The organism is Pseudoxanthomonas sp. CCNWLW251, assembly GCF_037402255.1.
Lineage (GTDB): Bacteria > Pseudomonadota > Gammaproteobacteria > Xanthomonadales > Xanthomonadaceae > Pseudoxanthomonas_A.
The window spans coordinates 622,637-679,486 of record NZ_JBBEGA010000001.1; the positions used below are offsets into that span (position 1 = coordinate 622,637).

The 56,850-nt window shown below is 66.8% G+C and carries 52 protein-coding genes, 1 tRNA gene and 1 pseudogene (2 of these 54 only partly in view); 26 read left to right on the top strand and 28 right to left on the bottom strand.

Annotated elements, in window-relative coordinates:
• Window positions 1–885, top strand: partial view of a hypothetical protein gene (locus WBN46_RS02995; RefSeq protein WP_337730250.1) — the 3' portion only. The gene continues 513 nt to the left of window position 1, outside the view; the window shows 885 of its 1,398 coding nt (coding positions 514–1,398); its start codon lies beyond the left edge, outside the window; the stop codon is at window positions 883–885.
• A 438-nt stretch (window positions 886–1,323) separates the two neighbouring features.
• Here WBN46_RS02995 and WBN46_RS03000 read toward each other — a convergent pair whose 3' ends face one another.
• Window positions 1,324–1,629 (bottom strand): hypothetical protein, encoded by a 306-nt coding sequence (locus tag WBN46_RS03000; RefSeq protein WP_337730251.1) that lies wholly within the window; start codon window positions 1,627–1,629, stop codon window positions 1,324–1,326.
• A 162-nt stretch (window positions 1,630–1,791) separates the two neighbouring features.
• Window positions 1,792–2,292 (bottom strand): pyridoxamine 5'-phosphate oxidase family protein, encoded by a 501-nt coding sequence (locus WBN46_RS03005; protein WP_337730252.1) that lies wholly within the window; start codon window positions 2,290–2,292, stop codon window positions 1,792–1,794.
• 219 nt (window positions 2,293–2,511) lie between these two features.
• On the opposite strand from WBN46_RS03005, the gene WBN46_RS03010 reads away from it, so the two are divergent.
• Window positions 2,512–2,871, top strand: coding sequence for a glycine zipper 2TM domain-containing protein (locus tag WBN46_RS03010; protein ID WP_192200632.1), 360 nt, complete (start codon window positions 2,512–2,514; stop codon window positions 2,869–2,871).
• 213 nt (window positions 2,872–3,084) lie between these two features.
• On the opposite strand, the gene ispH is transcribed toward WBN46_RS03010, so the two are convergent.
• The 5 genes from ispH to murJ form a co-directional block, all read right to left on the bottom strand.
• The gene (gene ispH / locus WBN46_RS03015; RefSeq protein ID WP_192200631.1) at window positions 3,085–4,035 is read right to left on the bottom strand and encodes a 4-hydroxy-3-methylbut-2-enyl diphosphate reductase; all 951 of its coding nucleotides are present in this window, start codon (window positions 4,033–4,035) and stop codon (window positions 3,085–3,087) included.
• 195 nt (window positions 4,036–4,230) lie between these two features.
• The gene (gene lspA / locus WBN46_RS03020) at window positions 4,231–4,728 is read right to left on the bottom strand and encodes a signal peptidase II (protein WP_337730868.1); all 498 of its coding nucleotides are present in this window, start codon (window positions 4,726–4,728) and stop codon (window positions 4,231–4,233) included.
• A gap of 94 nt (window positions 4,729–4,822) precedes the next feature.
• On the bottom strand, window positions 4,823–7,654 hold the full coding sequence (ileS, locus tag WBN46_RS03025) for an isoleucine--tRNA ligase (RefSeq protein WP_337730253.1): 2,832 nt from the start codon (window positions 7,652–7,654) through the stop codon (window positions 4,823–4,825).
• Window positions 7,651–8,598 carry a bifunctional riboflavin kinase/FAD synthetase gene (locus WBN46_RS03030; RefSeq protein WP_337730254.1) on the bottom strand — a complete coding sequence of 316 codons (948 nt, stop codon included), beginning with the start codon at window positions 8,596–8,598 and terminating at the stop codon, window positions 7,651–7,653. The genes ileS and WBN46_RS03030 overlap by 4 nt, the downstream gene beginning before the upstream one ends.
• Before the next feature lie 83 nt (window positions 8,599–8,681).
• On the bottom strand, window positions 8,682–10,292 hold the full coding sequence (murJ, locus tag WBN46_RS03035; protein WP_337730255.1) for a murein biosynthesis integral membrane protein MurJ: 1,611 nt from the start codon (window positions 10,290–10,292) through the stop codon (window positions 8,682–8,684).
• 127 nt (window positions 10,293–10,419) lie between these two features.
• Between murJ and rpsT the strand changes: the two genes are divergently transcribed.
• Window positions 10,420–10,689: a 30S ribosomal protein S20 gene (gene rpsT / locus WBN46_RS03040; RefSeq protein ID WP_192200626.1), complete on the top strand. Its 270-nt coding sequence runs from the start codon at window positions 10,420–10,422 to the stop codon at window positions 10,687–10,689.
• 141 nt (window positions 10,690–10,830) lie between these two features.
• Here the strand turns inward: rpsT and cgtA are convergent, their stop codons facing one another.
• From cgtA to rplU, 3 genes are all read right to left on the bottom strand, one after another.
• Entirely contained in the window at window positions 10,831–11,883 is a 1,053-nt protein-coding gene (gene cgtA, locus WBN46_RS03045; RefSeq protein ID WP_337730256.1) for an Obg family GTPase CgtA, read from the bottom strand.
• Between the two features lie 155 nt (window positions 11,884–12,038).
• Window positions 12,039–12,299, bottom strand: a complete 261-nt coding sequence (rpmA, locus tag WBN46_RS03050; protein WP_142123858.1) for a 50S ribosomal protein L27 — start codon at window positions 12,297–12,299, stop codon at window positions 12,039–12,041.
• A 12-nt stretch (window positions 12,300–12,311) separates the two neighbouring features.
• Window positions 12,312–12,620, bottom strand: a complete 309-nt coding sequence (rplU, locus tag WBN46_RS03055) for a 50S ribosomal protein L21 (protein WP_055935657.1) — start codon at window positions 12,618–12,620, stop codon at window positions 12,312–12,314.
• Between the two features lie 436 nt (window positions 12,621–13,056).
• On the opposite strand from rplU, the gene uvrA reads away from it, so the two are divergent.
• Both uvrA and WBN46_RS03065 read left to right on the top strand, forming a co-directional pair.
• Entirely contained in the window at window positions 13,057–16,002 is a 2,946-nt protein-coding gene (uvrA, locus tag WBN46_RS03060; RefSeq protein ID WP_337730257.1) for an excinuclease ABC subunit UvrA, read from the top strand.
• Window positions 15,999–16,427: a thioesterase family protein gene (locus tag WBN46_RS03065; protein WP_337730258.1), complete on the top strand. Its 429-nt coding sequence runs from the start codon at window positions 15,999–16,001 to the stop codon at window positions 16,425–16,427. The genes uvrA and WBN46_RS03065 overlap by 4 nt, the downstream gene beginning before the upstream one ends.
• A 176-nt stretch (window positions 16,428–16,603) precedes the next feature.
• Here the strand turns inward: WBN46_RS03065 and WBN46_RS03070 are convergent, their stop codons facing one another.
• Complete coding sequence (locus WBN46_RS03070; RefSeq protein WP_337730869.1) at window positions 16,604–17,026, bottom strand: copper chaperone PCu(A)C; 423 nt, start codon at window positions 17,024–17,026, stop codon at window positions 16,604–16,606.
• Between the two features lie 59 nt (window positions 17,027–17,085).
• On the opposite strand from WBN46_RS03070, the gene WBN46_RS03075 reads away from it, so the two are divergent.
• Window positions 17,086–17,862, top strand: a complete 777-nt coding sequence (locus WBN46_RS03075) for an enoyl-CoA hydratase/isomerase family protein (RefSeq protein ID WP_337730259.1) — start codon at window positions 17,086–17,088, stop codon at window positions 17,860–17,862.
• Between the two features lie 12 nt (window positions 17,863–17,874).
• Here the strand turns inward: WBN46_RS03075 and WBN46_RS03080 are convergent, their stop codons facing one another.
• From WBN46_RS03080 to WBN46_RS03090, 3 genes are all read right to left on the bottom strand, one after another.
• Window positions 17,875–18,738, bottom strand: coding sequence for a sulfurtransferase (locus tag WBN46_RS03080; RefSeq protein ID WP_337730260.1), 864 nt, complete (start codon window positions 18,736–18,738; stop codon window positions 17,875–17,877).
• Entirely contained in the window at window positions 18,735–19,538 is an 804-nt protein-coding gene (locus WBN46_RS03085) for a CoA pyrophosphatase (RefSeq protein ID WP_337730261.1), read from the bottom strand. The genes WBN46_RS03080 and WBN46_RS03085 overlap by 4 nt, the downstream gene beginning before the upstream one ends.
• A 175-nt stretch (window positions 19,539–19,713) precedes the next feature.
• A complete protein-coding gene (locus tag WBN46_RS03090) occupies window positions 19,714–20,415 on the bottom strand; it encodes an FKBP-type peptidyl-prolyl cis-trans isomerase N-terminal domain-containing protein (protein ID WP_142123851.1) in 702 nt (233 codons plus the stop codon).
• A gap of 162 nt (window positions 20,416–20,577) precedes the next feature.
• On the opposite strand from WBN46_RS03090, the gene WBN46_RS03095 reads away from it, so the two are divergent.
• Genes WBN46_RS03095 through nth form a run of 3 tightly spaced genes read left to right on the top strand, consistent with a single transcriptional unit; the run spans window position 20,578 to window position 22,425 of the window.
• Window positions 20,578–21,360 carry an enoyl-CoA hydratase-related protein gene (locus WBN46_RS03095; RefSeq protein WP_192200619.1) on the top strand — a complete coding sequence of 261 codons (783 nt, stop codon included), beginning with the start codon at window positions 20,578–20,580 and terminating at the stop codon, window positions 21,358–21,360.
• 16 nt (window positions 21,361–21,376) lie between these two features.
• On the top strand, window positions 21,377–21,760 hold the full coding sequence (locus tag WBN46_RS03100; RefSeq protein WP_337730262.1) for a hypothetical protein: 384 nt from the start codon (window positions 21,377–21,379) through the stop codon (window positions 21,758–21,760).
• Window positions 21,757–22,425, top strand: a complete 669-nt coding sequence (nth, locus tag WBN46_RS03105; protein ID WP_337730263.1) for an endonuclease III — start codon at window positions 21,757–21,759, stop codon at window positions 22,423–22,425. Before WBN46_RS03100 ends, nth begins: the two co-directional genes overlap by 4 nt.
• A 116-nt stretch (window positions 22,426–22,541) precedes the next feature.
• Here nth and WBN46_RS03110 read toward each other — a convergent pair whose 3' ends face one another.
• Window positions 22,542–23,840: a porin gene (locus WBN46_RS03110; protein ID WP_337730264.1), complete on the bottom strand. Its 1,299-nt coding sequence runs from the start codon at window positions 23,838–23,840 to the stop codon at window positions 22,542–22,544.
• A gap of 448 nt (window positions 23,841–24,288) precedes the next feature.
• Between WBN46_RS03110 and pstS (WBN46_RS03115) the strand changes: the two genes are divergently transcribed.
• From pstS (WBN46_RS03115) to rnt, 10 genes are all read left to right on the top strand, one after another.
• The gene (gene pstS / locus WBN46_RS03115; protein WP_192200615.1) at window positions 24,289–25,302 is read left to right on the top strand and encodes a phosphate ABC transporter substrate-binding protein PstS; all 1,014 of its coding nucleotides are present in this window, start codon (window positions 24,289–24,291) and stop codon (window positions 25,300–25,302) included.
• 211 nt (window positions 25,303–25,513) lie between these two features.
• Window positions 25,514–26,608 carry a phosphate ABC transporter substrate-binding protein PstS gene (gene pstS / locus WBN46_RS03120; protein WP_337730265.1) on the top strand — a complete coding sequence of 365 codons (1,095 nt, stop codon included), beginning with the start codon at window positions 25,514–25,516 and terminating at the stop codon, window positions 26,606–26,608.
• Window positions 26,609–26,719: 111 nt separating this feature from the next.
• On the top strand, window positions 26,720–27,691 hold the full coding sequence (gene pstC / locus WBN46_RS03125; protein ID WP_192200613.1) for a phosphate ABC transporter permease subunit PstC: 972 nt from the start codon (window positions 26,720–26,722) through the stop codon (window positions 27,689–27,691).
• Entirely contained in the window at window positions 27,691–28,542 is an 852-nt protein-coding gene (gene pstA / locus WBN46_RS03130) for a phosphate ABC transporter permease PstA (protein ID WP_298126221.1), read from the top strand. The genes pstC and pstA overlap by 1 nt, the downstream gene beginning before the upstream one ends.
• Complete coding sequence (pstB, locus tag WBN46_RS03135; RefSeq protein ID WP_192200611.1) at window positions 28,535–29,353, top strand: phosphate ABC transporter ATP-binding protein PstB; 819 nt, start codon at window positions 28,535–28,537, stop codon at window positions 29,351–29,353. Before pstA ends, pstB begins: the two co-directional genes overlap by 8 nt.
• Window positions 29,354–29,361: 8 nt before the next feature.
• Entirely contained in the window at window positions 29,362–30,072 is a 711-nt protein-coding gene (phoU, locus tag WBN46_RS03140) for a phosphate signaling complex protein PhoU (protein WP_337730266.1), read from the top strand.
• A gap of 149 nt (window positions 30,073–30,221) precedes the next feature.
• Window positions 30,222–30,632 carry a hypothetical protein gene (locus WBN46_RS03145; RefSeq protein WP_337730267.1) on the top strand — a complete coding sequence of 137 codons (411 nt, stop codon included), beginning with the start codon at window positions 30,222–30,224 and terminating at the stop codon, window positions 30,630–30,632.
• A 60-nt stretch (window positions 30,633–30,692) separates the two neighbouring features.
• On the top strand, window positions 30,693–31,544 hold the full coding sequence (locus WBN46_RS03150; protein ID WP_337730268.1) for a DUF692 domain-containing protein: 852 nt from the start codon (window positions 30,693–30,695) through the stop codon (window positions 31,542–31,544).
• A complete protein-coding gene (locus WBN46_RS03155; RefSeq protein WP_337730269.1) occupies window positions 31,537–32,286 on the top strand; it encodes a putative DNA-binding domain-containing protein in 750 nt (249 codons plus the stop codon). The genes WBN46_RS03150 and WBN46_RS03155 overlap by 8 nt, the downstream gene beginning before the upstream one ends.
• 211 nt (window positions 32,287–32,497) lie before the next feature.
• Window positions 32,498–33,127: a ribonuclease T gene (gene rnt, locus WBN46_RS03160; protein ID WP_225590812.1), complete on the top strand. Its 630-nt coding sequence runs from the start codon at window positions 32,498–32,500 to the stop codon at window positions 33,125–33,127.
• Between the two features lie 10 nt (window positions 33,128–33,137).
• Here rnt and rhtA read toward each other — a convergent pair whose 3' ends face one another.
• On the bottom strand, window positions 33,138–34,025 hold the full coding sequence (rhtA, locus tag WBN46_RS03165) for a threonine/homoserine exporter RhtA (RefSeq protein WP_337730270.1): 888 nt from the start codon (window positions 34,023–34,025) through the stop codon (window positions 33,138–33,140).
• Window positions 34,026–34,140: 115 nt separating this feature from the next.
• Between rhtA and WBN46_RS03170 the strand changes: the two genes are divergently transcribed.
• On the top strand, window positions 34,141–34,680 hold the full coding sequence (locus tag WBN46_RS03170; RefSeq protein WP_225590811.1) for an XRE family transcriptional regulator: 540 nt from the start codon (window positions 34,141–34,143) through the stop codon (window positions 34,678–34,680).
• Window positions 34,681–34,692: 12 nt separating this feature from the next.
• Here WBN46_RS03170 and WBN46_RS03175 read toward each other — a convergent pair whose 3' ends face one another.
• From WBN46_RS03175 to rnr, 4 genes are all read right to left on the bottom strand, one after another.
• Entirely contained in the window at window positions 34,693–35,883 is a 1,191-nt protein-coding gene (locus WBN46_RS03175) for a P1 family peptidase (protein WP_337730271.1), read from the bottom strand.
• Window positions 35,884–35,893: 10 nt separating this feature from the next.
• Window positions 35,894–36,637, bottom strand: coding sequence for a 23S rRNA (guanosine(2251)-2'-O)-methyltransferase RlmB (rlmB, locus tag WBN46_RS03180; RefSeq protein ID WP_337730272.1), 744 nt, complete (start codon window positions 36,635–36,637; stop codon window positions 35,894–35,896).
• Between the two features lie 51 nt (window positions 36,638–36,688).
• Window positions 36,689–37,159, bottom strand: a complete 471-nt coding sequence (locus tag WBN46_RS03185; RefSeq protein ID WP_337730273.1) for a GFA family protein — start codon at window positions 37,157–37,159, stop codon at window positions 36,689–36,691.
• 350 nt (window positions 37,160–37,509) lie between these two features.
• Complete coding sequence (gene rnr / locus WBN46_RS03190) at window positions 37,510–40,005, bottom strand: ribonuclease R (protein ID WP_337730274.1); 2,496 nt, start codon at window positions 40,003–40,005, stop codon at window positions 37,510–37,512.
• Window positions 40,006–40,098: 93 nt separating this feature from the next.
• Here rnr and WBN46_RS03195 point away from each other — a divergent pair.
• The 4 genes from WBN46_RS03195 to WBN46_RS03210 all read left to right on the top strand — a co-directional run bounded on the left by WBN46_RS03195 (window position 40,099) and on the right by WBN46_RS03210 (window position 45,318).
• Window positions 40,099–40,183, top strand: a tRNA-Leu gene (locus WBN46_RS03195).
• A gap of 172 nt (window positions 40,184–40,355) precedes the next feature.
• Entirely contained in the window at window positions 40,356–42,176 is a 1,821-nt protein-coding gene (locus WBN46_RS03200; protein WP_337730275.1) for an SLC13 family permease, read from the top strand.
• Window positions 42,177–42,234: 58 nt separating this feature from the next.
• Window positions 42,235–44,478, top strand: a complete 2,244-nt coding sequence (gene parC, locus WBN46_RS03205; RefSeq protein WP_337730276.1) for a DNA topoisomerase IV subunit A — start codon at window positions 42,235–42,237, stop codon at window positions 44,476–44,478.
• 183 nt (window positions 44,479–44,661) lie between these two features.
• The gene (locus WBN46_RS03210) at window positions 44,662–45,318 is read left to right on the top strand and encodes a thiopurine S-methyltransferase (RefSeq protein ID WP_337730277.1); all 657 of its coding nucleotides are present in this window, start codon (window positions 44,662–44,664) and stop codon (window positions 45,316–45,318) included.
• 9 nt (window positions 45,319–45,327) lie between these two features.
• On the opposite strand, the gene bfr is transcribed toward WBN46_RS03210, so the two are convergent.
• Window positions 45,328–45,813, bottom strand: a complete 486-nt coding sequence (gene bfr, locus WBN46_RS03215) for a bacterioferritin (RefSeq protein WP_192200597.1) — start codon at window positions 45,811–45,813, stop codon at window positions 45,328–45,330.
• A gap of 162 nt (window positions 45,814–45,975) precedes the next feature.
• Here bfr and WBN46_RS03220 point away from each other — a divergent pair, with 162 nt between their 5' ends.
• A complete protein-coding gene (locus WBN46_RS03220) occupies window positions 45,976–48,390 on the top strand; it encodes a penicillin acylase family protein (RefSeq protein WP_337730278.1) in 2,415 nt (804 codons plus the stop codon).
• Here the strand turns inward: WBN46_RS03220 and WBN46_RS03225 are convergent.
• From WBN46_RS03225 to map, 7 genes and pseudogenes are all read right to left on the bottom strand, one after another.
• A complete protein-coding gene (locus WBN46_RS03225) occupies window positions 48,378–48,746 on the bottom strand; it encodes a nuclear transport factor 2 family protein (protein WP_337730279.1) in 369 nt (122 codons plus the stop codon). The genes WBN46_RS03220 and WBN46_RS03225 overlap by 13 nt on opposite strands.
• A gap of 2 nt (window positions 48,747–48,748) precedes the next feature.
• On the bottom strand, window positions 48,749–50,446 hold the full coding sequence (asnB, locus tag WBN46_RS03230) for an asparagine synthase B (protein ID WP_337730280.1): 1,698 nt from the start codon (window positions 50,444–50,446) through the stop codon (window positions 48,749–48,751).
• A gap of 257 nt (window positions 50,447–50,703) precedes the next feature.
• Complete coding sequence (gene dapE / locus WBN46_RS03235; protein ID WP_337730281.1) at window positions 50,704–51,846, bottom strand: succinyl-diaminopimelate desuccinylase; 1,143 nt, start codon at window positions 51,844–51,846, stop codon at window positions 50,704–50,706.
• Entirely contained in the window at window positions 51,843–52,205 is a 363-nt protein-coding gene (locus WBN46_RS03240) for an arsenate reductase (RefSeq protein ID WP_192200592.1), read from the bottom strand. The genes dapE and WBN46_RS03240 overlap by 4 nt, the downstream gene beginning before the upstream one ends.
• Before the next feature lie 3 nt (window positions 52,206–52,208).
• Window positions 52,209–53,036: pseudogene (dapD, locus tag WBN46_RS03245) on the bottom strand (2,3,4,5-tetrahydropyridine-2,6-dicarboxylate N-succinyltransferase); the annotation flags it as partial.
• Between the two features lie 46 nt (window positions 53,037–53,082).
• A complete protein-coding gene (gene glnD / locus WBN46_RS03250) occupies window positions 53,083–55,677 on the bottom strand; it encodes a [protein-PII] uridylyltransferase (protein WP_337730870.1) in 2,595 nt (864 codons plus the stop codon).
• A gap of 44 nt (window positions 55,678–55,721) precedes the next feature.
• Window positions 55,722–56,498: a type I methionyl aminopeptidase gene (gene map, locus WBN46_RS03255; protein WP_192200590.1), complete on the bottom strand. Its 777-nt coding sequence runs from the start codon at window positions 56,496–56,498 to the stop codon at window positions 55,722–55,724.
• Between the two features lie 323 nt (window positions 56,499–56,821).
• Here map and rpsB point away from each other — a divergent pair, with 323 nt between their 5' ends.
• Window positions 56,822–56,850 carry the 5' end (the start) of a 30S ribosomal protein S2 gene (gene rpsB / locus WBN46_RS03260; protein ID WP_337730282.1) on the top strand. It continues 775 nt past the right edge of the window, so only the first 29 of its 804 coding nucleotides appear in the window; its start codon is at window positions 56,822–56,824; its stop codon lies beyond the right edge, outside the window.

Here is a 56,850-nt window from a genome sequence, read left to right on the forward strand (position 1 = left end):
GCCCTGCCTGCACCACCGCTGATGTTCGTCAACCACCCCTCGCGCACCGCCACCGGCGTTGGCGCCTGGGGCGAGGTGGAGCCCACCGAACTGCGCGCGTGGCACGACACCGCACCACGCGTGCTGGTGGGCATGGAAGGCGCACCCGGCCACCAGGCCACGCGCACCGAACGCGGCCTGTATCGCAACGCCGCCGCACCCACCTTCGGCGGCTTCGACCAGATGACCACGCAGGTCGGAGGCGTGTGGGACACGCTGCTCGCGGAAGGCCGCCGCTTCTGGATCACGGCCTCCTCCGATTCGCACGAAAACCTGCGCGACGGCGGGCGCGACTACGACCCGGGCGAATACAGCAAGACCTATGTGTGGGCACGACGCGACGCGCGCGACATCCTCGACGGCCTGCGCCACGGTCGCATGTTCGCGGTCACGGGCGATGTGATCGATGCACTGGAACTGACGGTCCGCGCAACGGGCCGGGACTCGCGCACGGCGATGCTGGGCGACACGCTGGCGATGCCGGCGGACACGACGATGCGCATCGAGCTGCGGGTGCGGCAACCGGCGCGGCCCAACCACCATGGCGAACATCCGTCGCTGGCGCAGCTGGAACTGATCGTCGGCACGTCCGGCGAGGATGGCACGCCACGCATGCAGACCAGGCGCTGGACCGCCGGCACGTGGCGCACCGACGGGCCCTGGCGCATCGTCACCTGGGACCTGCCGGTTCCCGCGCGTGGCGCGTTCGTGCGCGCACGCGGCAGCAACACGCTGGAGACGACACCGCTCGCGGACGTGCCCGGCGAGGATCCCTGGCGGGACCTGTGGTTCTATTCCAACCCCGTGTTCGTCGATACCGGCGACCAAGCGTCGGAGACTCACTAGCGGGACAGCGCGCATTCACGCCCCCGTGTGACCCCGCGCGCAGTTCGCCGCGAGCAGCTTGCGTACGTTGACGCCATCTTTCCAAACCGCGCGCAACACTGCATGCGTGGTCGGCGCCGCAGCAGCGGCAATCCGGATCCAGGTGAACAGCCACGGCGACCACAAGGGTACCGTTGTACGAAGCCCTAGCTTCGTCCAGCTTGGCTGCAAGTGCGTCCCCGTCGAAGGATCGCTGGCGCGGTACCCTCTTCATGATGCAGGACATTCCGCACTCACACCGATGCATCCTTCTCCCTGCGAAGCGGGGAGAAGGTGGCCGAAGGCCGGATGAGGGGCGAGCGCGACATGTCCGGTCGGTGACAGCTTCACTCGGTGCAGTGGCCCTGTGCTCCACCACCTAGCACGCGACCGCGCGGCCTGCATCGGGAGAGGCGCGCCTCATACGTTCGGTGGCAGCGGCAGACGTGCGTGCGGAGCGGGGTCGCATCGTGGCGCAAGCGATTGCAACTGGCAGAACGTGGCGTCGTAGGCGGCCACTTCCTCCTGGTACTGGCACAGTGCACGGAACGGACTGCGCGCGGACAGCGCCTGTGCGGTCGCACGCAGGCGTTCGCCGTCGGGATGGGTCTGTACCAGCGCCGCCACCCACACGGTGAGGGCTTCGAGTTGGCCGGTGGTGCGGGCATCGCTGGTTTCCAGGCGATCCAGCAGGTTGTGCAGGTGGGTTTGCGAATACAACAGCATGGGGCATGACATCCGGTGAGTGATCACCGCGGCCTGGCCCCTGTTCCAGCGCGTTGGTTTTCCCTGTTCACGGGCGTCACAACGCGCTCCGGCCAAACCGGTGGGGCCGGAGTCAGGCGCCGTTGGGGAAGTCGTGACTTCCGGCCTATGGATGCCACAGGATCAGGCGAGGTGAGTGCGCAGATCCACGTCGGCCACCTTGTCCTGGTAGTCCTCCTTCGGGTCCACGCCGAACAGCAGCTTCACGCCGGCCAGCAGGCTCTGCTCGTTGAGCCATATCTCCGCGTGCTCGGCATCGAAGCGCAGCAGCGCCAGCTTCGGATCATCCTTGCCACCCTCGTACCACGCGGCGACGAAGGGGTTCCACAAGCGATCGATCGCGCCACGGTCGTCATCGCGGACCAGCATGCCCTGCAGGCTGGCGAACACGTCGTGCCCCATCGACGCGAACGTGGCCAATGCCCGCTGCGGGGATCGCGTGCGCTGGGCAAGCTGGTTGTCGGTGGCGGTGAAAATCCACAACGGACCGCGGCCTTCATGTTCCAGCAGCGCTGTCATCGGCCGCGTATGGCCCTCCTCCGCGCCATCCAGCCCCAGCATCAGCGTGCGATCGGACTTGATTGCTTTCCAGAGCTTCTTTTCCAGTTCTTCGGGGGTGTGCATGGCGCGACTCCTTTCTCTTCATCGTGGATGCCTGCAACCTAAAGCGGAGGATGTGGTGCGCCCGTCAAGATCGCCCGCCATCCGTCAGCCCGCCGTCATGTTTGTGGCGCAGGCGTCACGGGCACTGCGCTGGAACATGAATGCGCAACGCGGATTTCACCTGTCGTTCGCGACTGGCCGCGCACGCTCGCGTGGCGCTACCCACCAAGGAGATTCGACATGAATACCCCTCGCCTCCTGCTGTCGCTGGGCCTGATGTCGGTGATGTCGGCCGCCGCAGCACAGACGTACGGCCCGGAAGACGAAGGCCGCCGCTTCAGCGACGGCAGCAAGGTCGTCTGCAAGAACGTGGAAGTGCAGAAGAACAGCAAGGACCCCAACCGCGTGGCGGGCACGGCCATCGGTGCGGTCGTGGGCGGCCTGCTGGGCAACCAGGTCGGCAGCGGCAGCGGCAAGAAAGTCGCCACGGTCGGCGGTGCCGTAGCCGGTGGTGCCATCGGCCGCAAGGTGCAGGGCAACAGCCAGGAGGACAAGGGCGACCGCATCGTCGAACGCCGTTGCGAGCGCGTGTACCGCTAGGCTCACCGCCCGCGGGACAGGTGCCGACAGGCGCCCGTGGCGACGAGGCCGCGGGCGCTTTTTTTTTCAGTCATCCCGCAGCGTCATCGGACGAGAAGTGCGTCGCGCTTCGCCCGACGGAACGGCACCGGGGCCAAGGCCGGTCGGATGTCGTCGGGCCAGAGACCCGGATCCGCTGCGGCTTCCATGCTCGCCGCCCTGGCATGGGCGCCGTCAGGACACCAGCTGCAGCCGAAGTTCCTTCGGCAGGGCGAAGACCATGTTCTCGGGCTCGCCTGCGAGTTCGCTGACGCCGCCCGCGCCGAGGTCGCGCAGGCGCTGGATGACGCCTTCGATCAGCACATCGGGCGCCGAGGCGCCGGCCGTTACGCCGATGCGCTGCTTGCCCTCGATCCAGCGCGGGTCGATCTCGTGCGCACCGTCGATCAGGTACGACTCCACGCCATCGCGCTCGGCCAGCTCGCGCAGGCGGTTGGAGTTGGAGCTGTTGGGCGAACCCACGACCAGGACTAGATCGCATTCCTTGGCCAGATCGCGCACGGCGTCCTGGCGATTCTGCGTGGCGTAGCAGATGTCGTCGTTTTTCGGCCCATGGATCGCCGGGAAGCGCGCCTGCAGCGCCTGGATGATGCCCACGGTGTCGTCCACCGACAGCGTGGTCTGGGTGGTGTAGAAGAGGTTGTCGGGCTGGCTCACTTCGAGCGTGGCGACATTGTCGATGTCTTCCACCAGGTAGATGCTGCCGGCGCCGCCTTCTCGGCTCCACTGCCCCATCGTGCCTTCCACCTCGGGATGGCCGGCATGGCCGATCAGCACCACGTCGCGGCCTGCACGGCAGTGGCGCGCGACCTCCAGGTGCACCTTGGTAACCAGCGGACAAGTGGCGTCGAACACCTTCAGACCACGCCGCGCGGCTTCGCCGCGTACCGCCTGCGACACGCCGTGTGCACTGAAGATGACGGTCGCGCCGTCCGGCACTTCGTCCAGTTCCTCGACGAAGATCGCGCCGCGCTGCTTCAGGTCATCGACGACGAAGCGGTTGTGCACCACTTCATGCCGCACGTAGATCGGCGCGCCCAGCGTCTCGATGGCGCGCTTGACGATCTCGATGGCGCGGTCGACGCCGGCACAGAAACCACGGGGATTGGCGAGCAGGACGTCCATAAGACCGATATTACCGAAGGCGGAGAAATGAAAAGATGAATCTGTTGCCGGTGCCGATCCCGCGTGGCACCTGCACCCCTCTCCCGCCTGCGGAAGAGGGGAAAGGGGTAAGGGCAGACCGCCGCGACGCGTTTCGTAGGGTGGGCCCTGGCCCACCGTGTTGATGCGTCATCGCGCGGCGGGCCAGGGCCCGCCCTACGCGGTCTTCTTCTTGCCCTCGAACAGGCCGAACAGCGCAATGCCGATGGCCCCGCCCACCACCGCGCAATCCGCGATATTGAACGCCGGCCAGAAGTGGTCCCGCCAGTGCCACTGGATGAAGTCGATCACGTGACCGTGGATCTGGCGGTCGATGACGTTGCCCAGCGCGCCGCCGATCACCAGTGCGTATGGCAACGCCTGGCGCCAGTCGCCGCGGCGCGTGCGCGACAGCCAGAAGCCGAGCAGGCCGCTGATGCACACCGCCAGCACGGTGAAGAACCACAACTGCCAGCCACCGGCATCGGCGAGGAAGCTGAAGGCGGCGCCAGTGTTGTAGGTGCGGTACCAGTTCCAGAAGCCCTCGATCACCGGGATGGCGGTGTATTCCGGCAGCGACGCCAGCACCCAGGCCTTGGACCACTGGTCAAGGCCGATCACCACGGCCGACAACAGCAGCCAGATCAGCGCGTTGGGTTTGGGATGTTTGCTCATCATGTTCCTATTGGAAGAAACCTGTAGGAGGGGCTTCAGCCCCGATGCTCCGATGGCGGGCAGTCGGGGCTGAAGCCCCTCCTACAGGGAAATATCAGAACCACACCCGGTCTTCGCCGGCGCCGTCGATGTTGCTGACGCAGCGGCCGCACAGCTCCGGATGCCCGGCATGCGCGCCGACATCGGCGCGGTAGTGCCAGCAGCGCACGCACTTGCTCTTGGTGGTCGGCGTGGCCAGCACGAAGACCTCGTCGGCACTGACCTCGGAGACGGTGACGTCGCCGCTGATGAACAGGAAGCGCAGCTCCTCCGCGAGCGGCTGCCACTTCGCTGCCTTGATCGCGCTCACCGACACGGCGATCTCGGCTTCCAGTGCGGCACCGATCAGGCCGTTGGCGCGCATCGGCTCCAGCACCTTCGCCACCTGCTCGCGCAACGCGAGCAGTTCGTCGAAGTCGGCAGCATTCAGTGCCGCGCCTTCCGGCAGCGGCGCAAGGCCGTCGTACCAGGTGGCGAACAGCACGTTGCCGACGTGTTCGCCGGGCAGGTACGCCCACATCTCGTCGGCGGTGAAGGTGAGCACCGGCGCCACCCAGCGCACGAAGGCTTCGGCGATGCGGTACATCGCGCTTTGCGCGCTGCGCCGCCCGCGCGAATCCTCGCGCATGGTGTACAGGCGGTCCTTGGTGACGTCCAGGTACAACGAACCGAGGTCGACGCTGCAGAAGTTCAGCAGGGCCTGCACGATCTCGGCGAAGTCGTAGCGCTCGTAGGCGGCCTTGATCCTTTCCTGCAGCTCGAAGGCGCGGTGCACGATCCAGCGGTCCAGCGCGACCATGTCGTCCACCGCGACCAGATCGCGCGCCGGGTCGAAGCCGTTGAGGTTGCTGAGCAGGAAGCGCGCGGTGTTGCGCAGGCGCCGGTAGGCGTCGGCGTTGCGCTTGAGGATTTCCTGCGACAGCGACATCTCGTTGCTGTAGTCGGCACTGGCGATCCACAGGCGCAGGATGTCCGCGCCCAGGGTCTTCATGATGTCCTGCGGCTCGATGCCGTTGCCCAGCGACTTGGACATCTTGCGGCCGTGCTCGTCCACGGTGAAGCCGTGGGTGAGGCATTGCTTGTACGGGGCTGCCTTGTCGATCGCCACGCCTGTGAGCAGCGAGGACTGGAACCAGCCGCGGTGCTGGTCGGAGCCTTCCAGGTACAGGTCGGCCGGCTTGCCGATGCCGCGCTCCAGCAACACCGCTTCGTGGGTGACGCCGGAGTCGAACCAGACATCGAGGATGTCGGTGATCCTGTCGTAGTCCTTCGACTCGTCGCCCAGCAGTTCGGCCGCGTCCAGCGTGTACCAGACATCGACGCCGCCCTGCTCCACCTTGTCGGCCACGGCACGCATCAGCTCGACGCTGCGCGGGTGCGGCTCGCCGGTTTCGCGATGCACGAACAGGGCGATCGGCACGCCCCAGGTGCGCTGGCGCGAGATGGTCCAGTCCGGGCGCCCATCCACCATGCCGGCGATGCGGGCTTCGCCCCATTGCGGGAACCAGCCGACGTGTTTGATCGCGTCGAGCGCGTCAGCGCGCAGGTTGGCCTGCTCCATCGAGATGAACCACTGCGGGGTGGCGCGGAACGCGATGGGCGTCTTGTGGCGCCAGCAGTGCGGGTAGCTGTGTTCGAGCTTGCTGAAGGCGAGCAGCGCGCCGCTCTGCTTGAGCACGTCGACGACCGTGTCGTTGGCCTTCCAGATGTGCAGGCCGGCCAGCTCCACGCCATGCGCGGCCGGCGTGGACGGCAGGTAGACGCCGCGGCCATCGACCGGATTGATCTGCGCGGCGGTGTACTTGTCCAACAGGCCGTACTGCTTGCTGACGACATAGTCCTCCTGGCCGTGGCCGGGCGCGGTGTGCACGGCGCCGGTACCGTCTTCGGCCGACACGTGGTCGCCCAGCAGCACGGGGATGTCGCGCGTGTCGTAGAACGGATGCGCGAACAGCAGGCCTTCCAGCGCACTGCCCTTCACGCGCGCATGCACGACCACGTCGGTGACGCCGTAGCGCTGCAGCGCGCGCGCAGCCAGCGCATCGGCCAGCACCAGCCAGCGGCGCCTGCCGTCGTGCGCAGGGCCTTCGACCAGCGCGTACTCCAGTTCGCCACCGACCGAGATCGCCAACGACGCCGGCAGCGTCCACGGGGTCGTGGTCCAGATCGGCAGGGCGACTTCGACATCGGCAGGCACCGTGGCGCCGAACGCCTTCGCCACCGCCTGCGCGTCGCGCGCAGCGTAGGCCACGTCCACCGCCGGCGAGACCTTGTCGGCGTATTCGATCTCGGCCTCGGCCAGCGCCGAGCCGCAGTCGAAGCACCAGTGCACGGGCTTCACGCCGCGGGTCAGGTGGCCGTTGGCGACGATCTTGGCCAGCGCGCGGATCTCGTTGGCTTCGAAGCGGAAATCGAGCGTCTTGTACGGGTTGTCCCAGTCGCCGGTCACACCCAGGCGCTTGAAGTCCTTGCGCTGGATGTCGATCTGCGACTCGGCGTACTCGCGGCACTTCTGGCGGAACTCGACCGCGTCCAGCTTCACGCCGACCTTGCCGTACTTCTTCTCGATGGCGATCTCGATCGGCAGGCCATGGCAGTCCCAGCCCGGGATGTACGGCGCATCGAAGCCGGCCAGGTACTTCGACTTGACGATGATGTCCTTGAGGATCTTGTTGACCGCGTGGCCGAGATGGATCGCGCCGTTGGCGTACGGCGGACCATCGTGCAGCACGAACAGCGGGCGACCCTTCGCGTTGTCGCGCAAGCGGGCGTACAGGCCTTCGCTTTCCCAGCGGGCCAGCGTGTCGGGCTCGCGCTTGGGCAGGTCACCGCGCATCGGGAAGTCCGTCGCGGGCAGATGGAGGGTGGCTTTGTAGTCCTGGCTCACGCCGTCACTCGTTCTTTGTGTTCGGAAAGGAGGGCGCGCGCCTGGTCGGCATCGCGATGCATCTGCTCGGTAAGGCTGGGCAGATCGGGGAATTTCAGTTCGTCGCGCAGCTTGGCGACGAACTCGACTTCGATATGGCGCCCGTAGAGGTCACCGGCGAAGTCGAACAGGTGGGCTTCCAGCAACGGCTCCACGCCGTCCACTGTCGGCCGCGTGCCGAAACTGGACACCGACGGCCAGGGCTTGTCGCCAACGCCGTGTACCCAGGTGGCGTAGATGCCGGACAAGGCCGGCGTCTTCGGAAAGCGCAGGTTGGCGGTGGGAAAGCCGAGCGTGCGGCCTAGCTGCTTGCCGCGCACGACGCGGCCGCCGATCGCGTACGTCCGACCCAGCAGGCGGGTGGCCGTGGTGAAGTCGCCGCTCTTCAGCGCTTCACGGATGCGGGTGCTGGAGACGCGGTCGCCCTGGGCGTGCACAGGCTCGATTTCGCCGGCGCTGAAACCCAGTTCGCTCCCCATCGCCTGCAGGAGGGCGAGGTCGCCACCGCGACGGTGGCCGAAACGGAACTCCGGGCCGATCCATACTTCGCGTGCCGCCAGGCGACCGACCAGCAGCGTGCGGACGAAGTCTTCAGCCGACATGGCCGAGAGTTTTGCGTCGAAACGCAGCAGGCCGACATGATCGGCACCCAGGTCGAGCAGGCCTTCGACTTTGGCCCGGGCCAGGGTCAGCCTCGGCGGCGGGTTGTCCCTGGCGAAGAACTCGCGCGGCAGCGGCTCGAAGGTGACCACCACCGCCGGCACGCCCAGCGCACGGGCACGCGTCACCGCATGCCGCACCAGCGCACGGTGGCCCGAGTGGAGGCCATCGAAGGCGCCGATGCAGACCACGCTACCGTGCGGGCACAGAGACCCGCCATCGACGTCACGGAACAGCCTGCTCATGGATTCCTGTCTGAAGGTCGACCATGCAAGGCCGGACCGGGATTGCGTCGCAAGACCTTGAAGTATAGCCGCCCGGGCCAGCTTCAATGCCCACGCAGGTCATGTGGACGGATGCCCTGCAGCCAGAGCAGGCCGCCGTAGAGCGCGCCGCCTGCGCCCACCGTCACCGCCAGGCGCCACCCTCGTTCCCACCATGCCCAAGCCGACCAGTCCGGCCAGGCCAGCCGGAATGCCAGCACCACCAGCGTCATGGCGAATGTCGCCACACCGATCTGGCGGAGGAAGCGACCCCACCCCGGCTGGCGGCGATAGACGCCTGCCTTCCGCAGCAGCCAGGCCAGTTGCAACGCATTGACCCAGCCGGCGATGGCGATGGCCAACGCCAGCAGCGCGTGGGCGCCCTGCACTTGGCCTAGCGCATTCTTCAGGTTGCCACCGGCCGCCTCCAGCGCTTGGCGGCCGGGCTCCGTGCCATAGAGCATCGCGGCGAAGAACAGCAGCGTGCACAGCGCATTGGTCAGAACCGCCACGATCGCGGCCTTCACCGGGGTGCGGGTGTCCTGGCGCGAATAGAACGCCGGTGCCAGCACCTTCACCAGCAGGAAGGCAGGCACGGCGATGGACTGGGCCATCAGACTCCAGCTGGCCATCTGCACGTCCGTTGCATCGAACTGGCCGTACTGGAACAGCGTCGACAGAAGCGGCTGGGCGCACAGGACCAACCCGGCGCAGGCCGGCAGGCCGATCAGCAGGCAAAGCCGGAAGCCCCAGTCCAGACCCTTCGAGTAACCGTCCGGGTCGGTTTGGGCATGGCGGCTGGACAGGTGCGGCAGGATCACCGTGCCGATGGCGACACCGAACATGCCCAGCGGGAATTCCAGCAGACGGTCGCTGTAGTACAGCCAGCTGACACTGCCGCTGACCAGCAGCGCGGCAATCCATGTATTGAGCAGCAGGTTGAACTGGGTCACCGAGGAGCCGAACAGCGTCGGCACCATCAGGGTCAGGATCCTGCGCACGCCGGCATGAGCGAAGTCCAGCCGCGGGCGCGGCAGCAGGCCGAGCCGGAACAGCGACGGCAACTGGAACCCCAACTGCAGTACGCCGGCGATGAACACGCCCCACCCCAGCACCATCACCGAACTGCCGAACCAGTGCTTGGCGGACAGCGCCGCCGAGATCATCGCCACATTCAGCAGTACCGGCGACAGCGCCGGGACGGCGAAACGCTGGTAGCTGTTGAGCACAGCGCCGACCAGCGACGCCAGCGAGATGAACAGCGCGTAGGGGAACGTGATGCGCAGCAGGTCGGTCAGCATCGCCATCTGCGCCGCATCGAAGTTCGGCGCGATCAGGCGGGCGATCTGCGGCGCCAGCAGGATGACGATGGCGGTCAGCACCATCAGCGCGGCCGCCAGGGTGCCGGCCACCCGATCGACCAGAGCCTTGACCTCCTGCGCGCTGCGGGCGGCCTTGTACTCGGCCAGCACCGGGACGAAAGCCATCGAGAACGACCCTTCGGCCGAGAGCCGCCGCATGAAATTGGGGATCCGGAACGCCACGAAGAAGGCATCCATCATCCCGCCCGCTCCGAAGACGTGGGCGTAGACCTGGTCCCGGACCAGTCCCGAGAGCCGGGACAGGAAGGTCATGGAGCTGAAGACGGCGGCCGAACGCAGCAACCTGCCGCTCATCGCCCCCCCTTTTCCTGGGGACGACCCAGGTTGACGCAACCCATTGAATGCCCCATAATTTCCGGCTCTATTACCCGTCTTCCGTTCACCCCCTGAATTCTCTCAGGTATTCACCAGGAATCCCACTGTGGCCAATATCAAGTCCGCCAAGAAGCGCGCCAAGCAGACCGTCGTGCGCAACGCGCGCAACGCCGGCCAGCGTTCGATGCTGCGCACCGCCGTCAAGAAAGTCCTGAAGGCGCTCGACGCCAACGACGCCGCCGGCGCCCAGGCCGCGTTCGTCACGGCCCAGCCGATCCTCGACCGCCTGAGCTCGCGCGGCCTGATCCACAAGAACAAGGCCGCCCGCCACAAGAGCCGCCTGAACGCCCGCATCAAGGCCCTGCAAGCGGCCTGATTCACGGCGGTATGCAACGCGAAGACACGGAAGCCCGCCGCAAGGCGGGTTTCTTTTTGCCTGCGCGTCAATGCCGGGATGCCGGAACCGTACGGTCGCCAACCACACAAAAAAACCCGCCTTCCGGCGGGCTTATTTTTCTCAGCCCTCGCGGGCGGCCTCGTCGGCCTCTTCCTTCAGGCGGTCGAAGAACGCCATCACGTCCTTCATGATCGGCCAGGTGCCCTCGCGCGAAATGGCGGACACCTGGTACCACGGCCGGGTCCAGCCAAGGCTGGCGATGATCTCGTCCGCCCGCTCCCTGGCCTCGTCCTCGAACATCAGGTCGGCCTTGTTGAGCACCAGCCAGCGCGGCTTCTGCAGCAGTTCGGGATCGTGCTTTTCCAGTTCGCGCTCGATGGCGCGGACCTGCTCGACCGGATCGATGCCGTCCACGCCGCCCTCCATCGGCGCCATGTCCACCAGGTGCAGCAGGATGCGCGTGCGCTGCAAGTGACGCAGGAACGTCGCGCCCAGGCCGGCACCGTCGGCGGCGCCTTCGATCAGGCCCGGGATGTCCGCGATCACGAAGCTCCGGTGCGCTTCCACGCTGACCACGCCCAGGTTCGGATACAGCGTGGTGAACGGATAGTCCGCCACCTTCGGCGTCGCCGCCGATACCGCGCGGATGAACGTGCTCTTGCCCGCGTTGGGGAAACCCAGCAGGCCGACGTCGGCCAGCAGCTTCAGCTCGAGCTTCAGCAGGCGCTCTTCGCCCTCCTCGCCCGGCGTCGCCTTGCGCGGCGCGCGGGTGATGGAACTCTTGAAATGCATGTTGCCGAGGCCGCCCTTGCCGCCCTTGGCCACCAGCAGGCGGTCGCCATGCTGCGTGAGATCGCCAATCACCTCATCCGTGCTGACGTTGGTCACCACCGTGCCGACCGGCACCGTGATGGTCAGGTCTTCGCCCGCCTTGCCGTACATCTGCCGACCCATGCCGTTCTCGCCACGCTGGGCGCGGAACTGGGTCTGGTGGCGGAAGTCGACCAGGGTATTGAGATTCTCGTCGGCCTGCAGCCAGACACTGCCGCCGTTGCCGCCATCACCTCCGTCCGGCCCGCCCAGCGGAATGAACTTCTCGCGACGGAACCCCACGCAACCGTTGCCGCCGTTGCCGGCGCCGACCTGGATTTCTGCTTCGTCTACGAGTTTCATGGGATTGGGCTGACGTAATGGGGGGAAGGTGCAACAGGTGCGTGAAGCGGGGTTGAAGCCAGGGCGTTGAAATCATGCCGCAGCCGCAACCACGGTGCCCGCAAACGAAAAGCCCCGCACGCGGCGGGGCCCTTCGCTCGGCGTGTGCGAAAGCCTCAGGCTTCCGTTACCACGCTCACGGTGCGGCGCTTCTTGGCGCCCTTGATCGAGAACTCGACCTTGCCATCGACCAGCGCGAACAGCGTGTGGTCGCGGCCCAGGCCGACGCCCGGACCCGGATGGAACTGGGTGCCACGCTGGCGGATGATGATGTTGCCCGCATCGATCGCCTGACCACCAAAGACCTTGACGCCCAGCATCTTCGGGTTGGAGTCGCGGCCGTTGCGCGATGAGCCTACGCCCTTTTTATGTGCCATGACTGCTTCTCCTTACTTGTTGATGCCGGTGATTTCGATTTCGGTGTAATGCTGCCGGTGACCCTGGCGCTTCATGTGGTGCTTGCGGCGGCGGAACTTGATGATGCGCACCTTGTCGGCGCGGCCATGGCCGACGACCTTCGCGGTGACCGTGGCGCCCTTCAGGGCGTCACCCAGACTGATGGTCTCGCCATCGCCCAGCATCAGGATGTTGTCGAAGGTGAGCTCGTTGCCGGCTTCGGCTTCGAGCTTCTCGACGCGGAGCGTCTCGCCCTTCATCACGCGGTACTGCTTACCGCCCGTGACTACGACTGCGTACATGTGGATTCCTTGGTTTCTGTAGTTATTTTCTGGAGCCTGCCTGCCATCGAGGGCGGACAGAAGCGGAATTTTAGTGGATTCAGCGAGTTACGGTCAACCCGCTCCCCACCCCCGACCAGCCTCCGGCTCCCCGGGGACTTTCTTCACGGACAGGGAATGTCCGCATTGGCGCGCAGACTGGCGGCTGATGGCGGTAACAGGCCCCGCCGGCAACGGGGCGGACCATTGTAGATCAATGACTTGGATGGATCGCCCCCACCGTGGCCCTGCTTGCGGACGGCGGTCGCGGGCACGGCGGCAGCCTGGCCCACCCGACCGGCTGCCCGGCTGACTGAGCGCCCACCCGAACCCGCTGCTTCGCTGGCAATGGCGCTATTTGCCCCCACTTAGGCAGATCGCTACGCTTCCTTGTTCGCTTTCCGGATCCCCCCACCCGATGGCCATGGACTTCATCCGCATCCGCGGAGCCCGTACCCACAACCTCAAGAACATCGATCTCGACCTGCCGCGCGACAAGCTGATCGTGATCACCGGCCTGTCCGGTTCCGGCAAGTCGTCGCTGGCGTTCGACACCATCTACGCCGAGGGTCAGCGCCGCTACGTGGAATCGCTGTCCGCGTACGCGCGGCAGTTCCTGTCGGTGATGGAAAAGCCCGATGTCGACCACATCGAAGGTCTGTCGCCGGCGATCTCGATCGAACAGAAGTCGACCAGCCACAACCCGCGCTCGACGGTCGGCACGATCACCGAGATCTACGACTACCTGCGCCTGCTGTACGCCCGCGTCGGCCTGCCGCGCTGCCCGGACCACGGCTATCCGCTGGAGGCGCAGACCGTCAGCCAGATGGTCGACCAGGTGCTGGCCCTCGACGGCGAGCAGCGCTACATGCTGCTGGCACCGGTGATCCGCGAGCGCAAGGGCGAACATGCGCAGGTGTTCGACCAGCTGCGCGCGCAGGGCTTCGTGCGCGTTCGCGTCGATGGTGAGTTGCACGAGATCGACGCCGTGCCGCCGCTGGCGCTGCGCCAGAAGCACACCATCGAAGCGGTGATCGATCGCTTCCGTCCGCGCGAAGACCTCAAGCAGCGTCTGGCGGAAAGTTTCGAGACCGCGCTGAAGCTGGGCGACGGCATGGCGCAGGTGATGTCGCTCGACCAGCCCGATGCGGCCCCGCTGCTGTTCTCGTCGAAATATTCCTGCCCGGTCTGCGATTACTCGCTGCCGGAACTGGAACCGCGCCTGTTCTCGTTCAACTCGCCGGTCGGCGCCTGCCCCACGTGCGACGGCCTGGGCGTGGCGCAGTTCTTCGACCCCTCGCGCGTGGTCGTGCATCCGGAGCTGTCGCTGGCCGCCGGTGCCGTACGCGGCTGGGATCGTCGCAATGCTTACTACTTCCAGCTGATCGCATCGCTGGCCAAGCATTACCAGTTCGACACCGACGCGCCGTGGCAGTCGCTGCCGGAGAAAGTGCAGCAGGCGGTGCTGTATGGCAGTGGCGAAGAGGTGATCACCTTCACCTACCTCACCGAATCGGGCGGGCGCACACAGCGCAAGCATCGCTTCGAGGGCATCGTGCCGAACCTGGAACGCCGCTATCGCGAGACGGAATCGCCGGCCGTGCGCGAGGAACTGGCGAAGTACATCAGCGATCGTCCCTGCCCCGATTGCCAGGGCGCACGCCTCAACAAGTCCGCGCGCAACGTGTTCGTCGCCGACCGTCCACTGCCATCATTGGTGGTACTGCCGGTGGACGAAGCCCTGGCGTTCTTCCGCGGCCTCGACCTGCCCGGCTGGCGCGGTGAGATCGCCACCAAGATCGTCAAGGAAATTGCCGAACGCCTGGGATTCCTGGTCGACGTGGGCCTGGATTACCTGACGCTGGAACGCAAGGCCGACACACTTTCCGGCGGTGAAGCGCAGCGCATCCGCCTGGCCTCGCAGATCGGCGCCGGCCTGGTCGGCGTGATGTACGTACTGGACGAGCCGAGCATCGGCCTGCACCAGCGCGACAACGAACGGCTGCTCGGTACGCTGACGCGCCTGCGCGATCTCGGCAACACCGTGATCGTGGTGGAGCACGATGAGGACGCCATTCGCATGGCCGACTACGTGCTGGACATCGGACCGGGTGCCGGCGTGCACGGCGGCGAGATCGTCGGCCAGGGCACCCTGGACGACCTGCTGAAGTCGCCGCGCTCGCTGACCGGACAGTACCTGTCCGGCAAGCGCCAGATCGAAGTGCCGAAGGCGCGCCATAAGGCGAACCCGAAGATGACGCTGCACCTGCGCGGCGCCACCGGCAACAACCTGAAGGACGTGGACCTGGACATCCCGTCGGGGCTGTTCACCTGCATCACCGGCGTATCGGGTTCGGGCAAGTCCACGCTGATCAACGACACGCTGTACTCGCTGGCCGCCAACGAGATCAACGGCGCCTCGCACAAGCCGGCACCGTACCGTGAAGTGACCGGCCTGGACCTGTTCGACAAGGTCGTCGACATCGACCAGTCGCCGATCGGCCGTACACCACGTTCCAATCCGGCGACCTACACGGGGCTGTTCACGCCGCTGCGCGAACTGTATGCGCAGGTGCCGGAGTCGCGCGCGCGCGGCTACTCGCCGGGACGTTTCAGCTTCAACGTGCGCGGCGGCCGCTGCGAGGCCTGCCAGGGCGACGGCATGATCAAGGTGGAGATGCACTTCCTGCCCGACGTGTACGTGCCCTGCGATGTCTGCCACGGCAAGCGCTACAACCGCGAGACACTGGAAATCCTCTACAAGGGCTACAACATCAACGACGTGCTGGAAATGACGGTCGAGGATGCGCTGACCCTGTTCGAGCCGGTGCCGTCGATCGCGCGCAAGCTGGAAACGCTGATGGACGTGGGCCTCAGCTACATCAAACTGGGCCAGAGCGCGACCACGCTGTCCGGCGGTGAAGCGCAGCGCGTGAAGCTGTCGAAGGAACTCTCGCGCCGCGACACCGGCCGCACGCTGTACATCCTGGATGAGCCGACCACCGGCCTGCACTTCCACGACATCGAGCACCTGCTGGCCGTGTTGCACAAGCTGCGCGACGACGGCAACACCATCGTGGTGATCGAGCACAACCTGGACGTCATCAAGACCGCCGACTGGGTGGTGGACCTGGGGCCGGAAGGCGGCCATCGCGGCGGCCAGATCCTGGCCACCGGCACGCCGGAAGACATCGCGGCGCATCCCGGTTCGCACACCGGACACTTCCTCGCCAAGCTGCTGCCGGAATCGAAGATGCCCAAGGCCAGCAAGCCGGCCGCGGTCGCCAAGCCTGACGTGCTACCCCCGCGCAAGTCCGCCACCAAGAAAACCACCAAGTCCACGACGAAGAAGGCCGCACGATGAGCGCCACTCCCGATGCCAACGACGCTGGCCGCAAACTGCTGGCGAAGATCCCGATCAGCGTGCGCTGGCGCGACATGGACAGCATGGGCCACGTCAACAACGCCAAGTACATCTCGTACCTGGAAGAAGCACGCGTGCGCTGGATGCTGACGGTGCCGGACGTGTCGATGACGGACCGCATCGCACCGGTCGTGGCCGCCAACAACATCAACTACAAGCGCCCGCTGACCTGGCCGAACGACGTGGTGGTGGAACTCTACGTCGACCGCCTGGGCACCAGCAGCGTGACCATCGGCCACCGCATCGTGTCGGCGAAGGACGACAGCGTGCTGTATTCCGACGGCAACGTGGTGGTGGTGTGGATGGACACGCAGACCGGCCACAGCGCGCCACTGCCGGCGGCGATCCGCGCGGTGTCGGAATAACGGCGCTCTTGGCCCCCTGCAGGAGCGACGTAAGTCGCGACCGGAATCTTCCTGGGACAGCGGATGCAAAAGGCTATCCAATTGCTTCCGTCTACGCTGGTCCATGCTTCCGGTTCTGCCGCGTCGCTTCAGGTCCGCGGTCGCGACTCACGTCGCTCCTATAGGAATCGACGCGCTCAGGGCGCGGTCTTGCGCACGTCGAACGCGACGGGCAGTGAACGCCCGTCGGCCAGCCTCAGCGTGATCACGACTTTCTCGCCAGCCGCTATCGGCGCGTAAGGGCCATGCAGCATCAGATGCAGCCCGCCGGGCTTCAGTTCGACGGCCTTGCCGTGCGCGATGGGCAGCGTGGCCACTTCGCGCATGCGGCTGACGCCGTTTTCCTCGCGCGTCTCGTGCAGCGACACGTCGGCGAAGGCCAGGCTTTCGGCACCGGTGACGCTCACCTGCTTCGCGCAGGGATTCTCGATGCGGGCGAAGCCCGCCATCATCGGCATCGCGACCCGTGGCAGGCGTACCCAGGCCCCCTTCACCACGGGCAGGCACTCCGCCGCGTTGGCGGAGCCCATGCAGGCGATCAACAGCGCGGACAGGCGGATCGTTCCGGAGCGACGGTTCATGCGCCTATGATACTGGCCTGACTTCAGGGAGAGGATGAATGACGGCGCTCATCGACACCACCGATCACGGCGACATCCGCGAGATCCGCCTCGCCCGGCCGCCGGTCAACGCCTTGAATACCGACCTGTGCCGCGCACTGATCGAGGCGGTCAACCACGCGATGGACGATGGCGCGCGCGGCATCGTGCTGGCCGGCAACCCGAAGATCTTCTCTGCCGGCATGGACGTTCCCTATCTGCTCTCGCTGGGCGACGACCGCAAGGCGCTTCTCGATGCCTGGCAGGCATTCTTCGGAGCGGCGCGCACGCTGGCCGAATCACGCGTACCGGTGGTGGCGGCCATCACCGGTCACGCCCCGGCCGGCGGCTGCGTCCTGGCGCTGTGCTGCGACTATCGCGTGATGGCGCGCAGCGCGGATCCCGCCCGTCCCTTCGCGCTCGGTCTCAACGAGACCCAGGTGGGGCTGGTGGTACCGGAGGGCATCCAGCGCCTGATGCGTCGCGTGGTCGGGAACTACCGCGCGGAACGCTTGCTGGTCGCGGGCGAAATGGTGCCCGCCGAACGTGCGATCGACATCGGCCTGGTGGACGAACTGGTCGATCAGCAGGGGGTTGTCGCCCGTTCCGTGGCCTGGCTGCAGCAACTGCTGGGCCTGCCGCACCACCCGATGCTGCAGACGCGCGCCCTCGCCCGCCGCGACCTGGTCGAGGCCCTGGACCCTTCCCTGATCCAGCTGGAACGCTTCGTCGATGCATGGCATGCGCCCGATACGCAGCAGGCGTTGCGCGCTCTGGTGGACAAGCTGAAGAAGTGAGGCGTCACGCCGTCAGTCGCCGCGGGCGACAGGACGCGATGGATCGCTGATCCAGCCGCTCCACGAACCGGGATACACCCGCGCACCGCGCAGGCCGGCGTGTTCGAAGGCGAGCAGCAGGTGGCAAGCCGTCACGCCGGATCCGCACATCAACACAGTGTCGCCAGGAGCGCGCGCACCCAGCAGCGAAGACAGCTCCAGGCGGAGCTCCTCCGTCGGCTTGAAACGGCCCTCGCGCAGGTTCTGTGCGAACGGACGGTTGAGCGCGCCCGGCACATGCCCGGCGACCGGATCGATGGGTTCGACGTCGCCACGGAAGCGCTCGGCCGCCCGCGCATCGACAAGCCAACCACTGTCTTCGTCCAACCGGTCCAGGACTTCGTCCGCACTGACGAGCTGACGGCCATCCATACGCGACGGATACGCCGCGACAGGTGGAGGTGCGGCAACCTCGGCGGTTTCCTCTCCACCCATGACACGCCATGCGGCCAATCCTCCATCCAGCACCGCTACCCGCGGATGCCCCATCAGCCTCAACAACCACCACAGGCGCGCGGCCGCCATGCTGCCGTCGCCGGCGTCGTAGACCACCACCTGGTGTTCCGGCCCGATCCCCCATTCGCCCAACCTGCGGGCGAGCACGTCGCTGTCGGGCAACGGATGGCGACCCTCACCGACCTTCGACAGATCCGACAAGTCGAGATTCAGGTCGGCGTACACCGCGCCGGGCAGGTGCGACTGGGCATAGGCCTGGCGGCCCGCATCCGGTGCCGCATTGAGCATCACGAAACGCGCATCCACCAGCCGCACTCCCGGATCGCCGAGAACGGCGGACAACGCAGGCGCATCGACCAAGGTGTTCCAGTTCGTATTCATGCAAGCTGCTCCAGCCGTTGCCGCAGGTTGAACAGGATGGCGGCCGTCGCGCCCCAGATGCGCTGTCCAGGCCACGCGTACTCAAGCACGACGCGCCGGCGCCCGCGATAGTCGACTTCGACGCGGCGAAGGTTGTCCGGCGACAGCAGGTAGTCGAGCGGCACTTCGAACACATCGGCCACTTCATTCGGTTCGGGCACTGGCACGAAGGCGGGATCGATCAACGCGACCACCGGCACCACGCGGAATCCACTGATCGTCGTGAATGGATCGAGGAAGCCCAGCGGCGTCACCTGCGACGCCGGCAACGCGATTTCCTCATGGCTTTCGCGCAAGGCCGCCGCGATGGCATCGGCATCGGTCGGCTCAATGCGGCCGCCCGGGAAGCTCACCTGCCCGCCGTGGTGGCGCAGGCCATCGGTGCGGCGGGTCAGCAGCACCTGGGTGCCCTCCTCGCGGGGAATCAGTCCCGCCAGCACGGCCGCTTCGGCCAATGGTCCCGGCGGCAGAAGGTCGACCAGATCATCGTGGTTCCAGCCCGCCTCGGCCGGCATGGCACCCAGCGGATGCAGGGCGCGGCGCAGGGCGCCGCCTTCGCGCAGACGCTGTTCCAGCGGCACGCGCGCCCGCTCGCGGGCCGGCAGCACGGCCTCCATCAGACGCAAGCGTTCGTCATCGTTCATCTGCGACCAGCGCGCGATTTCCGAAGTGGTGCGAAGACAGCCTTCGCAGAGCCCCTCGTCGTCCAACGTACAGACGCCGATGCATGGGCTGAGCACGGCGCGGAAAGCGGTATTCATTTCATCTGGCACCTGCGGAGCGTAGCGCGGAAACGCTGCCCGCCGCTGAAAAGCACTGCGCCGGCACAAGGCCGGCGCAGACGGAACGTGGTGTTGACAGCCACTGGGCTCCCCGCCTGCGCGGGGATGATGCAATGACCGGGGCGCCCGCGCGGTGCGCGGACGCGTCATTGCGTCACTTGACGCTGACCAGCTTGATCTCGAAGACCACCGCCACGTTCGGCGGGAAACCGGTGCGGGGATCAGCACCATAGGCCTTGTCCGGCGGCAGGGCGACTTCCCACTTGGCGCCTGCAGGCATCTGCAGCAGGGCTTCGCGCATGGCCGGCATCTCGACGGCGCTGACCTTCAGGTCCTTCATCTGCTGCGCCGGGCGTGCCTCGGCCGGGCGCTGGCCGAACGGATACGGACCGGACACCAGCAGTTCAACCGTGCTGGCCTGGGTCGGCTTGGCACCGTTGCCGTTCTCCAGCACCTTGTAGGGAACACCGCTGGCCAGCGACTTCACGCCCGGCTGGCCCTTGAACGTACCGATGAACTGGTCGCTCTTGGTCTTGTTCTCGGCCGCCACCTTGTCGTACTCGGCCTTGGCCTGCTGAGCGCGGGTCTGCTCGCGCTTCTGGAAGGCTTCCAGGGCGGGCTTGAGCTGCTCGGACGTCAGCGCCGGCTTCTGCTTGGCGTAGGCATCCTGCAGGCCCTTCACCACCGAATTGATGTCCAGCTGTTCGCCACGTGCGGTCAGCTCGGCCAGATTGTTGCCATAGTCGTAACCGAAGTAGTAGCTCAACTTGCCCTTCTCGGACGAGACGTCCTGGGCCAGGGCGCTACCGGCCATGGCGAATGCCGCAACTGCGACCACTAACGAACGCACCTTCATCAACACACTCTCCGGATTGGGCGGCGGCATACCGCCTGGAAATGGACGCGCTAGGATAGCCGCCGGGGCGCTTAACCGCCACTGACGACAGGCTGGTCTGACCGGGCCTTCAGGGCAGAGTTCCCGCTTCACTCAAATTTTACAATTCACCGCAGAAAACCCATGCCCGACAGTCTCGTCCTCGTTACCGATGCGGAAGGTGTCCGCCGCATCACCGTGAACCGCCCCGACAAGCTGAATGCCCTCAATGCCGCCACGCTCGATGCGCTGCAGGCGGCGTTCGACGCAGCAGCTGCCGATGCGGCCGTCAGAGTCGTGGTGCTGACCGGCGCCGGCCCCAAGGCGTTCGTCGCCGGCGCCGACATCGCCGAAATGGCAGACCTGCGCGCCACGGAGGGTCGCGATTTCTCCCTGCGCGGCCAGAAACTGATGCGCAGCATCGAGACGCTGCCCAAGCCGGTCATCGCGATGGTGAACGGCTTCGCCCTGGGCGGCGGGCTGGAACTGGCCATGGCCTGCCATCTCCGCATTGCGGCGGATACGGCCAAGGTAGGCCAACCCGAGATCAACCTCGGACTGATCCCGGGCTTCGGTGGAAGCCAGCGGTTGCTGCGCCTGGCCGGGCGTTCGGCCACGCTGGAACTCTGCCTGCTCGGTGCCCCGGTTACGGCCGAGCGTGCACTGCAGCTGGGCATCGTCACCCGCGTGGTGCCGGTGGCGGAGCTGGAGGCCGAGACGGCGAAGGTCGCGGCGCAACTGGCCGCGTCCGCGCCGCTTGCACTGCGCGCAACGCTCGATGCCGTGAATGTCGGCGGCGAGTGCGGCATCGAAGAAGGGCTGCAGTACGAAACCGCGCAGTTCGGCCTGATGTTCGCCACCGATGACATGCGCGAAGGCACGCGTGCCTTCATCGAACGCCGCAAGCCGGCCTTCACCGGGCGCTGAGCGGCGGGGCATCGCGATGACTCCCTGTCCCTGCCCTGCGTGCGACCTCGCGCGGTCGCTGCATGCCCTGCTCATGGCAGACGATGTCGATGGCGCGATCGAGGCGGGCCTGATGACGTTTACTGCCTGCGGATGCACGGGTGACGATGCAGGAGTGATCGCGCCCGTGATGCAGGCGCAGGCGCGGCTGCGTACCGCCTGGGACGCCCGCCGCCGCTACCGGTTGCGGCAGGTGCGCCTGGCCCGGCGCGCACAGGAACGCGAAGCCCGACGCCTGGCGGCCGTCCCTGCCAGCACGGACACCGCGTCCTCTGCCCCGGAGCGCCCTGCGTTGCCTGCCAGCGCTGCGGCGATCCTGGCACGTGCCAAGGCCAAGGCAGCCGACAGGTCGAAGCGATGACGCGTGCGCCCCGGCGCAGTCCCACGCTCACGCGCGCGGAAGTCGTGGAGCTCTTCTCGCGCTTGCGCGAGCTCAACCCGAAGCCGACCACCGAGCTGGAATACAGCACGCCGTTCGAATTGCTGGTCGCAGTGACATTGTCCGCGCAGGCGACCGACGTGGGCGTCAACAAGGCAACCCGGCGCCTGTTCCCCGTGGCCAACACGCCCGCGACCTTGCTGGCGCTGGGCGAGGATGGGCTGAAGAAGTACATCTCGACCATCGGCCTGTTCAACGCGAAGGCGAAGAACGTCATCGCCACCTGCCGCATCCTGCTCGACGAACACGGCGGCGAAGTGCCACGTTCGCGCGAGGCACTCGAAGCCTTGCCCGGCGTGGGCCGCAAGACCGCCAACGTGGTGCTGAATACGGCATTCGGCGAGCCCACCATGGCGGTGGACACGCACATCTTCCGCGTCGCCAACCGGACCGGGCTTGCACCGGGCAAGGACGTGCGGACGGTGGAGGACAGGCTGGTGAAGGTGGTGCCGGCGGAGTTCATGCAGGACGCGCATCACTGGCTGATCCTGCATGGCCGCTACGTCTGCAAGGCGCGCAAACCGGATTGCCCGCAATGCGTGATCCGCGACCTCTGCCGCTTCAAGGACAAGACGCTGCCCGGGTGAGCGCCGGCAGACATGTTCGCCGCAGGCCTCGGAGGCAATCTTCTGTGGGAGCGACCCTCCACATGAAAAAACCCCGGGACATGCCCGGGGTTTTTCGTTTGCAGCCTGTGCGGTGCTTACCAGCTGAACTGCGTGCGCAGCGCGTACTGGGCGGTCTCGTCGCCGGTGACTTCGTTGTCGCCCTGCGTGTAGTTGAACATGAAGCGCAGGTTCGGGTTGACGTAGTAGTTCATGCCGACGATCCAGCTGGTGACCTCGCGGTTCAGCGTTTCGTTCTCTGCATAGTCATAGCGCGCCGTCAGTTCCCACAGACCCTTGTCGACGTACTTCGGCGATGCGAACACACCCGTCGCCGCCTTGTAGCCCTTGTGGCCACCGTTGAGCATGAAGCTGCCCTGCACGTAATAGCTGGTCACGTCCTGGTCGCGACCGAGCGGCTGGCCGAAGGTGGCATCGGCGTACTCGGCCTGGAAGAACGCGGGACCAAACGAGCCGGCGGCTTCCAGCGCGTAGGCGGTCACCTGATTGCGGCTCGCACCGGTGGTGGTGGCGATGGCCTGCGACGGGCCACGGCGGCCGGCGTAGTTGAACGTGGCGGCCAGGTTGTCCGAGCCGTTGTTGGCGTTCTCGTAGCTGTACCACGCACCGAAGTGCAGGGTGTTGTTGTCGTTGTTGATCGGCGCGAACGTCACGCGGCCGGCCGAGCCGACGCCTTCGTTGCGTGCACCCGCAGCGCCGCGCAGGTTGAACACGCTGACGCCGGCGGTGTAGTTCTCGCCGGCACGCAGGTAGCCCACGCCCTGCTGGAACTGACGGCTGCTGAACAGACCGGTGGCCGAGGCGAACGGACGCTCCATCATCAGCAGTTCGTTGGAGCTGGTCAGTTCTTCCATCGCGCGGTACGGCTTGAAGTGACCGATGGTGAACTTGCCACCCAGCGCCGACTTGGCGATATAGGCATCACGCAGACCGTCCAGGTTGGTGCCGGCGCCGAAGTCCTGCTCCAGCTTGTATTCCCAGCCATAAGCCTTGCCGCCCAGGGTCAGGCGCGCGCGACGGAACTCGGTGGTGCCCGTGGTGCTGGCGAGATCGCGATCGAAGGCATAGGTATCGAAGTGGATGCGGCCGCCCACGGTGGCCTCGAACTTGCCGTCGGCCGAGGTCACCTTGATGCCGCCCTTGGTGTCGATCTTCGGCGAGCCGGTGTTGAGCTTGTCCAGCTGCGCTGCCGTGTCCAGGTTCACGTCCGACTGCGCGTCGGTGCGTTCTTCCAGTTCCAGCAGTTTGGTCTGCATGGCTTCCAGCTGCGCCTTCAGTTCGGCGATCTGCTGGTCACGGTTGTCGGCAGCGGCGGCCGAAAAGCTGGTGCTGCCCATGGCAACGGCAAGCGCGGCAGCCAGGAGGGAATAACGCATGGGTGACTCTCCGAGTGGAAGTAGGAGTAAGGACGCTGGCTTCGTGGACGCCGTGCTTCACTTCCGAGTTCACCTTCGGAAATCATTAAGCGCCCGTCAAAGATGCGCTAAAGGATGGGAGTGAAATCTTGCAGTCACATGTGAGTTTCATGACCGTCGTGTGACAGCGAGACGGCGACCACGCCCGCCAGCGGCTCCGCGGTGGTCAGCCGCATATATAGAAAGGAAGCGGATGGCGGGACGGGTCGCGTCCGGTGGCCGATCCCTCCCCCCGCTCCGCTCGCCCACAGTCACGGAGAGGTTGCACGTGGCGACCACGCATGGGCCGCCCGGATTCCGTCACGCGACTGTCGCAATCACGACACGGGGCTGTCACACAAACGTCGTGGAATGGCCACCCAACGGGCACGCCTGTGCCTTTCACCCTGCCTTCTCCCAGGAGACTTCCGTGTTGAACTCGATCAAATCCCGCGTGGCGCTGCTGGCGCTGGCGTCTGCTTTCTCCGCGCAGGCGTTCGCTGCCGACGTGACCGGCGCCGGTGCATCGTTCGTGTATCCGGTGATGACCAAGTGGTCTGCCGACTACGCCAAGGCTTCCAACAACCGCGTGAACTACCAGTCCATCGGTTCGGGTGGCGGCATCGCGCAGATCAAGGCCGGCACGGTGGATTTCGGTTCTTCCGATGCCCCGCTGAAGCCTGAAGAGCTGGCCAAGTACGGCCTGGCCCAGTTCCCGTCGGTGATCGGCGGCGTGGTGCCGGTGTTGAACGTGGCCGGCCTGAAGCCGGGCCAGCTGAAGCTGGATGGCCCCACGCTGGCCAACATCTTCCTGGGCACCATCAAGACCTGGAACGATCCCGCCATCGCCGCGCTGAACCCCGGCCTGACGCTGCCGGCGCAGCGCATCACGGTGGTCCGTCGTTCGGACGGTTCGGGCACCACCTTCAACTTCGTCAACTACCTGTCCAAGGTCAGCCCGGAGTGGAAGACCAAGGTGGGTGAAGGCACCTCCGTGCAGTGGCCGACCGGCGTGGGCGGCAAGGGCAACGAAGGCGTCGCGGCCTACGTGAAGCAGATCAAGGGCGGCATCGGCTACGTCGAACTGTCGTACGCGCTGCAGAACAAGATGGCCTACGCCAGCCTGAAGAACGCCTCCGGCAACTACGTGCAGCCCAGCGAGGAATCCTTCGCCGCCGCCGCCGCCAGCGCCGAGTGGGGCAAGTCGAAGGACTTCTACCTGGTCATGACCAATGCCCCGGGCGCGAACTCCTGGCCGATCACCGCCACCAACTTCATCCTGATGTACAAGGCACCGAAGAAGGGCAACAAGGACGCCCGCGACTTCTTCCGCTGGGTCTACGCCAATGGCGACGCCCAGGCCAAGTCGCTGGACTACGTGCCGCTGCCGCCGGCACTGGTGCAGCAGATCGAGACCTACTGGAAGGCCAACCTGAAGTACTGATCGCACCCGCCGGCACGGTCTCTCCCCGTGCCGGCCCGATGCGGCGTTCCTCCCGCGCCTGCATCACCCGGGCGGGCCTTCGGGCCCGCCTTTTTTTGGCGCACGAACAGGCACGTCCTGTCGCATGACAGTGCGAGACCGCCATGTCATCACGCTGTAACAAAAACATCATTTCATAGCGTGGATCACAAACGACACGTCCGGAGATCCCATGCACGTCCGTAACGCTCGCCTGGCCACGCTGGCCCTGGCAACCGCCTTGTTCGTCGCCGGTTGCGGCGGCAAGACCGACGCACCCGCCGCGACGGCAGGCAATGAGGCCACCCCGGCAGCGACCGAAGGTGCGCAGAAGATCTCCGCCGAGATCACCGGGGCCGGCGCCTCGTTCATCTACCCGCTGATGGCCCGCTGGTCGACCGACTACAACAAGGCCACCGGCGCCAAGATCAATTACCAGTCCATCGGTTCGGGCGGCGGCATCGCGCAGATCAAGGCCGCGACCGTCGATTTCGGTTCGTCGGACAAGCCGCTGTCGTCCGAAGAGCTGGCGCAGGCTGGCCTGGGCCAGTTTCCGTCGGTCATCGGCGGCGTGGTGCCCGTCATCAACGTGGAAGGCCTGCAGCCCGGGCAGCTGAAGCTCAGCGGCACCGTGCTGGCCGACATCTTCCTGCACAAGATCACGACCTGGAACGATCCGGCCATCGCCGCGCTCAATCCGGGCGTGACCCTGCCGGCCGGCAAGATCAATACCGTGCACCGCTCGGATGGCTCGGGCACCACCTTCAACTTCGTCAACTACCTGTCCAAGGTCAGCGGCGAGTGGAAGACGAAGGTCGGCGAAGGTACGAGCGTCAACTGGCCCGGCGGCGTCGGCGGCAAGGGCAACGAAGGCGTGGCGGCGTACGTGCGCCAGCTGAAGGGCTCCATCGGCTACGTCGAACTGGCGTACGCCGAGCAGAACAACATGTCGTACGCGTCGCTGCAGAATGCGGCCGGCCAGTTCGTGCAGCCCACGGCAGAGAGCTTCGCCGCTGCGGCGGCCAGCGCCGACTGGGCGAATGCCAAGGACTTCAACCTGGTCATCACGAATGCGCCCGGCGAACAGGCGTGGCCGATCACGGCGACCAACTTCATCCTGGTCTACAAGCAGCCGAAGGATGCCGCGAAAGCCAGGCACACCCTGGACTTCTTCAAGTGGGCCTACGAGCAGGGCCAGGCGCAGGCGAACGAACTGGACTACGTGCCGCTGCCGCCCGAGCTGGTAGGACAGATCGAGAAGTACTGGGCCGCCGAAATCAAGCTCTGAAGGGAACGCGCCGGGCCGCCCCATGAGCGGCCCGGTGTCATCACGCGGTAACCGCGACAACGTGCACTTGAACACTTCGCACCAGCCCCTCCCCCCTATCTCCCGGGTTGCATGAACGCCACCGCTCTCCCCGCTTCCCTGTCGGATGTGCGTACCACGCGCGACGCGCGTGCCGACAAGCTGTTCCGCTGGACCATGACCGGCGCCGGCATGTTCGTCCTGATCTCGCTGATCGCAGCCGCATTGTCGATGCTGTGGGGCGGTCGCGAAGCCCTCCAGACCTTCGGCCTGGGCTTCTTCACCAGCACCGAATGGAATGTCGGCACGCGCGAATTCGGCGCCCTGGTGCCGGTGTTCGGCACGCTGGTCAGCGCCGGCGTCGCCATGCTGATCGCGGTGCCGGTGAGTTTCGGCATCGCGGTGTTCCTGACCGAAGTGGCGCCTGCGTGGATGCGCGGCCCGGTCGGGATGGCGATCGAGCTGCTGGCCGGCATTCCTTCGATCATCTACGGCATGTGGGGCCTGTTCGTGCTGGCGCCGCAGCTGAGCGAACACGTCTACCCGTGGATCAACGACAACCTGGGGCAGCTGCCGCTGATCGGCGCGGTGCTGTCCGGCCCGCCGCTCGGCATCGGCATGCTGACCGCCGGGCTGGTGCTGGCCATCATGGTGATCCCGTTCGTGTCGTCGGTCATGCGCGAGGTCTTCCTGACCGTGCCGGGCCGGCTGAAGGAGTCGGCCTACGCGCTGGGTTCCACCAAGTGGGAAGTGGTGTGGGACGTGGTGCTGCCGTACACGCGCTCGGCGGTGATCGGCGGCGTGTTCCTCGGCCTGGGCCGTGCACTCGGCGAAACCATGGCGGTGACGTTCGTGATCGGCAATGCCTACACGATCAGCGCGGCGCTGCTGGAGCCGGGCACGTCCATCGCCTCCACCATCGCCAACGAATTCGCCGAGGCCACCGACCCGCTGCACAAGGGCTCGCTGCTGCTGCTGGGCTTCACTCTGTTCCTGCTGACCTTCATCGTGCTGGCCATCGCCCGCCTGATGCTACGCCAGCTGGCCAAGCGGGAGGGCAACTGATGTCCACGTCCCTGTACACCTTCCGCAAGGTCAAGAACGGCGTCGCGCTGACGCTGTCCATCGCGGCTGCGATCTTCGGCCTGATGTGGCTGGTCTGGATCCTCTGGACCACGATCACCAAGGGCATGAGCAGCCTCAATCTGGACCTGTTCACCCAGATGACCCCGCCGCCGAACGAACCCGGCGGCCTGGCGAACGCGTTGTTCGGCAGCGTGGTGATGAGCCTCTTGGCCATCCTGCTGGGCACGCCCATCGGTGTGGCCGCCGGCACCTACCTGGCCGAGTACGCCAACAAGCACTGGCTGGGCGAAACGGTCCGCTTCGTCAACGACATCCTGCTGTCGGCACCGTCCATCGTGCTGGGCCTCTTCATCTACACCGTGATGGTGGCGCAGATGGGCCACTACTCGGCCTGGGCAGGTGCGGTCGCTCTGGCATTCATCGCCCTGCCCGTCATCGTGCGCACCACCGACGAGATGCTGCGGCTGGTGCCGCAGCAGATGCGCGAAGCGGCGCTGTCGCTGGGCGTGCCGCAGTGGAAGGTGACCACGCAGGTGCTGATGCGTTCTGCATTGCCGGGCATCGTCACCGGCGTGTTGCTGGCACTGGCGCGCATCAGCGGCGAAACCGCACCGTTGCTGTTCACCGCCTTCAACAACCAGTTCTGGAGCACCGACCTCAACCAGTCGATGGCCAACCTGCCCATGGTGATCTTCCAGTACGCCATGAGCCCCTACGACTCGTGGAACTCGCTGGCCTGGGCCGGTGCGTTCCTGGTGACTGCCCTGGTCCTCCTGCTCAGCCTGGCTGCGCGAACCATCCTTCTTCGAAACAAGGTGACCCATGAATGACGCGGCCCGCATTTCGGTCGTTGCCACCCAGCGCCACGACGAGCACAGCGCGCAGGCCAAGGTGAAGCTGGCCGCCAAGGACCTGGACTTCTACTACGGCGACTACCACGCCCTGAAGAACATCAACCTGGAGATCCCCGAGAAGCGCGTGACGGCGCTGATCGGTCCGTCCGGTTGCGGCAAGTCCACGCTGCTGCGCGTGTTCAACCGCATCTATTCGCTCTATCCCAAGCTGCGCGCCACCGGCGTGGTGTCGCTGGACGGGGAAAACATCCTGGACGCCAAGTACCCGATGAACCGCCTGCGCAGCAAGGTGGGCATGGTGTTCCAGAAGCCCGTTCCGTTCCCGATGACGATCTACGAGAACGTCGCCTATGGCATCCGCCACCATGAGCGCCTGGGCAAGGCCGAGATGGACGTGCGCGTCGAACAGGCGCTGCGCCAGGCCGCGCTGTGGGAAGAGGCAAAGGACAAGCTGAAGCAGAGCGCGCTGGGCCTGTCCGGCGGCCAGCAGCAGCGCCTGTGCATCGCGCGCGCCGTGGCGCTGCGCCCGGACGTGATCCTGCTCGATGAGCCGACCTCGGCGCTGGATCCCATCTCGACCAGCAAGATCGAACAGCTGATCGAGGAACTGAAGCACCAGTACACCATCGCCATCGTGACGCACAACATGCAGCAGGCCGCGCGCGTGTCCGACTACACGGCCTTCATGTACCTGGGCGAGCTGGTGGAGCACGACGTCACGTCGACGATCTTCTCCAACCCCGGCAAGCAGCAGACGGAAGACTACATCACCGGCCGTTTCGGCTGAGGACGCCCATGAACACCCAACCGAACGACCATATCGTGAAGAGCTACGACGAAGAACAGCGCCGCATCGTGGCCGAGATCGTGCGCATGGGCGAGACTGCCGTCGCCCAGCTGGAGGCCGCGCTGGACGTGGTCGAACGCCGCGACGACAAGGCCGCCCAGCGCATCATCGCCAACGACGAAGCCATCGACGCCATCGAGCACCAGGTCAGCCACGACGTGATGCACCTCGCCCTGCGCGGGCCGATGGCGCGCGACCTGCGCGAGATCCTCGCCGGCCTGCGCATCCCGGCCGACATCGAGCGCATCGGCGACTACGCGGCCAACGTGGCCAAGCGTTCGATCGCCCTCAACGTGTCGCCGCCGATGCCGCAAATCACCGGCCTGCGCGCGCTCGGCAAGCTGGCGGCGCGCCAGGTGCGCGACGTGCTCCTCGCCTACCAGAACGGCGATGCCGAACAGGCCGTCCAGGTCCGCGCGCGCGACGCCGAGCTGGACGCGCACTACACCGCGCTGTTCCGCGAGTTGCTGACCTACATGATGGAAGACCCGCGCAACATCACCCCGTGCACCCACCTGCTGTTCATGGCCAAGAACCTGGAGCGGATCGGCGACCACGCCACCAACATCGCCGAGAACGTCTGGTTCCTGGTGCATGGCGAGCAACCGCTGCCCCCGCGCGACAAGCGCGACGAGACCAGCACCACCGGCGTCATCTGAGGCTTTCGCCGCACCGCAGCACCCGGAACGCCCCGCCATTGCGGGGCGTTTCCGTTCCAGCCCCCTGCCCACACGAACCGCTAACGTCCCGCGGCTACAATCCCGCCACGTTGGTGCGGATACCCCGCACATTCCCGGGAGAGACCACGATGTCCAAGAACACCACCAAGCCCGTCACCATCGCCGTAGCCCTGGCGGGCGGCATCCTGCTGGCCGGTTCGAGCTTCGCGATGGAACCACTGGCGCAGGGTTACCTGCTGGCCGCACCCGAGGCCGCCAAGGCGGGCGAAGGCAAGTGCGGTGAGGGTAAATGCGGCGAAGGCAAGTGCGGCATGGCCAAGGCCGACACCGACAAGGACGGCAAGGTCTCGCAGGCCGAATTCGCCGCCGCGCATCCCGACAAGGCCGGAAAGTTCGCCGACATCGACACCAACAAGGACGGCTTCATCGACGCGGCCGAGCACAAGGCGCACGCCGGTGCCAAGGGCGCCGAGGGCAAGTGCGGTGAAGGCAAGTGTGGCGAAGGCAAGTGCGGTGCCGACAAGAAGACCGAAGGCTGATCCGTCCGCACTGAACGACGGTCCCGTCTTCTCCGGAAGGCGGGACGTCGCCGTGTCGCAATGAACCGCTCCCTGCCCGCCCCTTCCGCCGGCCTCGGCCTGCGTCGCGCACTGCTGGACGAACTGCTGGCAGCGCCGGCGGATGCGTTCGACTTCCTCGAATGCGCGCCGGACAACTGGATCGGCGTGGGCGGCCGCTACGGTGAAGCGCTGCAGACCTTGTCCTCGCGCCATGCACTGACCTGCCACGGCCTGTCGCTGTCGCTCGGCGGCGTTGCACCACTGGACGATACCTTCCTCGCCCGCACGCGCCGCTTCCTCGACCAGCACGGCGTGGCGCTGTACAGCGAACACCTGAGTTACTGCACCGACGACGGCCACCTGTACGACCTGATGCCGATTCCCTTCACCGAGGAAGCGGTGCGGCATGTCGCGGCGCACATCCGCCAGGCACAGGACGCCCTCGGCCGGCGCATCGCGGTGGAGAACGTCTCCTACTACGCCGCGCCCTACCAGGCAATGGACGAAGCCGACTTCATCATCGCGGTGCTGTCCGAAGCGGACTGCGATCTGCTGCTGGACGTCAACAACATCTACGTCAACGCGATCAACCATGGCTACGACGCGCGTGGTTTCCTGGCGCGCATGCCGTCGGCGCGGATCGCCTCGTACCACATCGCCGGCCACTACGACGAAGCCGACGACCTCAAGGTGGACACGCATGGCGCGCCGGTGAAGGACGACGTGTGGTCGCTGCTGTCATTGGCCTATGCGACGCACGGCGTGCGCCCCACCCTGCTGGAGCGCGATTTCAATTTCCCTCCGTTGGCCGAACTCGCTGCGGAACTCCAGCGCATCCGTCACCTGCAATCGGCGCACGCGACCTCCGACGGACACGCGCTGCATGGCTGACGCGCTGCGCGACCAGCAATTCGCCCTGTCGCGCCACCTGCGCGATCCCTCGGCGCATCCGCCACCACCGGGCATCGAGGCACGCCGGCTGGCGGTCTATCGCGACCTGTTCTTCAACAACATCGAAAGCCTGCTGGCCGGCAACTTCCCGGTGATCCGCAAGACCCTGGGTGACGATGCCTGGTGCATGCTGGTACGGCAGTTCTATGCCGAACACCGCAGCAGGACGCCCCTGTTTCCGGAAGTGGCGCGCGAGTTCATCCGTTACCTGGAGTCACGTGCCGGGCGCAACGACTCACTGCCCGCGTGGCTGCGCGAACTGGCGCATTACGAATGGGTCGAACTGGCGCTGCAGATCGCCGATGACGCCGTGCCACCCCACGTGCCGGACGGCGACCTTGTCACAGGTGAGCCGGTGGTATCGCCTTTCGCATGGGCGCTCGCCTATCAATGGCCGGTGCACCGCATCGGACCGGACTACCTGCCCGACACCGCGCCCTCCGAACCGACCTTCCTGCTCGTCCGGCGTGATGCCGGCCACCGGGTGAGATTCGCGGCCATCTCGCCGTTGGTGTACCGGCTGATGGAACTGCTGGGCGAAGGCGGTCGCAGCGGTGGCGATGCGCTGCGGCAACTCGCGGTCGAAGCGGGCGTGGGTGACCTGCCCGCCTTCGTCGACCAGGGGGGCGCCATGCTTTCCCGTATGCGTGAAGAAGGCACGCTGCTGGGTACGCGTCCCTGACTTCTGTAGGAGCGACGTGAGTCGCGACCGCAGACCCGGGACGCACGCGTGGCCGTCCGACAGGCAGGTGTCGCATGCCCGCTACGCGAAGATCCGGGAGAACCGGAACGCCGATCGTGTGCGGTCGCGACTCACGTCGCTCCTGCAACTGCGAGCTCGCGGCTGGGTTTCCAGCAGAAGAAGCGCCACGCCGTCTGCTACCCTTTCCCACATGGAAAACGCCACCGAACCCACCCGCATCACTCCGATGGCCCAGCGCTTCCGCGGTTACCTGCCGGTGGTGGTGGACGTGGAAACCGGCGGCTTCGACTGGAACCGCCACGCACTGCTGGAAATGGCTGCGGTGCCGCTGGACCTGGACGAAAACGGATTGCTGGTCTGCGGCGAGACCGCCAGCGTGCACCTGCATCCGGCGCCCGGCACCGAAATCGATCCGAAGTCGCTGGAAGTCACCGGCATCGACCTCGACCACCCGTTCCGTTTCGCCAAGCAGGAAAAGGATGCGCTGGACCATGTCTTCGCGCCCGTGCGTGCGGCGGTAAAGAAGCACGGGTGCCAACGCGCGATCCTGGTAGGCCACAACGCCCACTTCGACCTGAACTTCCTCAATGCGGCGGTCACGCGCGTGGCGCACAAGCGCAACCCGTTCCATCCCTTCAGCGTGTTCGATACGGTGACGCTCGCCGGCGTGGCCTACGGCCAGACCGTGCTGGCGCGCGCGGTGCAGGCGGCGGGCTTCGACTGGAATGCGGAGGACGCGCACTCCGCCGTCTACGATGCCGAGCAGACAGCGCGGCTGTTCTGCAAGATCGCCAATGCGTGGCCGCGCCCGCTGGGCTGAGCGCGCTGCATCACCCCTGGCCGCTGCCGGCGGCCGCCACGACCGGACGTGCCGTCATCGCGGCACCCGCCGACGCGACGATGATCGCGGCGATGGCCAGCCACTGCAGCATCGACAGGCGTTCGTGCAGGAACAGCAGGCCGCACAACGCGGCGATGGCCGGCTCCAGGCTCATCAGCATGCCGAAAGTGCGCGTGGGCATCTTCGTCAGCGCGACCATCTCCAGGCTGTAGGGAATCGCGGTGGACAGCAGTGCCACCGCCAGCGCGACGGGCAACAACGCGGGCGCCAGCAGCGCTGCCCCGGCGTGCGCGACACCGAACGGCACCGCCACCGCCGCGGCGATGCAGCTGCCTATCGCGACCGTCTGCGGGCCATGCGCGTTGCCGGCCTTCTGGCCGAACACGATGTACATCGCCCAGCACGCACCCGCGCCGAGCGCGTACGCCACCCCCACGAGGTCCACTGCCTGGGCGCCCTGCTCCGGCACCAGCAGGACCAGTCCGGCGACGGCCAACGCCACCCAGACGACGTCGCGCAGATGGCGGGAACCGAACAGCGCCACGGCGAGCGGGCCGGTGAATTCGAGCGCGACGGCAATGCCCAGCGGCACCGTTTCCAGGGCCTTGTAGAACAGCAGGTTCATCAGCCCCAGCGAGGCGCCGTAGAACAGCAGCAGCGGCCATTGCGCCCGCGTGATATGTGCCCGCCACGGGCGGAACACCATCACCAGGATCAATGTCGCCAGCGCCAGCCGCAACGCGGTGGCGCCGGTGGCACCCACCGCCGGGAACAGGCTCTTCGCCATCGACGCGCCGGCCTGGATGGACAGCATGGCGACGAGCAGCAGCGCGATCGGCTGCCAGTGGGCGGGCGCGGGGGAATTCGGGGACGACATGGCGACACTACCTGCGGACGCCGGAAGCGCCGCGCTTGAAGGATGAACGAATTGCGCACTATATTGCGCACACCGAAGCTTACCGGATGCGCAATATAATGCGCAACCCCTGCCCATGAGCGTACTTGAACACGTTGCCGAGAACGTCCGCCGCCTGCGGACCGCAGCCGGCCTCAGCCAACAGGCGCTGGCGGATGCCTCGGACGTCAGCCGCCGCATGCTGGTCGGGATCGAATCCGGGGATGCCAATGTCAGCCTCAATACCCTCGACCGGATCGCCGAGGCGTTGGAGGTGACGTTCGCCGACCTGGTGAAGGCGCCGGGCAATCCGAGCCGGGACCGCATCGAAGCCCTGGTCTGGAGCGGGCGCACGCCGGGCTCGCAGGGCGTGCTGCTGGCCAGCGCACCGGCTACCCACGACGTGGAACTGTGGGCCTGGACGTTGATGCCCGGGGACCGCTACACCTCGGCGGCCGACCCGAGCGGATGGCACGAAATGTTCTTCGTCATCGAAGGCACGCTGGTGGTGGAACTGCCCGACGGAGAACATGCGGTCGATGCGGGCGATTTCTTCGTATTCCCCAGCGACCGCGACTACGCCTATCGCAACGACGGCGACACACCGCTGCGCTTCATCCGCAACGTGGCGCACTGAACTCGCACGGGACTATCGCGTGGGCGCAATGCCATGGCGGCGCAGCACGTCACGCACGCGGTCCAGCGGAATCGCCTCGACCGTCTCGCCATTGCCACTGACGGTGGTGGCCATGAACAGCGAGTTGTAGATCGCCTCTTCCACCGCTTCCACGCTGGCCTGGAATACCGCGCTCATCTGCTCGTTCGCGAGTTCGGCGGTTTCCAGCCGGGGCGCATCGAAGGCGCGCCGCACCGACTCGGCGGTGGAGAACGCGAGGATGTAATCCCCGCTGCCATTGGACGCCGAACTGCCTGTCCGGCCCAGCCCCATCATTGCGCGCGAGGCGACGCGCCGCAGGTTGCGGTCGCCCAGCGGCGCATCGGTGGCGATGACGATGATGATCGATCCGTCCCCGCGATCATCCGCAGGACCGCGGCCTGCAGCAGCGCGCACCGCGACGGCATCCTGGAAGGCGTAACGCGCCAGTTCACGGCCCACCGGCGCACCGGATACCTGCAGCACGCCACCGAAATTGCTTTGTACCAGCACACCGACCGTCCAGCCTCCCAGCGAACCGGGCAGCTTGCGCGAGGACGTGCCGATGCCGCCCTTCCAGCCGAACGCCACCGTACCCGTGCCGGCGCCCACGCTGCCTTCCTGCACCGGACCATCATGGGCGGCTTCAAGCGCGCCCCGCACCGCCTCGGCCGTCACCGGACGGGCACGGATGTCGTTGAGACCGCCATCATTGGTTTCGCCGACGACCACGTTGAGCGAACGCACCTGCTGCATGCCCGGCTTGTCGAGCATCCAGGCCGCCATTGCATCCGCCGCCTTCCACACGCACAGGGTGCATGTCAGCAGGATGGGGGTTTCCAGTTCGCCCAGTTCGTTGACCTGGGTGCTGCCGATGAATTTGCCGAACCCGTTGCCGACATGCACTGCGGCCGGCACGCGCGAGCGGTACGTGTTGCCCGCATGCGGCAGGATTGCGGTGACACCGGTCCGCACGGTGTCGCCTTCCTTCAGCGTCACCTGTCCGACGCGCACGCCGGCGACATCGGTGATGGCATTGTGCGTGCCGGTCGCGAAGATGCCGGGGGCGACACCGAGGTCGCGGGCCCGTACGCGCGGCGCTTCCTGCGCGATGGCGGTGAGCGAGGACAGCCCCAGCAGCAGCGCCGCCAGTCGAGGGAACGAAGGATGCGGCGTGCGGGACATGGGGACTCCTCTACTGGCGCTGGCGGACGGCCTCGAACAGGGTGACGCCGGCCGCGACCGACACGTTGAGGCTTTCGATGTCGCCGGGCATGGGAATCTTCACCAGCCCGTCGCAATGCTCGCGGGTCAGGCGACGCAGACCATCGGCTTCGCCGCCCAGCGCCAGCGCCACGTTGCCGCGCAGGTCGGTGGCGTACAGCGAGGCATCCGCCTCGCCGGCCAGGCCATAGATCCACACGCCGAGCTGCTGCAGGTCGCGCAGGCAACGCGACAGATTGGTGACCTGCACAACCGGGATGCGGTCGGCCGCACCGGCCGACGTCTTGCGCACGGTCGCGTTGACGCCGACCGACTTGTCCTTGGGAATGATCACGGCGGTGACGCCGGCCGCGGCGGCGCTGCGCAGGCAGGCGCCAAGATTGTGCGGATCCTGCACGCCGTCCAGCACCAGCAACAGCGCCTTGCCTTCGGCGGCTTCCACCAGACCCTGCAGTTCGTTCTCGTCCCAGGTCCTGGCAGCGGCATAGCGCGCGGCCACGCCCTGGTGGCGCAACGCGCCGGCCACGCCGTCCAGCGCCTGCCCGGTGACGCGACGCACGTCGATGCCCTTGCGACGTGCGTTCTCCTCGATCTCGGTCAGGCGCGCGTTCTTGCTGCCTCCCTCGATCAGGATCTCGCGCACGTTGTCGGCATCGTTCTCGACGGCCGAAGCGACCGCGTTGACGCCGACGATCCACTGGTTCTGCTTGCTCATGCGCTGTACGGCCGCGTTGGAAAGGCCGGCATTATCGCACCGACCGGTCGCTCAGCGCGGCGGCCACGCGGCCGTGTCGTGGTCGGGATGCTGGAACGACACCACTCCGGCAAGAAAGGCCGCCGCCTCGTCTTCCTCGGTGCGCCGCTGCGGCAATGCAGGCAGGGTATCCACGTACGGCAGCTTGCCTTCCACCCCGTACTGCACCCACGGCGGCAATCCCGAGGGGTCGTCGAATGCCCCCGCGGCCAGCGCCACGCCGTCGGGCGCCTCATAGGTCAGCGGCGTGCCGCAGTCGGCACAGAAGCCGCGCCGGACGACGTTGGACGAGTGGAAGCGCTTCGGTTCGCCCCGCGTCCACGCCAGCACCGCGCCGCGCGTGGACACCAGCGGCGCGTAGTACGCACCGAATGCTTTCTGGCACATGCGGCAATGGCAGATGGAAGCGTCCTTCAGCTCGCCGCTGACGCGGAAGCGGATCGCGCCGCATTGGCAGCCGCCGGTGTGGGTCGGGATGGGCATGGGCTGACGCTCCTGGCGTGGGATGCGCATGTCGTTGCAGGACCACGCCCATCCTGTAACGCCCGACGACAAGGGTCCCGTCATCCCACAAGCACCGGACGACAGTGTCGCCTTTGATCGTCATCCCGGCGGTAGCCGGGATCCATCCTGATGCTGCCGTTGCACGCAGGTCCGTGCGAAGAGAGCGAAGATCAAAATGGGTTCCAGCGTGCGCTGGGACGACGGTGCCGCCCTTGATCGTCATCCCGGCGGAAGCCGGTATCCATCCTGATGCTGCCGTTTCACGCAGGTCCTTGAAGAAAGCCAAGATCAAGCTGGATCCCAGCGTGCGCTGGGACGACGGGCTTCAATCAGTACTTCTGCTTCCTGCGCTTGGCCGGCTGCCCACGCGGCTGGGGCGAGGGCGTGCCACCGTCTTTCGCCTTGTCGTCGACCAGGCGGAAGTCGATCTTGCGTTCCTCCAGGCTGGCCTTCAGCACGATGATGCGGACGCGGTCGCCCAGGCGGAACGACATGCCGCGGCGCTCGCCCGACAATGTCTTGCGCAGCGGATCGAAGTGGTAATAGTCCTGCGGCAGCTGGGTCACATGGACCAGGCCGTTGACCTTGGACTGGTCCAGCTCCACGAACAGGCCAAAGCTGGTGACGCCGCTGATCACGCCGTCGAACTGGCCGCCGACATGCTGCTCCATCCACGCCGCACGGTAGCGCTCATCGACTTCACGCTCGGCTTCGTCGGCGCGTCGCGCGCGTTCCGAACACTGCAGCGAAAGGGCCGCCATCTCGTGCGCGGAATACAGGAATTTCTCCGGCTTGCCCTTGGTCAGCGCGTACTTGATGGCGCGGTGCACGAGCAGGTCGGGATACCGGCGGATGGGCGACGTGAAATGCGCGTAGGCCTCCAGCGCCAGGCCGAAATGGCCCGCATTGTCCGGCGAGTAGACCGCCAGGCTCTGGCTGCGCAGCACCACCGATTCCAGCAGGGCCACGTCGGGACGCTCGCGGATCTTCTTCAGCAGCTGGGTGAAATCCCGTGGCTGCACCTTGCTCCAGGCCGGCAGGCTCAACTTGAATTCCTTCAGGAACTCGAGCAGGTCGGCGTACTTGGATTCCGGCGGCCGGTCATGCACACGGTACGGCGCGGGAATGCGCGCGCCCAGCAGGAACCTGGCGGCTTCCACGTTGGCCGCGATCATGCATTCCTCGATCAGCTTGTGCGCATCGTTCCGCTGCAACATGCCGGCCTGGGTGACTTCCCCGCGGTTGTCCAGTTCGAAGCGGACTTCGGACGTCTCGAACTCGATCGCCCCACGCTTCTCGCGCGCCTTGGCCAGCAGGCCATACAGCTCGTGCAGGCGCTCGACCTGCGGCAGCAAGGCGCCGATGGACTGGCGGGCCTCGGCGTCACCCTCGCCCACTGCCTTCCACACCTGGTCGTAGGTGAGGCGTGCGTGCGAGCGCATCACCGCCTCGTAGAACTTCGACTGGGTGACTTCGCCCTCGCTGTTGACCTGCATGTCGCAGACGAAACACATGCGGTCCACTTTCGGATTCAGCGAGCAGATGCCGTTGGACAATGTCTCCGGCAGCATGGGCACCACGAAACCCGGGAAGTACACCGAGGTCGCGCGCTTCTGCGCTTCATCATCCAGCGGCGTACCCGGGCGCACGTAGTGCGAGACATCGGCGATGGCCACCACCAGGCGGTAGCCGCTGCGGTTCTTCATGCGCAGGCCCTGGCGATTGCTCTCGCAATACACCGCATCGTCGAAGTCCTTCGCATCGGCGCCGTCGATGGTCACCAGCGGCATGTCGCGCAGGTCCACGCGATCGCCGATCATCGAGGGCTCGATGACCAGCGGCACGGCCGTGGCCTCGTCCAGCACCTCCTGCGGGAACTCGTGCGGCAGGTTGTGGCCGTGGATCGCAGCCTCGACCACCAGCGATGGCGTCAGACTGTCGCCGAGCACGGCGATGACCTTGCCGATGGGCGGGCGCCGGGTGTCCGGCGCCTGGGTCAGTTCGACCACGACGAGCTGGCCGTCGCGCGCGCCACCGGTCGCGTCCTGCGGGATCTGGACGTTGCGCTGGATGCGCTTGTCGTCGGGCGCCACGTAGGCGATGCCCACTTCGAAACCGAACCGCCCGATCAGGCGGGTGACGCCACGCTCCAGCACGCGCGCGATGCTGCCTTCGCGACGACCGCGGCGATCGATGCCGGTGACATTGGCCAGCGCGCGGTCGCCATGCATGACCTTGCGCATTTCGTAGGGCGGCAGGAACAGATCGTCGCCGCCCGCATCAGGACGCAGGAAACCGAAGCCGTCGGGATTGGCGATCACCGTGCCGGAGATGAGGTCGGTCTGCTGCACGGGCGCGAAACCGCCGCGCCGGTTCTGCACGAGTTGGCCATCGCGGACCATCGCGCCCAGCCGCTTGGACAGCGCATCGAAACGCTCGGGTGCGTCCAGGCCCAGTGGACCGGCGATTTCCTCCGCCGTCTGCGGACCTTCCGCTGCTTCGAGGAAGCCGAGGATGGCCTCGCGACTGGCAATGGGTTGTTCATAACGCTGCGCTTCGCGTTGCGCATGCGGATCGACGAAACGACCGCCCGTACGTGATCCGGAGCCCGGGTTGCGGCGCGCGGGCGGTGCGCCGGCATGCGTGCGGGACGGCGCTCGCGCGGGCACATCGGGCATCCAGGGCGGGAGGCTCTTCTTGGCCGGCTTGCCGGACTTGCCAGAGGGGGCCGGCTTGCCGGCGTTGCGGGAACCGGGCGTGCCGCCTGGCTTGCTTCCTTTCCCGGCGGGCGTCTTGCCGCCGCTGCGTGGTGTCTTGTTGGTCATAGGGGGATGGTACACCCCGCCTGAACAACGCCATGCGAAGGGGACCGTTGACAATCCCCCGCACTCCCCACAAAATGCGCGCCTCGCTTACCTGCCCAGGTGGCGGAATTGGTAGACGCACTAGTTTCAGGTACTAGCGGGTAAAACCGTGGAGGTTCGAGTCCTCTCCTGGGCACCACGCATCACGAAACCCTCGCGCAAGCGGGGGTTTCTTGTTTTCGGGGTTCCGGCCTGCGTGCTTCGTCACGACGCATCCGCCGGTCCCCGCGACGCCGCCGGGCGCACGCATCGCCGCACGCGTTAGGCTGGGTGCCTGACATCCGACCCGACATCGAACACAGGGGGCGCGAATGGAGTTCCAGCAGATCCTCTTCCTTGCCATCCTGGCAATCACGTTGGGTCTGTTCGTCAGCGAAAAACTCCGCGTCGACCTGGTCGCGCTGCTTGCGCTGCTCGCGCTCACGCTGACGGGCATCCTCGGCCCGAAGGAAGCGTTGTCGGGCTTCGCCAGCGAACCGGCGATCATCGTCGCCGCCGTGTTCGTGCTGTCGGCCGGCTTGTCCGCCACCGGCATCACCGAACGCATCGGTGCCGGCATCGGCAGGGCGGCCGGCGGCAGCGAATGGCGCACGATCGCCGTGGTGATGCCCGCCACTGCCGCACTGGCGGCGTTCTCGCACCACGTGATGGTCACCGCGATGATGCTGCCCATCCTGATGCGGATCGCCCGCGAGCAGAAGCTTGCCGCATCGCGCCTGCTGATGCCGATGTCGCTGGCGGCATCGCTCGGCACCACGCTGACCTTGTTCAGCGCGCCCGCCTTCCTGCTGTCCAACGACCTGATCAAGCGCGCGGGATTGCCGGGGCTGGACATCTTCGCCATCACGCCCATCGGTGCCGCCCTGGTGGTGCTGGGGACCGCCTACATGCTGCTGGGACGCTGGCTGGTACCCAAGCGCGAGGGTGAAACACCGCAGGGCGACTACCTGAAGCTGGACCGTTACTACACCGAACTGCTGGTGGAAGAAGCCTCGCCGTGGGTGGGCAAGACGCGCGGCGAATTCGCCGAAGCGTTCGACAAGCGGCTCCAGGTGGTGGACTGGCTGCGCCAGGGCATGCGTCGCCGCAACCAGCGGATGGACGGCAAGCTCGACGCCGGGGACGTACTGCTGGTGCGGGCCTCGCCGGACGAGATCGCCTCCATCCGCAATGAGCCCGGCTTGGCCCTGCATGCCGTGGCCAAGTACGGCGAAAAACCAAACGAACAACCGAAGACCGAAGCCCTTGGCGAAGAGCAGCTGGTACAGGCCGTGGTCGCGCCGCATTCCGAGTTCGTCGGCCGCAGCGTCGCCGACATCGATTTCCTGCGGAACCTGGGCGTGGTGGTGGTCGGCCTGTGGCGCCGCGAAGGCTGGCTGCATGGCGAGCTCTCGGAAATGGTGTTGCAGGAGGGCGACCTGCTCGTGCTGTGGGGCCAGCAGCAGAACCTCGAACCGCTGGCGGCCCATCACGGCTTCCTGATGCTGATGCCGTTCGGTGGCAGGGAGAAGCCGCGTCGTCGTGCGCCCATCGCCCTGCTGATCATGGCGGCAGCGGTGGCGGCCGCGGCCACCGAGGTGCTCGCGCCGCACATCGCCTTCCTTGCCGGCGCGGTCGCCATGGTGCTCACGCGCTGCGTGGACATCGAGCGCGCCTACCAGGAAATCGACGTGCGTATCTTCGTGATGATCGGCGGCGTCATCCCGCTGGGCATCGCCATGGAGAAGACCGGCACTGCGGCGCTGGTGGCGGACCTGCTGCTCAACCACACCGCACACTGGTCGCCGCTGGTGCTGCTGCTGGTGATGTTCGGTACCGCCGCGCTGCTGACGCAGATCCTGTCCGACGCCGCGACGACGGTACTGCTCGCCCCCATCGCGCTGGCGCTGGCGGGTGGCCTGGAGCTGAACCCGGTGCCCTTCGTCGTATGCACGGCGATGGGAGCGGTGGCCTCGTTCCTCACCCCGATCGGCCACCACGGCAACCTGCTGATCCTCAACCCCGGCCGCTACACCTTCGGCGATTTCCTGCGCGTCGGCGTTCCGCTCACGCTGGGCATCGCCTTCACCACGGCGTGGCTGGCGCGCTGGCTGTGGCTGGACGGTCCGTTGCTGCCCGGTAGCATCGGGTGAGACGGGGTGGCGGGTAGAATGGCGGGGTCGACCACGACCCGCAGACTGCAAGCCCGCAATGACCGAAACGATCCGCCCCACCTTCCACGGCTTCGAGCAGATACCGCTGCGCGAGTACGCCGAGCGCGCCTACCTCGATTACTCCATGTACGTGGTGCTCGACCGCGCCCTGCCCTTCATCGGCGACGGTCTGAAGCCCGTGCAGCGGCGCATCGTCTATGCGATGAGCGAGCTGGGCCTGAATGCCGGCGCCAAGCCGAAGAAGTCCGCGCGTACCGTCGGCGACGTCATCGGCAAATACCACCCGCACGGCGACAGCGCGTGCTACGAGGCGCTGGTGCTGATGGCGCAGCCGTTCTCCTACCGTTATCCGCTGATCGAAGGCCAGGGCAACTTCGGCTCGCCCGACGATCCCAAGTCGTTCGCGGCCATGCGCTACACGGAATCCAAGCTCACGCCGATCGCCGAAGTGCTGCTGGGCGAGCTGGGCCAGGGCACGGCGGACTGGACGCCCAATTTCGACGGCACGCTGGAGGAGCCCACCTGGTTGCCGGCGCGCCTGCCGCACCTGCTGCTCAACGGCACCACCGGCATTGCGGTCGGCATGGCCACCGACGTGCCGCCCCACAATCTCAACGAGATCGTCAGCGCCTGCATCCGGCTGATCGACGACCCGGATGCCACGGTCGCCGACCTGTGCGAGCACGTGCGGGGCCCCGACTATCCCACCAGGGCCGAGATCATCACCGCGCCATCGGACCTCCGCGCGATGTACGAAAACGGTACCGGCAGCGTCCGCGCGCGCGCCGTCTGGCGCAAGGACAACGCCAACATCGTCATCGATGCCCTGCCCTACCAGGTCTCGCCGTCGAAGGTGATCGAACAGATCGCCGCCCAGATGCGCGCGAAAAAGCTGCCCTGGCTGGAAGACATCCGCGACGAATCCGACCACGCCAACCCCGTGCGCGTAGTGCTGATTCCGCGTTCCAACCGCGTGGATGCCGAACAGCTGATGGGCCACCTGTTCGCCACGACCGACCTGGAGAAGAGTTACCGGGTCAACCTCAACATCATCGGACTGGATGGCCGGCCGCAGGTCAAGAACCTGAAGATGTTGCTGACCGAGTGGCTGGCCTTCCGCAGCGACACCGTCACCCGCCGCCTGAAGCACCGGCTGGAAAAAGTCGAGCGCCGCCTGCACCTGCTGGAAGGCCTGCTGGTGGCGTTCCTCAACCTGGATGAAGTCATCCGCATCATCCGCACCGAGGACGAGCCCAGGGCCGCGTTGATCGCACGCTTCGCATTGAGCGAGGAGCAGGCGGACTACATCCTCGACACCAGGCTGAAGCAACTCGCCCGCCTTGAGGAAATGAAGATCCGCGGCGAGCAGGACGAACTCGCCAGCGAGCGCGAGAAGCTGATCGCCACGCTGGACTCCAAGGCCAAGCTGAAAAAGCTGATCAAGGACGAGCTCACCGCCGATGCGAAGAAATTCGGCGACGCGCGCATGTCGCCGCTGGTGCAACGCGATGCCGCACAGGCGCTGGATGAAACCGAACTGGTTGCCAGCGAGCCGATGACGGTCGTGATGTCGGCGAAGGGCTGGATCCGTGCGGCCAAGGGCCACGACATGGATGCGGCCACGCTTTCCTACCGCGACGGCGACAGCCTGCTCGCAGCTGTGCGTTCGCGCAGTACGCAGCAGGTGGCGTTCCTCGATTCGGAGGGCCGCAGCTATTCCACCGCCGTGCACACGCTGCCATCGGCGCGCGGCAATGGCGAGCCCCTCACGGGCCGGTTCTCTCCTGCCGCGGGCGCATCGTTCCAGGCGCTGGCCAGCGGCGACAACGACACGCGCTTCGTGCTGGCCTCGTCGCATGGCTACGGCTTCGTGACCCGCTTCGAGAACCTCACCGGTCGCCAGAAGGCCGGCAAGGCCATGCTCAACCTGACCGCCGGTGCCCATGTACTGCAACCGTCGGCGGTGCCGAATGCGGAAACCGACCGCATCGTCGCGGTGACCAGCGCCGGCCACCTGCTGGCGTTCCCCGTCAGCGAACTGCCGGAACTCGACAAGGGCAAGGGCAACAAGATCATCGAAATCCCGAAGGCCAAGCTGGGCACCGAGCATGTCGTCGCCATCGCCGCGGTGTCGCCCGGCGGCACGCTGCAGGTGAAAAGCGGCCAGCGCACGATGAGCCTGTCGTTCAAGGACCTGGATGCCTACGTCGGTGCGCGCGCGACGCGGGGTGGGTTGTTGCCGCGGGGTTGGCAGAAGGTCGATGGACTGGATGTCCAGTAGTCCACCGCATGGACGCGCTGCGGCGCGTTCGTGATCGCGACGCCCTGCATGCAACAGGGCGGCATTGCTGTAGGAGGGGCTTCAGCCCCGACCGCTTTACACGCGGAGAAGCCTCGGGGCTGAAGCCCCTCCTACAACAGCTGGGCGAGTTTCAATCCAACGGTTTCGACGAGGGTCGCACGAATGGATAGCGGATTCTGGTTGCAGCGATGGCAGGAAGGCCAGATCGGTTTCCACCGCAGCGACGTGATGCCGCTGCTGGAAAAACACTGGCCATCGCTGCAGGTGCGTGCCGATGCCCGCGTCCTGGTGCCGCTGTGCGGCAAATCGCTGGACATGCACTGGCTGGCCGCGCAGGGATACCGCGTGCTGGGCGTGGAACTGTCGCCCCTGGCCGTGGCGCAGTTCTTCCAGGAGGCGGGCGTGGAGCCGGTCAGGACAGTCAGCCAGTACGGCGAGCACTTCACTGCCGGCCCCATCGAGATCGTCCTGGGGGATGCGTTCGGACTGGAGCCAGCGCTACTTGCCGATGTGGAGGCGGTCTATGACCGTGCAGCGCTGATCGCGCTTCCGCCCGCCCTGCGCCGCCGCTACCTCGACACGCTGTATGCCGCGTTGCCGTCCGGCTGCCGGGGCCTGCTGATCACGCTGGAGTACCCGCAGCAGCAGAAGGACGGTCCGCCATTCTCGGTCGGGCAGGCGGAAGTCGAGGCGCTGTTCGCTTCACCGTGGCAGCACGTGCTGCTCGAGCGGCGCGACATCCTGGACCAAGAGCCGCGCTTCCAGGCGGAAGGCCTGACTGCGCTCACCACCGCCGTCTATCGGCTTCGCCGGACCTGAGTCTTCGCCTCAGCCCGAAACGCTGCCGCCATCCAGCTTCGACGTGAGGTACAGCTCGATGCCCAGGCGCTTGATCAGGCCCAGTTGCTGTTCCAGCCAGTGCGCGTGGTCTTCCTCGGTGTCCTTGAGCTGGGCCAGCAGGATCTCGCGGCTGACATAGTCGCCATGCTGTTCGCACAGGCCGACACCCTTGGCCAGATTCGCGCGTACGGCGTATTCGACCTCCAGGTCGCGCTGCAGCATCTCCTCGACCGTCCTGCCCGCGACGAACGACTCCGGGCGCATGTCCGGATCGCCCTCCAGGAACAGGATGCGGCGCAGCAGCGCATCGGCGTGCTGGGTTTCTTCCTGCATCTCGTGGTCGATGCGGTTGAACAGCGCCTTCAGCCCCATGTCCTCGTAACGGCGGGAATGGATGAAGTACTGGTCGCGGGCAGCGAGTTCGCCGCGCAGCAGGAACTTGAGATAGTCGACGACGTCGGGATGGCCTTTCATGGCACGTGGCTCCGGTAGCGAGGCGCACAGGATGCCCGATCGGGCACCATGATGACCGAATCGGAATCACTCTCGTTCGTCGTTGCGCTGCGGCAGTAGCGGTCATGGCTTCCATGGAATAATCGGCCGCGACCCCCACGCCCCTACCGCAAGGATCCCGCAATGCTGAAGTGGACCCGGCGCATCGCGCTGCTGCTGTTGGCCCTCGTTGTCGTGGCATTGCTTGTGGTGTGGTGGTTGATGCGGGGCAGCCTGGCCCGGCTGGAAGGCGAGTCCGGCCTGGCCGGACTGTCGGCACCGGTCTCGATCCAGCGCGATGCACTGGGCGTGGTAACCATCGACGCCGCCAGCGAGGCCGACGCCACCCGCGCACTGGGATACGTGCACGCCCAGGAGCGCTACTTCGAGATGGACCTGATGCGGCGCAGTTCCGCCGGCGAACTGTCGGAACTGTTCGGCCCCATTGCGGTGGACATGGACAAGGAGCGCCGCACCCACCGCATCCGCGCACGGGTATCCGCGCACCTGGGCGAATTCGCGGGCGACCGCATGCCGCAGCTCGAAGCCTATGCCGCTGGCGTCAACGCCGGACTTGACGACCTGCGCGCGCGTCCCTGGCCCTACCTGTTGCTGCGGCAATCGCCGCGCGCCTGGGAGGTGACCGACTCGGCGCTGGCCGGATACGCGATGTACTTCGACCTGCAGGACTCCGGGAACCTGCGCGAGCTCGGCCTGTGGAAGATCCGCCAGCACGTGCCGCCGGCCCTGTTCGACCTGCTGACCCACGATGGCACCGAATGGGACGCACCGCTCTACGGGCAGGCACGAGGCAATGCCGCGCTTCCACCGGCAACGGGTGTCGACCTGCGCACGCTGCCGATGCCGAAGACCGACTCGCACCGGCGCCTGGCCGACAAGGGCACGCCCGGCAGCAACAACTGGGCGGTGGCCGGCGCACTGACCGCCGACGGCCGCGCCATCGTTGCCGACGACATGCATCTGGGCCTGCGTGCGCCCAACATCTGGTTCCGCGTCCGCCTGCGTTATCCGAACCCGCGCGCGCCCGGCGGGACGGTCGATGTATCCGGCTTCAGCCTGCCCGGCCTGCCCGCCATCATCGTCGGCAGCAACGGGCATGTGGCATGGGGCTTCACCAACAGCTATGCGGACACGGCGGACTGGTATCCGGTGAAGCCGTGCAACAAGGGCGATGATCCGGCCACCTGCGATGCGACCGAACACCACGCCGAAACCATCCGCGTGGCCGGTGCCGATGCCGTCACGCTGGACGTTGTCGACACGCGCTACGGGCCCATCGTGCATCCGGCGACGCCCGGCAAGCCCGCGCTGGCCCTGCGTTGGGTCGCACACCAGCCCGGCGCGCTGAACTTCGGCCTGGCGGATTTCGCCACCGCCGGTGATCTTCCCTCCGTGCTGTCAGTCGCACAGCGCACCGCCACGCCGGCACAGAATCTCGTCATCGCGGACCACAAGGGGCGCGTCGCCTGGCGCATCCTCGGCCCGCTGGCATCGCGCGCGGGTGCATGCACGCACTCGCTGGAGTTCACGCGCGGCAGCGCGGATGCATCAGCAGCCACCCCCGCACCACCGAGCCGATGCACGCCGTGGCTCATCTCCAGCCAGCTCACGCCGGTACTGACCTCGCCGCCCAACCACCGTTTGTGGACCGCGAATGCGCGCGTCCTGGAGGGAGACGCGCTGGCACGGGTCGGCGATGGCGGCTATGCGCTGGGCGCGCGTGCCAGGCAGATCCGCGACGGCCTGCTGGCGAAGGAACGCTTCGCCGAAAAGGACCTGCTGGCCATCCAGCTCGACGATCGCGCCGTGTTCCTGCAGCGCTGGTGGCAACTGCTGCAGGATGAAGCCGGACGATCGCCCGCGGACTCCTCCGTGAAGGCACTCGCGGATGCGGGCAGGACCTGGGAAGGCGTCGCCAGCGTCGACTCCGTCAGCTATCGCCTCGTGCGCGCCTGGCGCCTCGCCGTGCATGCGCGCATCGCCGATGGCCTGACCGCACCGGCACAGGCAGCCCTGGGCAACGACTTCATCATGCCCGACCTGCCGCAGTTGGAAGGCGTCGCCTGGCCATTGCTCGAACAGCGTCCCCCGCATCTGTTGTCGCGCCGCTACAGGACGTGGGATGCCCTGCTGGAAGACGCGGCGAAGGAAGTCCGCGACGACCTGGCCGATCAAGGGCCGCTGGCGCAGCGTCGCTGGGGCGAGCGCAACACTGCGAAGATCTGCCATCCGCTGGCGAACGCCCTGCCCGCCTTCCTCAAGCCCAAGCTCTGCATGCCGGGCGAACCGCTCGCCGGTGACGGCGCCATGCCGCGCGTGCAGGGTCCGTCCTTCGGCGCCTCGGAACGCATGGTGGTGTCGCCCGGCCACGAGGCCGACGGCATCATCCACATGCCGGGCGGCCAGAGTGGCCACCCGATGTCGCCGTTCTGGGGCGCAGGCCATGACGACTGGGTACACGGACGGCCGACGCCATTCCTGCCGGGCGATGCCGCCCACACACTGACGCTGCGTCCCGCCAACGCTCAGCCCAGGTAGTGATCCGGTACCGCCAGCCCCTGCTGGCGGAAGAAGCTGAGCTGGTCGAAGTAGCCGCGCTGGAACACGATGCGACCGTCGCGCACGCGGAAGAAGCCGCAGCCGCGCAGTCCGAGCGGATCGCGCCATTCCATCACGGCCCACTCCCCGTCCTCGAGGATCTGTTCCACCTCGCACACCATCGTCGCGCGCGCGAATTCGGTGCGGAACAGCATCGCGATCGCCTCGCGTCCGTGCAGCGGGTCGGCCTCCACCTGGTGATTCACCGCGTCTTCCGTATACAGCGCGGCCAGGCCATCCACGTCCGCCGCGTTGAAGCGGCGGACCCATTCGCGCACCACGTCGGCGGGTGACATCGTCAGCCCGCCTGCAAGGCCGCCGCGTGCACGCCGGCCACGGCACGGCCGGACGGATCGGCCATCTTCGCGAAGCTGGCATCCCACGCGATCGCCGCCGGCGACGAGCACGCGATCGACTTGCCGCCCGGCACCGTTTCCGCGCAGGCCTGGCCCGGATAGTGCTGTTCGAACAGCGTGCGATAGAAATAGGCCTCCTTGGTCTGCGGCGGATTGACCGGGAAGCGCTTGTCGGCCGCCGCCAGTTCGCGATCGCTGACCTGTGCCTCCGCATGCGCCTTCAGCCCGTCGATCCAGCCGTAGCCGACGCCGTCGCTGAATTGCTCCTTCTGCCGCCACAGGATCGACTCCGGCAGATAGCCCTCGAACGCCTCGCGCAATATGCCCTTTTCCATCCGCTGCGCGCCGGCGCTGCCCTTGTCGATCATCTTGTGCAAGGCATCCATCTTCATGGCCACGTCGAGGAACTCCACGTCGAGGAACGGCACGCGTGGTTCCACGCCCCAGGCCATCATCGACTTGTTCGCGCGCAGGCAGTCGTAGTTGTAGAGCGCGTCCAGCTTGCGCACCAGCTCCTCGTGGAATTCGCGCGCGTCCGGCGCCTTGTGGAAGTACAGGTAACCGCCGAAGATCTCGTCGCTGCCCTCGCCCGACAGCACCATCTTCACCCCCATCGCCTTGATGCGACGCGCCAGCAGGTACATCGGCGTGGAGGCGCGGATGGTCGTGACGTCGTAGGTTTCGATGTGGCGGATCACTTCCGGGATGGCGTCGAGCCCCTCTTGGAACGTGTAGGTGAAGCCGTGGTGCACGGTACCCAATGCCTTCGCCGCGACTTCCGCCGCCGCCAGGTCGGGCGACCCGTCCAGGCCGATGGCGAACGAGTGCAGCCGCGGCCACCAGGCTTCGGTCGTGTCGTTGTCCTCGATGCGATGCCGTGCATAACGCGCGGCGACGGCCGCGACCAGCGAGGAGTCCAGGCCACCGGACAGCAGCACGCCGTAGGGCACGTCGGTCATCAGCTGGCGATGCACGGCGCGCTCGAATGCTTCGCGCAGCTCCTGCCTGGCGACTTCCACATGCTCCACTGCGGCGTAATCACGCCACGGCTTTTCGTAGTACTTGACCAGCGTCCGCGTCGCCGTCTCGTAGTAGTGGCCCGGCGGGAACTGGGCGACATCCGCGCAGATCGGCGACAGCGCCTTCATCTCCGATGCCACGCACAGCCGGCCCTCGCGATCGTGGCCCCAGTACAGCGGGCACACGCCGATGGGATCGCGCGCGATCAGCGCCCGGCCCGTCGCCTTGTCCCACAGCGCGAAGGCGAAGATGCCGTTGAGGCGGTTGAGGAACGACACCGGTTCGTCCTCGCGGTACAGCGCATTGATGACCTCGCAGTCGGAACCGGTCTGGAAGGCGTAGTCCTGCTTCAGTTCCGCCTTCAACTCGCGATGGTTGTAGATCTCGCCGTTGACCGCCAGCACCAGCGCCCCATCGGCCGAACGCAGCGGCTGCGAGCCGCCGGCCGGATCGACGATGGCCAGCCGTTCGTGCACCAGGATGGCGCCGTCGTCATGGTAGACACCGCTCCAGTCGGGTCCGCGATGGCGCTGCTTCTGCGAAAGTTCCAGCGCCTGTCGCCGGAGGGCCTGGATGTCGTCGCCGGGCTGCAGCCCGAAGATGCCGAAGATGGAACACATGGGAGGAAACTCCTGGTGGGGTTCGATGATGGAAGCCGGAAACGAAAAAACCCGCATCTCGCGATGCGGGTTTCTGGTATCCGGCAGGTCTTCCGTTGCCTAGTCGCAGAGCCGCATCGCCCGCGTCCCGTTGTTCGGGCGCAGGTTATTGCGGTTGTTGTTGATGGCGGTGCGGCAGGGCATGGCGCGACCGTAACCGGTCCCGCCGCCGCTTGGCAACTGTTTCATCCGAAAGCAAACGGCGGCGCGCAAATGCCTCAGGGCGCGCGCGCCGGCAGCATCAGCCGTTCGACCAGGGCCTGGTACAGGCCCGGCAGTGCCTCCAGGTCCGCGACGCGCACGTGCTCGTCGACCTTGTGGATGCTGGCGTTGACCGGCCCGACCTCGATGCATTCCGCACCCAGCGGCGCGATGAAGCGCGCATCGGACGTGCCGCCCGCCGTGCTTTCCTCCGGCGGCGCACCGGCGAACTCGCCCAGCACCGCGCGCGCCGTGGCGCGCAGGTGGCCTTCGGGCGTGTAGAACGGCTCGCCACCGCGATGCCACTGCACGCGGTAGTCGAGGCCGTGCCGCTGGAAGATGGCTTCGATCTCCTGCTCCAGCTTCTCCGCCGTCCAGCTGGGATTGAAGCGCAGGTTGAACACCACCTGCAGTTCGCCCGGGATGACATTGCTGGCACCGGTACCGGAATGGATGTTGGAAATCTGCAGGCTGGTCGGCGGAAAAGTCTCGTAGCCTTCGTCCCACTGCCGCGCTGCCAGTTCATCCAGCGCCGGCAACGCCTTGTGGATCGGGTTGAGCGCCTTGTGCGGATACGCCACATGTCCCTGCACGCCGCGCACGGCCAGTGTCGCGGTCAGCGTGCCGCGCCGCCCCACGCGCAGCAGGTCGCCCAGCACATCCTTCGACGACGGTTCGCCGGTGATGCACCAGTCGATCTTCTGGCCACGCTCGCGAAACAGCGCGGCGACTTTCTTCACCCCATCATGCGCGTCGCCTTCCTCGTCAGAGGTGACCAGCAGCGCCACCGTGCCGGGATGGTCCGGATGCGCGTCGACGAACCGCTCCAGCGCGATCGTGCACGCGGCCACGCTGCATTTCATGTCGGCGGTACCACGACCATACAGCACGCCATCGCGGATGGTGGGCACGAAGGGATCGCTGGTCCACGCGTCCAGCGGCCCGGGAGGCACGACATCGGTGTGCCCGAGCAGCACCAGCACCGGCGAACCGGCGCCATGCGTGGCCCAGAGATTGTCGGTGTCGCCGAAGCGCAGGTGTTCGCAGTGGAAACCGGCCTGGCCCAACCGCGTCGCCAGCACCTGCTGGCAACCTGCGTCATCCGGCGTCACCGAATGGCGGCGGATCAGTTCGCTGGAGAGTTCGACGACATCGCTCACGCGCCGGCTCCGAAGATCTTCTTGAACCCATTGTCGCTGAAGCCCTGTGAAAACCCGTCTTCACCCGTGATCACCACTGGGCGGCGGATCAGCTGCGGATACTCCTTCAGCAGCAACTTCCACTCCGCATCGGAGCCAGGTGCCTTGCGGTTGTCCGGCAACTGGCGCCAGGTCGTCGAGGACTTGTTGATCAGCGCATCCCAGCCGCCCGCCTTGTCCGCCCAGCCCTTCAGCGTCTCGGGCGACTGCCGACTGTCGCGGTAGTCGACGAACGTGTACGCGACGCCGAAGCGGTCCAGCCACTTCATCGCCTTCCTGCAGGTGTCGCAGTTCTTCAAACCATAGAGCGTCGTCGCCATCGCTCAGTCCGCCAATCCGCGCAGCAATTCGTTGACGCTGGTCTTGCTGCGGGTCTTCTCGTCGACCTGCTTGACGATCACCGCGCAGTACAACGAATGCGAACCATCGGCGGCCGGCAGCGAACCGGACACCACCACGCTGCCCGGCGGTACGTAGCCGTACGTGATTTCCTTGGTGGCGCGGTTGTAGATGCGCGTGGACTGACCGATGAACACCCCCATGCCGATCACGCTGTGGTGCCCGACCACGACGCCTTCGACGACTTCCGAGCGCGCCCCGATGAAGCAGTGGTCCTCGATGATCGTCGGGCTGGCCTGCAGCGGTTCCAGCACGCCGCCGATGCCGGCACCGCCCGACAGGTGGCAGTGCTTGCCGATCTGCGCGCAGGAGCCGACGGTCGCCCAGGTGTCGACCATCGTGCCTTCGCCCACGTACGCCCCGATGTTGACGAAGCTCGGCATCAGCACCACGTCCTTGCCGAAGTACGTGCCGCGGCGCGCGATGGCGCCCGGCACCACGCGCACGCCGAGCTTGCGGAAATCGTTCTCGTCGAAGGCGCCGAAGCGCGCCTCGACCTTGTCCCAGAACGGCGCGGGATAGGCTTCGACCAGTTCCATCTCGCTGACGCGGAAATACAGCAGCACGGCCTTCTTCAGCCATTCGTTGACCTTCCAGCCACCCTTGCCGTCGGGCTCGGCCACGCGCAGTTTTCCGCTCTCCAGGCCCTCGATCGCCAGCTCAACGGCGGTGCGGGTGGAGCCCTCGATCTCGGCCGGCGTCAGCTCGGCCCGGCGCTCGAACGCGCTCTCGATGGTGGACTTCAGTTCTTCGTTCTTGCTGGCTTTGCGGGTCATCAAAGGTCCTGCTGGGTTCTGCTCAGGTGGGGGTATCGAGGCCGGCGCGCAGCGCGTCGCGCAACGCGTCCTGCATGGCCGCGCCGGTCAGGGGCTGGTCGTGCTCGTCGGTGATCTGGAAAACGTCTTCCGCCCGCTCGCCGAACGTGGCGATGCGTGCGTCGTGCACGCGCAGGCCCTGCCGGCGCAGCACCTGGGCCACGTCCGACAGCAGTCCCGGGCGGTCAGGCGCGACCAGGCCGAGGATGGTCCTGCGCCCGTCCGGCGTGGTGTCGAACTCGATGCGCGGTGCGAATCGGAAATGCTTGAGCTGGCGCGGCACGGCGCGCCGGGACGTACGCACGCTGTCCAGCGGCCGCGCGAGCGCGTCGCCCAGGCCGCGCGCCACCTCGACGGGATCGCGCGGCGCATAGGCATCGGCCGGCAGGACTTCGAACGTATCGAAGACGGTGCCCTGGGGTCCCACCAGCACGCGCGCCTGGTGAATCGCGAAGCCCATGCGGTCGAGCGTGGCGAGGATCGCGGCAAACAGGCCGTCACGGTCCGGCGAATGCACGAACACTTCCATCGCGTCCGCGTCGTCGGCGATGCGGCGTGCGCGCACCCGCGTCTCGCCAGGCATCGCGCCACGGATGGCCTGTGCCTGCCAGGCCAGTTGCTCCGGACGGAAGCGCAGGAAACTCTCTTCAGGCATGGTCGCGAACAGGGCGTCCGCCTGTGCGGCTGCCATGCCCTGCACTTCCAGCAGCGCACGCACGCTTCCGCGCGCTTCGTCGAGACGCTCGTCCACGGCGACCGGATTCTCCAGCCCTTCCCGCAACACGCGCCGCGCAGCGAAGTACAGATCGGCGAGCAGCCGGTCCTTCCACGCGTTCCAGAGCTTGGGGCTGGTGCCGGCAATGTCCGCGCAGGTCAGCAGGTAGAGATAGTCCAGCCGCTCGCGGTCTCCGACCAGTGTGGCGAAGGCGTGGATGACGTCCGGGTCGGAAATATCCTGCTTCTGCGCCGTCACCGACATGCGCAGGTGCTGCTCCACCAGCCACGCGACCAGCGCGGTGTCCGCCTCGCTGAGCCCGTGCGCCACGCAGAACTCGCGTGCATCCACGGCGCCCAGCTCCGAATGATCGCCACCACGCCCCTTGGCGATGTCATGGAACAGGCCGGCCAGCAGGAGCAGTTCGGGCTTGCGCAGGCGTGGCCAGACTTCATGCGCGATGGAGAAGCGGTCGTCGGCACGGCCGGCGGCGAATGCGGCGATGTTCCGCAGCACCATCAAGGTGTGCTGGTCCACCGTGTAGACATGGAACAGGTCGAACTGCATGCGCCCCGACACGCGGGCGAACGCAGGGATCCACTGCCCCAGCACGCCCAGGCGCGCCATGCGGGTCAGCGTTTCCACCGCGCGCGGGCCGCGCAGCAGCGCCATGAAGGCATCACGCTGCAGCCGGTCGGCTGCCGGGTACGCCGACAGCCTGGGCAGCGATTCCGCCAGCGCACGCGCCGTGCGCGAATGCAGGCCACGGATCTGCGGGTGCGCCGCCCATGTCGCGAACAACGCGAACACCTGGGCGACATCGTCCCCGGGCCAGGCCACCTCGCGCGCGGCCAGATAACCCCGGCGCAGCGCAAAGCGCTCATCCAGCGGTTCGGGCAATGCCTCGCCGTCGAACTGTTCCTCGAAGCGCTGCAGCAGGCGGTCGCTGATCCGGCGCACGATGGCGGCACTGCGGTAGAAGCCCTGCATCATCTTCTCGACGCCCAGGCTTCCCGCGTCATCGGCGAAACCAAGACGCTGCGCCAGCGTCTTCTGGTAATCGAAGCGAAGGCGCTCCTCGGGGCGACCTGCCACGCGATGCAGGCCGTAGCGCAGGCGACCCAGCGCACGCCGCTCGCGCGCGAGCGCGAGAGCTTCGTCCTGGCCCAGGTGGCCCAGGCCTACCAGCGGCTCAAGGTCGCGCACGCCGAACGTGCGCAGCGCCATCCAGCCCAGCGTGTGCAGGTCGCGCAACCCGCCCGGGCCTTCCTTGATGTTGGGTTCGAGATTGTCGGACGTGTCGCCGAAGCGTGCGTGGCGGATGCGCAGCTCCTCGCGCTTGGCGACGAAGAAATCGCGCGGCGGCCAGACCCGGGCCGGACCGATGGCATCGATCAGCAGGCCTTCGTCCACCGGTTCGCCAATGATCAGCCGCTCCTCGATCAGCGCAGTCAGCACGCTCTGGTCGGCGGCGGCAGCGGCCGTGCATTCGCTCGCCGAGCGCACGCTGTGGCTGATCGGCAGGCCAGCATCCCAGAGCATCGCGAAGAAGCGTGCCACGGCATCGTGGTGGGCCTGCTGCACGTCGGATGCAGCCAGCACCAGCACGTCGACGTCGGATTGCGGAAACAGTTCGCCACGCCCGTACCCGCCCACCGCGAACAGCGCCATCGGCGCATCCGCGGGGATGCAGCGCAGCCAGGCGTCCTTCAGCAGGTGGTCCACCGCCCGCGCGCGCAGCGCGAGGATGCGGTCCATACCGTCGTCCTGGTCGAAGCGCTTGTCCAGCCGCGCATCGGTATGGCCGAGCGAGGCGCGCGCCGCCGCCGACCAGACCGCGTCATCGGCGACGTCCGGGCCGATGTCCGGAAGCCGCGTCGCGTGTCCGTTCGCGGCTGTCGTGGTGCTCACAGGTCGTTGTCGTCGCCCGGCACGCGGGTCAGGATCTCGACGCCGTCCTCGGTCACCGCGACGGTGTGCTCCCACTGCGCGGACAGCTTGCGGTCCTTGGTGACCACGGTCCAGCCATCGGGCAGCACGCGGGTATGCCGCGCACCCTCGTTGATCATCGGCTCGATGGTGAAGGTCATGCCCGGCTTCAGCACCACGCCCTCGCCGGGGCGTCCGTAGTGCAGCACCTGCGGCTCGTCGTGGTAGACCTTGCCGATGCCGTGGCCGCAGTACTCGCGCACCACGCTGAAGCGCTCGGCTTCGGCGTACTGCTGGATCGCGTGGCCCACGTCACCGAGGGTGGCGCCCGGTTTCACCGCGCGGATGCCGCGGAACATGGCTTCGCGGGTGGTGTCCACCAGCCGCTTCGCCATCACCGACGGGGTGCCGACGATGTACATGCGGCTGGTGTCGCCGTGCCAGCCGTCCTTGATGACGGTGACGTCGATGTTGAGGATGTCGCCATCCTTGAGCACCTTCGCTTCGCTCGGGATGCCATGGCAGATGACGTTGTTGACCGAGGTGCAGACCGTCGCCGGGAAGCCCTTGTAGCCCACGTTGGCCGGGATGGCTTTCTGCACGTTGACGATGTGATCGTGGCAGATGCGGTCCAGTTCGGCGGTGGTCACGCCCGGCTTCACGTGCGGGGCGACCACTTGCAGCACTTCGGCGGCCAGGCGGCCGGCGATGCGCATCTGGGCGAGGTCTTCGGGGGTTTTCAGCTGGATGGCCATATGGCCGATTATCCCCCATTTGGCGCCCGGGCTGAACGACCACGGGAGAAGGCCCAGCCCAAGGCGGTCCGTACCGTTTGCGGCGGGGGGCTGGAGGCGGCTATACTCCCTCGGCTTCGTGCCTGGGGTTGCCCGGTCCGGACCGCCCACGTCGGGCGACACCGACGAATCCACACCTGCTGCCCCAACCCGTGCCGGGGTGCCCTTCACTGAAGGGTTCGGACACGGAAGCCGCAGGGAGGCCCAACCCCGGAACCCCGCCTTCACCGGCGCCGTCCCCCATTGAACCGGACGGTGGGTTCCCCTTCGATGGAGTTACTGCAATGCCCCAAGTCACCATGCGCCAGATGCT

Bases quoted from the DNA above. Each gene is read 5' to 3' on its own strand.
- asnB (WP_337730280.1), bottom strand. From the start codon at position 50,446: ATGTGTTCCATCTTCGGCATCTTCGGGCTGCAGCCCGGCGACGACATC.
- WBN46_RS03185 (WP_337730273.1), bottom strand. From the start codon at position 37,159: ATGCCCATCCCGACCCACACCGGCGGCTGCCAATGCGGCGCGATCCGC.
- WBN46_RS03155 (WP_337730269.1), top strand. From the start codon at position 31,537: ATGGCTGACGCGCTGCGCGACCAGCAATTCGCCCTGTCGCGCCACCTG.
- cgtA (WP_337730256.1), bottom strand. From the start codon at position 11,883: ATGAAACTCGTAGACGAAGCAGAAATCCAGGTCGGCGCCGGCAACGGC.
- WBN46_RS03225 (WP_337730279.1), bottom strand. From the start codon at position 48,746: ATGTCACCCGCCGACGTGGTGCGCGAATGGGTCCGCCGCTTCAACGCG.
- rlmB (WP_337730272.1), bottom strand. From the start codon at position 36,637: ATGAGCAAGCAGAACCAGTGGATCGTCGGCGTCAACGCGGTCGCTTCG.
- rnr (WP_337730274.1), bottom strand. From the start codon at position 40,005: ATGACCAACAAGACACCACGCAGCGGCGGCAAGACGCCCGCCGGGAAA.
- pstA (WP_298126221.1), top strand. From the start codon at position 27,691: ATGTCCACGTCCCTGTACACCTTCCGCAAGGTCAAGAACGGCGTCGCG.
- WBN46_RS03150 (WP_337730268.1), top strand. From the start codon at position 30,693: ATGAACCGCTCCCTGCCCGCCCCTTCCGCCGGCCTCGGCCTGCGTCGC.
- WBN46_RS03085 (WP_337730261.1), bottom strand. From the start codon at position 19,538: ATGAATACCGCTTTCCGCGCCGTGCTCAGCCCATGCATCGGCGTCTGT.
- map (WP_192200590.1), bottom strand. From the start codon at position 56,498: ATGGCCATCCAGCTGAAAACCCCCGAAGACCTCGCCCAGATGCGCATC.
- WBN46_RS03210 (WP_337730277.1), top strand. From the start codon at position 44,662: ATGGATAGCGGATTCTGGTTGCAGCGATGGCAGGAAGGCCAGATCGGT.
- bfr (WP_192200597.1), bottom strand. From the start codon at position 45,813: ATGAAAGGCCATCCCGACGTCGTCGACTATCTCAAGTTCCTGCTGCGC.
- WBN46_RS03100 (WP_337730262.1), top strand. From the start codon at position 21,377: ATGACTCCCTGTCCCTGCCCTGCGTGCGACCTCGCGCGGTCGCTGCAT.
- rpmA (WP_142123858.1), bottom strand. From the start codon at position 12,299: ATGGCACATAAAAAGGGCGTAGGCTCATCGCGCAACGGCCGCGACTCC.
- pstC (WP_192200613.1), top strand. From the start codon at position 26,720: ATGAACGCCACCGCTCTCCCCGCTTCCCTGTCGGATGTGCGTACCACG.
- WBN46_RS03005 (WP_337730252.1), bottom strand. From the start codon at position 2,292: ATGCACACCCCCGAAGAACTGGAAAAGAAGCTCTGGAAAGCAATCAAG.
- WBN46_RS03170 (WP_225590811.1), top strand. From the start codon at position 34,141: ATGAGCGTACTTGAACACGTTGCCGAGAACGTCCGCCGCCTGCGGACC.
- rplU (WP_055935657.1), bottom strand. From the start codon at position 12,620: ATGTACGCAGTCGTAGTCACGGGCGGTAAGCAGTACCGCGTGATGAAG.
- WBN46_RS03000 (WP_337730251.1), bottom strand. From the start codon at position 1,629: ATGCTGTTGTATTCGCAAACCCACCTGCACAACCTGCTGGATCGCCTG.
- parC (WP_337730276.1), top strand. From the start codon at position 42,235: ATGACCGAAACGATCCGCCCCACCTTCCACGGCTTCGAGCAGATACCG.
- WBN46_RS03200 (WP_337730275.1), top strand. From the start codon at position 40,356: ATGGAGTTCCAGCAGATCCTCTTCCTTGCCATCCTGGCAATCACGTTG.
- phoU (WP_337730266.1), top strand. From the start codon at position 29,362: ATGAACACCCAACCGAACGACCATATCGTGAAGAGCTACGACGAAGAA.
- murJ (WP_337730255.1), bottom strand. From the start codon at position 10,292: ATGAGCGGCAGGTTGCTGCGTTCGGCCGCCGTCTTCAGCTCCATGACC.
- WBN46_RS03080 (WP_337730260.1), bottom strand. From the start codon at position 18,738: ATGAATACGAACTGGAACACCTTGGTCGATGCGCCTGCGTTGTCCGCC.
- WBN46_RS03110 (WP_337730264.1), bottom strand. From the start codon at position 23,840: ATGCGTTATTCCCTCCTGGCTGCCGCGCTTGCCGTTGCCATGGGCAGC.
- uvrA (WP_337730257.1), top strand. From the start codon at position 13,057: ATGGCCATGGACTTCATCCGCATCCGCGGAGCCCGTACCCACAACCTC.
- lspA (WP_337730868.1), bottom strand. From the start codon at position 4,728: ATGAGCAAACATCCCAAACCCAACGCGCTGATCTGGCTGCTGTTGTCG.
- WBN46_RS03095 (WP_192200619.1), top strand. From the start codon at position 20,578: ATGCCCGACAGTCTCGTCCTCGTTACCGATGCGGAAGGTGTCCGCCGC.
- WBN46_RS03145 (WP_337730267.1), top strand. From the start codon at position 30,222: ATGTCCAAGAACACCACCAAGCCCGTCACCATCGCCGTAGCCCTGGCG.
- WBN46_RS03240 (WP_192200592.1), bottom strand. From the start codon at position 52,205: ATGGCGACGACGCTCTATGGTTTGAAGAACTGCGACACCTGCAGGAAG.
- pstB (WP_192200611.1), top strand. From the start codon at position 28,535: ATGAATGACGCGGCCCGCATTTCGGTCGTTGCCACCCAGCGCCACGAC.
- WBN46_RS03220 (WP_337730278.1), top strand. From the start codon at position 45,976: ATGCTGAAGTGGACCCGGCGCATCGCGCTGCTGCTGTTGGCCCTCGTT.
- WBN46_RS03175 (WP_337730271.1), bottom strand. From the start codon at position 35,883: ATGTCCCGCACGCCGCATCCTTCGTTCCCTCGACTGGCGGCGCTGCTG.
- WBN46_RS03075 (WP_337730259.1), top strand. From the start codon at position 17,086: ATGACGGCGCTCATCGACACCACCGATCACGGCGACATCCGCGAGATC.
- WBN46_RS03010 (WP_192200632.1), top strand. From the start codon at position 2,512: ATGAATACCCCTCGCCTCCTGCTGTCGCTGGGCCTGATGTCGGTGATG.
- WBN46_RS03065 (WP_337730258.1), top strand. From the start codon at position 15,999: ATGAGCGCCACTCCCGATGCCAACGACGCTGGCCGCAAACTGCTGGCG.
- WBN46_RS03030 (WP_337730254.1), bottom strand. From the start codon at position 8,598: ATGAGCAGGCTGTTCCGTGACGTCGATGGCGGGTCTCTGTGCCCGCAC.
- rhtA (WP_337730270.1), bottom strand. From the start codon at position 34,025: ATGTCGTCCCCGAATTCCCCCGCGCCCGCCCACTGGCAGCCGATCGCG.
- rnt (WP_225590812.1), top strand. From the start codon at position 32,498: ATGGAAAACGCCACCGAACCCACCCGCATCACTCCGATGGCCCAGCGC.
- WBN46_RS03090 (WP_142123851.1), bottom strand. From the start codon at position 20,415: ATGAAGGTGCGTTCGTTAGTGGTCGCAGTTGCGGCATTCGCCATGGCC.
- pstS (WP_337730265.1), top strand. From the start codon at position 25,514: ATGCACGTCCGTAACGCTCGCCTGGCCACGCTGGCCCTGGCAACCGCC.
- nth (WP_337730263.1), top strand. From the start codon at position 21,757: ATGACGCGTGCGCCCCGGCGCAGTCCCACGCTCACGCGCGCGGAAGTC.
- ispH (WP_192200631.1), bottom strand. From the start codon at position 4,035: ATGGACGTCCTGCTCGCCAATCCCCGTGGTTTCTGTGCCGGCGTCGAC.